Here is a 57,671-nt window from a genome sequence, read left to right as displayed (position 1 = left end):
AAGCTGCTTTTGATAGAGATTCGGCAAATAGAAACGGATTACAGCAATACTTGATGTATCCTAATCCAACCCGAGGAAACTTTACGATTGATCTTCTTTTTGATAAAGAAACCTCTATCGATATCAAAATTTTTAGTATCGCTAATAACAGTTTGATTTATCAACACCAGGAACTACAAAAAACTGAATACAGCATTCCATTTAATCTGGAAGGAGTGGTTCCATCAGGCATTTATTTTATACTACTGGAAACCCCGGAAAAAAGCTACGTTCGAAAAATTGTAGTAGAATAAGTCTATTCCAGGAAGTTCTTACTAAAAGAAAACGCCGCAAATTTGCGGCGTTTATTATTATTCTCAAATTCTTCTTTATTAATTACGATTTTCATTATCTGGTGTTGGAAACTGTTCGAAAACATCATCACCAGGTCTATCAATAGGTAAATCATTCAATCTATTAAATCTTCTAACATCAACCCATCGATGACCTTCTGCATATAATGAATATCTCCTTTGATTCAAAATTTCATCAACTAACTCAGATGGACTAGTTCCTCCAGAATAAGCAGGTAATCCAGCAGCTGTTCTAATAACATCAATCGCTGCGACAGCGGCAGTAGGATTAGTTATATGATTTGCTTCTGCCGATAGTAGAATTAATTCTTCATTCCTTATAATTGGAACTGGATCTACATTACTCTGATATATGAATACATCATATTCTCCTATTAAATCATCTGGAGAATTAGGAATTCCATCTGGACCATTAACTTCCAAAGCACTATTTCTGAGAACAGCCTTACTGAGTCTACTATCTCCCGCTTCAGCATCTGCAATAAAAGATGGATGTGCTAGTCTTGCATTCGCAATTGTAGAATTCAATGCAAAAAACAAAGGGTTCGCGATATCTGCGCCAGTAAGTGAAAAAGTAAAATAAGCACCAGCACTTAAATCACCCGTCATATCCATAAAAGAGTCCTGGAGTAGCGTATTTACAGAAGCATAATTACCTCTATACGCTTCAACCCTCGCCGCAAGGGCATAATTAAATTCTAAAAAACTCGATGGAGAATCGAAAGAAGAAAAGCCTAATGGAATGTCAAACGGAAAATCGTCTCCTCCATTTGACAAATCCGTTGCCGCTGTAGTTAACATATTAAATACTGCGGCTAATCCTTCTTCATAACTTACGAATGGACCTAAGTTGTTTGGGTTAGAAACATCCAGTCTAACACCATTTTGAAATTGTTGATTCAATAACATTAAAAATTCGTGAGCCATCATCGTATTTGCAAAACCTCGTGTAGCGGCTATTTCTTCCGTTGTAAATCCGGCAGTCGAATTCGCTAGACCTTGCAAAAGTAAATTTATGTTCTTAATTGTTGCATATCGCGCTGCGTAAGGTGCTGTCGTATAAAAGGTATTGTTATCGACGATACCTGTTAACAAATCTGCGGTCCATCTTGGATCAGAACTCTGTACCCTCCAATAATCTCTACCTGCTACTGACTGGGCATCAACCTGAGTTCCTAATCGAGTCCTCATATCGGAAAGTATTCCCGCCATTACCTGAATTAATTCAGCTCTTGATAAATCATTGGATACTGAATCCGTTGTAGGGCCATTCAAATTAGTTGCATCTTCGATATCACAAGATAAGATAGCTACCGAAGAGAACATTATTATTAATAAATTCTTTAATATTTTCATTTTCTTATCATTTTTGTTTAAAAGCCAACGGCTAGATGAAATAAATAACGTTTAGAAGAAGGAAATGGAGTTACCTCTACACCTGTCGACAATCCATTGGATCCAAAATTAGAAACTTCAGGATCATAACTATTATAATCAAAAATATTAATGATGTTATTTCCTGAAAGACCAATCTTGAAATTAGATACATATCCTCTAAAAATCTTTTCTCTTATTTTACTTGGTAAATTATAATATAATCCTATTTCTCTCAATCTTAAATAAGAAGCATCTTCTATAAAGGGAGTTGCATTTCCGTTAAAAAATGCAGCCCTTCTGAAATCTCCATTAGGTATAGTTGGATCAAAGTCAAAATCGTCATAATCAGCGCTTGTTCGTCCAAAATCGGTCAATAAACTAGTTAAATTAATATTATCTCCTCCGTTTTTCCAGTGCCATAAAAAAGATAAAGTAAAGTCCTTATATCGTATATTGTTAGACCAGGTCATTTGAAAATCCGGTTCAGCATCACCAAGGACTACCAGATCACCATCTGCATTATTACCAACAATTTGCGTAGCGCTTTTCCCTTCTTCAATTCTAAATGTACCCAGACCAGTTCCGAATCCCCCTAAATTAAATGGAGCGACTTCTAAATCAGTGATTTCAGAGGTGTTTTTAAAGAATAATAAATTAGTGCTCCAGTCAAAGTCGTCATTTTGTACAACGTTAGCATTTAAAGCAATCTCTATACCTCTATTTTCTAAATTACCAGCATTTTCAAATTTAGTAGTAAAACCAGAAGAAGGTTCTGTATTGGCTTGTAAAATGAGATCGTCTACTGTCTTGATATAATAAGTCACAGAAGCGCTTATTCTGTTATTTAAAAATCCAGCATCAAAACCAGTTTCGAATTCCTTTTGTCTCTCTGGTGAAATATCAGGATCTCCAAGAGTTCCAGGAACCACGATTCCTACATTCCCATCAATTAGTGAATTTGTATATGCAGTAAATAAAGCGCCGTTTGGAGCAAAATTCCCAGCTTCACCATAAGCCCCCCTAAGTTTAAATTGATTTAGAACAGGAACTTTCCAGAAATCAAATTTGTGAAGATTTATAGCCGCCGAAGCTTTTGGATAATAAAAGAATTCATTAGCGTCCCCATTATTACTGGACTTATCTCCTCTTAAACCAATTGTTCCAATAATCTTATCCTGATAATTTAATTCTTCCTGAACAAAGAAACCTATATCTTCTTGCTCTAATCTAAATTGAGTTACACTTACATTTGCCCCTTGATCTAAATTAGTCTGAGCTGCTACAAGGTCACTTGTGATGTTTCTAACTGTATTTCTAGTAAATGTTTGTTTAGTAATACCCGCTTGTGTTCTAAAATTCAAATCTTTACTAGTCGTATAATTATGGACCAAAAAAGCTGAATAATTGGCATCTTTGTTCTCAGTAGTACCTAAAGCACTAACCCCATTGAGACCTCCCTGGTCTGGTCTTTGAAATTGAAGGATTTCTGGAAAAATAGCTGTGGTTATCAACTCATAATAATCAACACCACCGCTTAATATCAATTTAAGATCAGAATTGCCTTTTTCTATTATTTTAAGATCTAAAGTACCTCCAACAATAAATCTATTCACATCCTCTCTATTGGTAATAAGATCCCTAGTTTGAAGAGGATTTGATGATCCATAAGGATTATCTGGATAATTTCCGTTTGCATCTGGAAAAAGTTGTGCCCAAGGTGGTGTAGAAGTTAATGAAACCCCAATTGTGGTTCCTGTGTTATCGTTATTAAAAAAACCTCTATCCGCCTGAGAATCTATATAATTACTAGTCAACACAAGCTTAGCTCTTTTATTCCAAAAATCATGATCTAAATTAAATCTAATAGATTTTCTATTGTAACCGGTATTATCAACTATGCCGTCTTCTTCATTATTAGAAAAAGCAGCATAAAATCGAGTACTATCAGACCCTCCTGAAATATTTACACTAGTATTTGATATTAAACCTTCCTCGCCGTAAATTTCATCTTCATAATCGACGAGTGTACCATTATCTCTAGCCATAGCAAACAATAATCCTTCTCCTGCACCTAAGGTTTCTGCAGTTGCTTCAGTAAAGTTTCGTTGTCCTAAAGGATTAAGAATTACGTTGAATCCGAAGTCCTGAGAAAAAGACACTTTAGTTTGTCCTCTCTTTCCTTTTTTTGTAGTGATAATTACCACACCAGCAGCAGCTCGAGCTCCATAAATAGCAGCAGCAGAAGCTCCTTTCAAAATTTCTACACTTTCGATATCGTCAGGGTTGATATCTGCAATTCTATTTGAAGGATTATCTTGATTCGAAGCATTTCCTCCAGCAGCAGCTCCAGATACTGCATTAAGACCGGCACCAGCAATACTATTGTTATTCACATACACTCCATCGACGATATAGAGAGGTTGAGAGTTTCCATTAATAGAGGTAACTCCTCTTAATTTAACAGAAATACCACCACCAGGAGCACCTGAACTTCTTGTGATTTGAGCTCCAGCAAACTTCCCAGCTAAAGCACCATCTAGAGTTTGTGGTGGAGTTAGCCCTGTTAATTCCTCCGCAGATACAGATGCCACTGCATTGGCAGCATTACTTCTTTTTACGGAAGTTGCAAGACCGGTAACTACGACTTCTTCCAGTGCCTCTGTAGATTCACTAATCTGGATGGTGATTGATCCCGCCTGAGAAACATCGATCATTTTATCCGAAAAACCAAGAGCAAACACTCTTAATCGTGCCGGTAATGAACTTACCGTAATTGAAAAATTACCGTCAATATCACTGGCGGTACCGTTATTCGTACCATTCTCTACAATATTGACAAATGGTGCCGGTTGTCCGGTACTTTCTATAAGTACTTTTCCGGTAATGGTTTCCTGCGCAAACAACATGACAGGAAAGAAAAACAAGAATAGCAAAAGCCCCTTGCTAATGTGAGTTTGTTTTTTCATAATGATTTGTTTATAAGTTTGGTTAAAGCTATTAAAACAATCTTATAAAAAAAAGTTAAAGCTAACATATGTTAGTTTATAAGTTATTGACAATTAAGCTATTATAAGTTTAAACCGCAGTAAACCTACAGTAAATCCGCACCTGTGTTTGCCTGTAAAATATTTACAATCAGCCGGTTCATTTTTAGTGAAACGCAATATATTTAATATTAAACTTCTTATTTTTGCAGCCTTAATAATTTACTATGTACAGAAGTCATTCTTGCGGCGAATTACGCGCCGTAGATATTAATAAAGAAGTTACCCTATCAGGTTGGGTGCAAAAAACGAGAGATAAAGGTTTTATGATTTGGGTGGATCTCAGGGACAGATACGGAATTACTCAATTAATCTTTGACGAGCAACGTACTCCTTTAGATGTCGTAGAAAATGCAAAAAACCTTGGTCGTGAGTTCGTAATACAGGTAAAGGGTACTGTAATAGAGCGAGAATCAAAAAATCCAAATATGGCTACAGGTGATGTTGAGGTTTTGGTCGAAGAACTAAAAGTACTTAACGAAGCTTTGGTTCCTCCATTCACCATAGAAGATGAAACCGATGGTGGTGAAGATATCAGAATGAAATATAGATACCTAGATATAAGACGTAATCCTGTAAAAAATAGTTTGATGTTTCGTCATCAGGTGGCTATGAAAGTTCGTAATTATCTTTCTGAAGAAGGCTTTGTCGAGGTCGAAACTCCATACCTGATCAAGTCTACACCAGAAGGTGCTAGAGATTTTGTCGTACCATCACGTATGAATGAAGGTCAGTTTTACGCCTTACCGCAGTCTCCGCAAACTTTTAAGCAGTTACTAATGGTGGGTGGAATGGATAAATATTTTCAAATAGTAAAGTGTTTTAGAGATGAAGACCTTAGAGCCGACAGACAGCCAGAATTTACACAAATTGACTGCGAAATGGCCTTTGTAGAACAAGAAGATATTCTGAATATTTTTGAAGGACTTACCCGTCATTTGATAAAAGACATCAAAGGTCAGGAAATTAGTGATTTTCCAAGAATGACCTATGATGAAGCCATGCGTAATTATGGAAACGATAAACCTGATATTCGTTTCGGTATGAAGTTTGGTGAACTGAACAACGTTGCGCAACATAAAGATTTTAAGGTGTTTAATGATGCCGAATTGGTAGTTGGAATCGCTGTTCCCGGTGGAGCATCCTATACCAGAAAAGAGATCGACAAACTGATCGATTGGGTAAAGCGTCCGCAAGTTGGCGCGCTGGGTATGGTGTATGTTAAATGTAATGAAGACGGAAGCTTCAAATCTTCTGTTGATAAATTTTACGATCAAGAAGATCTTGCAAAATGGGCAGAAGTTACCGGAGCAAAAGCTGGAGATCTCATTTGTGTATTATCTGGTCAAACGAACAAGGTGAGAGGTCAATTAAGTGCCTTAAGAATGGAACTTGCAGAACGATTAGAATTGAGAAACCCTGAAGAGTTTGCTCCTTTATGGGTAGTGGATTTCCCATTATTAGAGTGGGATGAAGAGACAGAACGTTATCATGCAATGCACCATCCGTTTACTTCTCCTAAACCTGAAGATATTCCGCTGTTAGATTCAAAACCAGGTGAAGTGAGAGCGAATGCCTATGATCTGGTCTTAAATGGAAATGAAATTGGAGGAGGATCTATTCGTATTCACGATAAAGAAACCCAAGCATTAATGTTTGATCATTTAGGTTTTACGCCTGAAGAAGCCAAAGCTCAATTTGGTTTTCTATTAGATGCATTCCAATACGGTGCGCCACCGCATGGAGGTATCGCCTTTGGATTTGACAGGTTAGTTGCTATATTGGGAGGTCAGGAAACTATAAGAGATTTTATTGCCTTCCCGAAAAATAATAGCGGTAGGGATGTAATGATTGATGCTCCTGCAAATATTGATCAGGAACAACTTAAAGAATTACATATCAAATTAGATTTATAAAACATAAGATCCCGCCAAAAAGCGGGATTTTTTGTTACCTTTAGTCTAATCCAAGACTAACCTGCATGCCAACTAAAAAAAAGACATTACTTCATCGGTTTTTGATTTGGCGATATCGTCATATTTCTACAAAAAACTTTGTCCTTATTTTAAGTATAATTGTTGGTTTTTGCGCAGGTCTTATTTCGCTTTTACTTAAGAATATTACACATTTAATTCAAGTAGTGCTGGAAAGCGATATTATATCCTGGCAAACTTCGTTTTATTTTGTTATTCCTGTGATTGGGCTTCTTATCGTATATGTCATTACAAAATTTGTAATCAAGAAAGAAGTAAGATCAGCTATCCCTCTAATTTTATACTCTCTTTCTAAAAAAGATGGTAAAATAAAACCATTGAGCGGATATTTACCACTTCTTCTGGCTCCAATCACCGTTGGATTTGGTGGTTCTGTTGGACTACTTGGACCTGCAGTAGGTTCTGGTTCTACGCTGAGTTCTAATATCAGCACCTTATTTAAGTTAGATAGTAAAACCCGATTTTTATTAATCGGTTGTGCCGCAGCCGGAGCAATTTCGGCAGTTTTTAAATCTCCTTTGGCCGGTTTGGTTTTTGCCGTAGAAGTATTTAGCCTTGACCTCACATTAACCTCATTATTACCTTTACTTTTTGCTTCAGTATCTTCAATTATTACATCCTATTTCTTTCTTGGAGATGAAGTCTTGTTTAGATTTAGTGTTATAGAAAAATTCGATATTTATGACACCCCTTTTTATATCATTCTGGGTATAGGAACTGCTATTGCTTCTATTTATTTTACCAAAATGTACTTTGGCATTCTGCACTTTTTTGATCGTTTCCCTAAAAAAATTCATCGGTTGTTAATTGGTGGGTTTGCTATTGGAGTGATGTTATATTTCATTCCTCCGCTTTATGGTGAAGGCTTGGGGTTTATTAATGATCTTCTGAACGGAAATCATCTGGCTGCTATAGGAAATACTCCCTTTGACCATATGACCGATAATATCTGGATGATTATAGCATTATTGATTGGTATTACAGTATTTAAAGCAATTGCGATGACAGCAACCTTTGCTGCCGGTGGATCGGGAGGAATCATCATTCCGACGATGGTCATGGGAAGTGCATTAGGTAACGTTGTTTCAAAAATCATCAACAATTTAGGAGCAGGATTTCAGGTGTCTGAAGCTAATTTTACTTTATTAGGAATGGCCGGACTCATTGCAGGTGTATTGCACGCACCTCTTACTTCTATATTTCTTATTGCAGAAATTACCTCTAGTTATGAATTATTTGTACCATTAATGATCACAACAGCTATTTCTTTTATTATTTCAAAAAATAGGATTGAACATAACATATATACCAGAGAGTTGGCAGAACAAGGATTATTATTGACTCACGATAAAGATCAAACGGTACTAACACTTATGAATTTGGATGACTGTATAGAAACTAATTTCATCCCGGTTCATCCTCAACATACTCTAAAGCATTTGTTAAGTGAGGCCGTTGCAAAGTCCAACAGAAACTTATTTCCGGTTGTAGATGAATCGAATATCCTATTGGGTATTGTATCTCTCGATGATATCAGAGATATTATGTTCGATATTTCCTTATATCACAAAACTACCGTAGAAATGGTGATGACACAGGTAAAAACAGTAATTATTTACGAAGATGATGACGCGAAGGCGGCTATGCGTAAATTTCAGGATACCGGAGCCTGGAACCTACCTGTTATCAAAAACGGGAAGTATTGTGGTTTTATCTCTAAATCAAAGTTATTAACCGCTTATCGTAGAAAGCTAATTAACTTCACGAGATAAATTAGTTTTCTTCAAATTATTACACCCTTTACTAAAGATTATGATAAAAGAAAGCCTGCTAAAATGCTATTTTGGCAGGCTTTTCAACACTTAAAAAAACTTAACTACACTTACTTTTTAATTAATTGAACTACCTGTGTCCGGTTCTTAACGGATATTTTCAATAAATACATCCCTTGAGCAAGATTAGAAGCAGTAATCTCCACGGAATTTTCACTGATATTTATCTGTTCACTGGCTAAAACTCGTTCTCCTAAAATATTGTACATTTCTACTTGAGCATCTTGTGGTTTTAATTCTTCATTAGGAAACGAAACCTGCAACGAATTAGTAAATGGATTAGGCCAAGCATTTACAAAAACAGGATCATTAAGATCTACTTCATCAACACTCAAAATTCTTGAGGTTGGTTTTCCTATCAAAACCAATCCAAAGGTTGTACCGAATGTAATGGTTCCATTTGACACAATTGCAAGGTTACCCGAAAAGTAATCCTGTAACTCAGTTCCATCCTGCCAGATACCAAATACATTTAAAGCTCCGGTAAAATCATTATCATTACCGGTATATACCAAAGTTGCATCCTCTAAGCCATTTTTATTATACTCTCGCTTAAAAGTATAAGGACTATCTTGTAATTTAACATGTTTTCCTGCGCCTACAGAAACGTGTTCTCTCCTAAACTTTCCAATTTTTTGAAAATGAGTCAATGTTCTTGAAGCAAGAGAATTGGGATCATTCAATTCGTTAAAATTCATATTAGATCGTAAAGTTGCATCTCCACTGGCACCTCCGCTGGGAGTTAAAGTTCTGGCAGTTTCATCTCCATAATAAATCTGCGCAGGTCCTGGAGCTAGTAGCAATTTAGTACCCGCTTCAAAAGTTCTTTGTCGGTTTCTATCAAATACTTCATTTGTATCGTGATTCGCCAAAAAGTTCATAGCACTTTTTCCCTCTCCCAACTGATTCTGTAACAAGTTATCGTATCTGCTGAAAATACTTTCTAAGCCTTCATTGGCATTGAACCTAAACTCAAAATTGATCAGATTAGCAAATCCGTTATCATAATAATCTACATTAAAACCGTCGCCTGTAAACCTTCTTCCCATACTTGGAGCATTGTAATTATAAACCTCTCCTGTCATCCAAAAATCCAAGTCGTCTAGTTTTTTGTTGGGATTATTATTTTTCCATTCTCTTAATGCTATAATTCCTTCAGCTTCCAATTCTTTCCAAACAAATTCCTCCACGTGTTTTACCGTATCCACTCGAAATCCATCCACTCCATATTTTCTAACATAGTCCGTTAACCACTTGATGATATAATTTCTTGGTGATCTTGGTTTCCCTGTTCGCGAGAAAAAGTTATCCAATTCAGCTTCTTGCTGCTCTTTTCTTCCTTCCTGACTCCATTTTTCCAATAACCAAGTTGGTATGCTTACATTATCATTAGAATCCGTTCTAATATCCGGTAGATTATTTACCAGCTCGCAAGGTATCGTACCATCAGGTCCTTGGAAATTACAATCTGGATCTCTACGTACCCATTCATTAGGCCAAGATTGGCTCTGATCAGTACTGGTATCAGGTCCCACGTGATTTAATACTACATCCATCAATACTCTAATCCCGTGTTCGTGAGCCTTATCTACAAAAGTTTCAAAAAGCGCATTGGTTCCTAAATTAGCATCTATATTGGTCCAATCTTTTGCCCAATACCCATGAAATCCATACCCGGCTCCAGGAACAGAACCATAGATATTCTCAACTGGTGGTGTAATCCAAATGGCATTAACACCTAATTTGTCAAAATATCCATCTTCTATTCTATCGATTAATCCTTGTAAATCTCCGCCTTCATAATTTCTTAAAGGAGGACCATCCTGTGGTCGGCCATATGCTCGATCATTAGAAGTGTCTCCATTTTCAAAACGATCGGTGAGCACAAAATATACTGTGGCATTTTCCCAAACAAATGGTAAATTTTTATCAGATTGTGAATAGCTGTGCTTTGCTAGGCAAAAGACAATCATAGCCCATAATAGTAGGTTCTTTTTCATTGCGTGAGTTTTTTGATTTTAGTTTGTGTTTGATTTATGTATAAAGTTTAATTAGTTTAGATTTGAGTCGTTTTATAAAAGTTGTTATACCACTTGGAAAAACGTATTATTTTTAAATCTATTAGATCTACTTTTTACGAAAACCTTTGATTGTTAATAAATTATTCTAAAACCATTAAAAATTTAATCCTACATCATGAAATACCTTATTCGAATCTTATTTATTGCTGTAGTTATTCTTGTTACCGTTGGTTATTATTTTAAAAATTCTGGTGATCATCCTACTGGTGACAAATGGGTAGGCATAGGAATATTAGTAGCGTCATTTATCCTAATGCCACTGTTTATCTATCATAGATGGAAAAATAAGAAGGTAAAAGATTATATGCTAACCGAAGAAAATCTTAAAAAAATGAGAGATTTTAAGCCCGAAGAAAAAACTGACAAAAACTAAAATTATGCAAATATTTACATTTTCATAACAAATCTTGTTGTATTAAAAGTTACCTTTATGTCTCATATTATTATTTTATTACAATGGAAGGAACAGTAAAATTTTTCAATGAATCCAAAGGCTACGGGTTCATTACCAACGACGAAACAGGAAAAGACATCTTTGTACACGCTTCAGGATTAAACGGTGAAGCACTTAATGAAGGTGACAAAGTAGAGTACCAAGAAGAAGAAGGAAGAAAAGGAATTATCGCAGCTCAGGTTCGCGTAATTCACGATTAAGATAAAAATCTCTAAGTTTCACAGGCGCTATTATATAGCGCCTTTTTCATTCTTTGACATTATATTTTTGCCTAAATAATTTACTCTGATGTATCAAAAATGATAATATTTTAAGACTATCCCTTGTTTTAAGAGTAGCTTTAAAGTCTGCCTCTTCGTGTAAGAAATCTAAAAAGTTATAAAATTCTGTTTCAGGTATTTTCAATTCTTTTATAAAAAATTCTTCTTTATAAAAATCTGTTACCTCCACTTTTCCTTCCGCATCTTTAGACTTCTTTTTAAATCCTTCAGAGATTAAATTGATTATTATTCCCAAATCAATCGCCACTGAAGCTTGACTATTACCTCCTCCTAAAACCAGATTTTCTACCGGTGACTGTGCATCATCTTGCCAGATTATTTTCATCTTCTTAATCTCTGCCGCATTCCATAATGGTAATCGATCCTCATATGTTGGAATTTCTTGAATATCTTTCTGCACATCTCCGGATAAGGAATATTGAGAAATTCTTACTTCCTCCAATTCATTAATTGCAGCTTCCAAAAAAACCTGAAAATTATCAGATTGTAAATCTTCTTCTTTAACTACATACTTTTTTAATTGAAATTGCACCGAAGAGAACACGATCTCATCCCCCGGATTTGCCTTTATTTGAAAATATCCTGATAAATCATTAATCGTGCCTATTTCCTGAGTAAGATTTACAATGTTGATGGCTTCTAATGCTAGTGTATCCACTATAATTCTTCCTTTAAGCCAAGAAGTTTTTTGACTAAAGCTTGAAAAAGTAATTAATAATAAAGAAAAATAAGTAATTTTTTGCATTGATTAAATACTAGTGGTCTTTACATCCGTTTTTAATTTTTCAAGGCATTAGTAGTATTAAAGATTTTACTTTGATTGATAAGATATTCAAGTATTCTTAACCTATCTCCCGACTTAAGTACTTTCCTTGTTTCTAACTTTTGATTCAAATAATCCAAAAAATCATACAATTCTGTTTCAGGTATTTTTAATTCGCTGATCAAAAAATCACCATTATAAAAATCTGACACTTCAGGAATACGAACCTCTTTTGATCGTTGAGTATTCTTCTTTTTAAAAAGACTGGCAATCATTCTACCTGTTGCTATAAAATTGAAAGCAGTTGCATTTTTCCTATGATCAACTGTAGTATTTCTAACTGTTGCTGCACCCTTTTCATGAATAAATGGGGTTTCATCAAGCATTTTTGCATTAAACATGGGCAAGTTCTTCTCGTATGTTTTTATCTTTTTTACATCTTCCTTTGCCTCACCGGTTAAATCATATTGCGAAACCATAACCTCTTCTAATTCGTTTACCTTAACTTGTAATTGAATCAACAGATTTGCCTGTTTCAGATCTTTTTTAGTTACTATATGTGTTTTTTGTTGATACTGAACAGAAGAAAAAACAATGGTATCGCCCTGATTTGCTCTGATTTGAAAAAATCCGACACGATCATTAATGGTTCCAATGCCTTTTGTAATATTGATAATATTTATTGATTGAGACTGCAGCGTATCCATTACTATTTTACCGCGCAGTATGTCAGCATCTTGAGAAAACCCAATAGAACTGGTTAAAAAAATAATAAAGTATAATGCCCTTTGCATTCAAGTTGATTCTACAAAAGAGACGCTAACCTTAGGATAACGTTGCAGATCAGGTTGTATATATTATAGTATCAGAAAAGAATAGACGCTTTAACCTCTTTATCAATTTTTAATTTTGAAACGATTTTTAGAAAAGCCATTGCAGTTATGAAGGCATCACCGGATGCAGTATGCCTGTCACTTTTAGAAATCTTAAGATCATCGCATAGTTCGTCTAAGGTATAATGATTAGAACCTCTCTGATTTCGATATACTAAGTGTTTGGTTTTTCTAAAAAGCACTCCTGTATCCAGAAATCTATTTTTTAGCTTTCCTAACCCTTGTCTTTGTAAAGCACTATTTATCATTCTTCTATCAAAATCTGCGTGATGCGCTATCAAAATAGAGTTTCCTATATATTTAATAAACATCTCAATAGCCTCAGACTCTTTTACTGTTTCGAAATTATTATTTCTTCGAATGCCATGAATTTCTACAGTCGCAGAATTGAATACGTCTTGCTCTAGATACAATTCCAGTTGATCTGCTACATCTATTGCCACACGATTAATAGCGATCGCTCCAATTGATAAAACTCTATCATTTACATAATCAAATCCTGTTGTCTCTGTATCAAAAGCAACGAACCGAACTTGATTGATAGACATTTTTTCGCTATTCTTATCGAAAAGAGCCAAATAGTCTTTCCAGAAATCGGGAAACTCTTTATCATTTTTTCGCGACCAGAAACTCATTTACATCAATGTTTTAAGCTGAAAACGAACTCTTAATACTTCTTGTATATCCCTTATTGGTCTGAAACACCGCTTAAGCCTGAGCTTATCATTTTTACTGAGTGTGTTTAGTTTTATAAATCTACCAGAGTCTTTATGAATCAATCCTTGACGTGCTCTGAATTTAAGTAAAACCCTAAAGGCTTTGGCACAGCTCTCAAAAAGCTCTTTATTATTTGGTTCAAGTTCTGCTAGTTTTTCATAACGAAGCAATGTATTATTAATTCCCTTCAGATTATGATATAAAGTCAAGATCCTAGCACTATCTATCAATACCATCATCGCCCTGGTCTTTATATCAAATGTATCTTTGTGTTCGCCATTTTGTTCTACCAAAAACTGCTTAAAAAATCCTAAAGGAGACGGTTTTTGCAATGCACTCACACCTAATAAAGCTAAAAATCTATTACTTTTATTTACTCCGTCAAAAACCACATCAGATAACTCATTAACCATACTTTCATCTCCATAAACCAATTGAAAATCAAAGAAAATAGAGGATAACAATGTGCTTTCTTCTGTTGGAGTAGTCATCCAGTCGGTAAATTGAGTTTTCCATTCTGAAACGGACATACACCACCTTGGGTTACTTGCCATCATCTCTGCAGGACAATATTCGAAACCTATGGTATGCAAGCCTTTGGTAATTTTTCTTGCTAGTTCTAAAAAATAACTTTGAATACTTTGATATTTTTCTTTGCCTACATCTTCAAAAACAATAGCATTATCTTGGTCTGTCACTAAAAGTTGCTCTTTTCTCCCTTGACTTCCTAGCACCAAAAAACTAAACCTTACAGGCGGAGGCGAAGGCATTTCTTTCAAACATATTTCTATGATACGTATTACTAATGCATCATTAATTTCGGAAATAAGATTTAAGATATGCATTGTTGGAATGTCCTGCTCTAAATAGGTTTGCAGCAGTTTCTGCACTTGTTTTCTGATATAACGAAGTCTTTGTATTTTGTTTACTCTCTTAATTTCCTTGATCAAAACGGAAGGATTATTTCCGAAAGACACCAATAAATCATGATTAGAAAAAACACCAACTAATTTAGAATTTCGCGTACCATCTTTAGTAATACAAAGATGACTAATATTGTTTTTAATCAAGGCGATTTGTGCCTCTGCAATGGTCAACTTTTTTGAATAGGTTTTTACAGGAGTTGTCATGACTTCTGTTACCAAAGATGAAGAAGAAGACAATCCTGTAGCAATTTTTGCTCTAAGATCGCTATCTGTAATGATCCCTAAAGGATACTTATCCTCATCAGTGACCACTATTGCATTCACTTTATGAGCATTCATTTGTAATGCAATATCTTTTACTATGGCCGATACGGAACAAGTAAGCGGTTTTTTTCGGTAAGAAATAGTTCTTAATGTCGAAAGATCCTTTGCGTTATCAACAGAAATAGTATTATCTATTCGATTCCCTTTTTCGGTTTCTGTATAATAGTTTCTGGCGTGAGCGGCAAAGGTTTCTAGTAAGAATTGGTTTACTTCTTTATTGAGATCGATAAAAGGTTTAAAAACGGTTGATGGAATTGCGTAAACAATAGATTCTTCATCGGCTTTGGCAGACATCCGATAATCTTTTTTTATAATCATAATCCGCAGTCCAAACAAATCTCCTGCATCACAGATATCTATCAAATTCTGTTCATTATCAGTAGTACGATATAATCCAACAGCTCCTTCTCTTACAATATAAAATTCATCGTGACATTTTTGATCTTGTTCAAAAACAAAGGTTCCTTTTTCTAAATACAATACTCGAATTTGAGCAGAAATCATCAATAACTCCTCCTTTTTCAGCATACTAAAAGGAGGAAACTCTTTTAAAAAATCCTGAATTCTTTCTGCAATGGTATTTTTCATAATCGTATTCTAAGATCAATTTAGATTTCGCTTTTCTATAAAAAAGCGCTTCAATAATGTACTACATTCTTCTTCCAAAATCCCTCCGATCATTTTAGTTTTGGGGTGTAATGTGGTTCCCATATTGATACATCCACGTTGCTCATCTCTGGCACCATATACAATTTTTCCAATTTGACTCCAAAACAAGGCTCCGGCACACATCTGGCAGGGTTCAATCGTTACATATAGTGTACATTCTTTGAGATATTTACCCCCTAAAAAATTAGCTGCTGCCGTAATTGCCTGCATTTCTGCGTGTGCGGTCACATCGTTTAATAATTCTGTTAGATTATGAGCTCTGGCAATGACTCTATCAGCTACAACCACAACTGCTCCAATAGGTATTTCTCCTTTATCATAAGCCGCTTCAGCCTCCTGAAGTGCTTTTCTCATAAAATGTGAATCGTCATATGGATCAAACATATAATATAGTATTGAATTTTAAGTAAAACTACTAAATATAATGCTTCCTATTTTCATTGTATTTAAGTTTATAGATAATATCAGTTATCTAAACTTAATTATTACAGCTCATTTCAAAATAGTACTTTTACAGCATGAAAGACACTCTACTTTCACATATCAAGTATCCTGAGGATCTACGTAAACTTTCTGCTGATCAGTTACCCGTTCTAGCAAAAGAACTACGTGATTTTGTTATTAATATTGTGGCTACAAAAGAAGGCCATCTGGGAGCAAGTCTTGGCGTTGTAGAACTTACTATTGCGTTGCATTATATTTTTGACACGCCTAATGACTTATTAGTTTGGGATGTTGGTCATCAAGCGTATCCTCATAAAATCCTTACTGGCCGGAAAGATCTTTTTCATACAAATAGACAGCTAGGAGGCATTAGTGGCTTTCCCAAACGTAGCGAAAGTATTTACGATACTTTTGGAGTTGGACATTCCTCAACCTCGATTTCTGCTACCTTAGGAATGGCTATTGCATCAAAATTGAAAGGTGATATAAAAAGGCAACATATAACTGTTATTGGAGATGCTTCTATTGCAAGCGGAATGGCATTTGAAGGACTAAATCACGCCGGAGTAACTGATGCCAATATGCTGATTATCCTAAACGATAATTCGATTGGAATAGATCCGAGTGTAGGTGCGTTAAAAGAGTATTTAACCAAAGCCAAAGTTGGATATAAACCAAAGACCGATAATATCATTGAAGCATTGAATTTTGGGTATTTTGGCCCGATTGACGGTCACGATTTGCCCAAACTCCTAGAAACTCTTGAAAAATTAAAGACAATAAAAGGCCCTAAACTTTTACACGTAATAACTACCAAAGGCAAAGGATTAAAACAAGCAGAAAAAAATCAGGTTACTTATCATGCTCCAGGAAAATTTGATGCTGCTACAGGGGATTTACTACCTAAAGACAATAAACAGCTACCACCGAAGTTTCAGGATGTTTTTGGGTATACCATTTTAGAATTAGCCAGAGAGAATGAAAAAATTATAGGTATCACTCCAGCAATGCCAACTGGTAGCTCTCTTAAATATATGATGGAAGAAATGCCGGACAGGGCATTCGACGTAGGAATTGCGGAGCAGCACGCGGTTACGTTGGCAGCAGGGATGGCTACACAAGGATTAGTGCCTTTTTGTACGATCTACTCTACATTCTTGCAGCGCGCTTATGATCAAGTAATCCACGATGTAGCACTACAAAAATTGCCCGTTATTTTTTGTATAGATCGAGCAGGATTAGTAGGTGCAGACGGGGCTACACATCACGGTATTTTTGATATTGCATACCTAAATTGTATTCCCAATATGATCCTAGCAGCACCAGCAAATGAAATAGAACTAAGAAATCTTTTATATACCGCTTCTTTGGGATTAGAACACCCAATAGCTATTAGATATCCCAGAGGTCGAGGCACTACTAAAGACTGGAAAAAACCTTTTACAAAAATTCATATTGGCAAAGGAACTTGCTTTACTAAAGGAACCTCCAAAATTGCCATTATATCTACAGGAACAATTGCAATCAATGTGAGGAACGCTCTAGATGCTATTCAAGAAAAAATAAGTCATTATCATTTTTGCTTTATAAAACCTCTGGATTCAGCGTTGTTAAAGAATATTCTACAGAAGTATAAAATAATTTTTACCATAGAGGATGGAACCATAAAAGGAGGCTTTGGATCCTCAATACTTGATTTTGCAAATCAAAATAACCTCTCTCCAATTATTAAAATTCTTGGGGTTCCTGATCAATTTATCCATCACGGCACAACGGAAGAATTACAAGAAATCTGCGGTATTTCGGCTAGTAAAATTAAAGAAATGATACTTGAACTTTCACCTATTGAATCGCGATCTTAGTGGTATATTTATTTCCTTCTTCTGTCGAAATCTGTAATATATAAATTCCTGTCCTCAAACGCTGAGCATTAATACCATATGCACTATTCAGCAGTATGTTTTGTTCAAAAACTACTCTTCCATTCATGTCAATAATTCTCACGTTGCTTTCTCCAAAACCTTTGGACACATTGATAACAAAATTTCCACGAGAAGGGTTTGGTGTAATCCTAAAAATATTCTTTTCAAAATCTTCTACATCTAACAAACAGGATACTTCTGAAGAAGGCGGGAAATCGAATGCTTCAGTTTGATCTGTTCTACTTAGCGAATCTCCTTGAGAAGCACTCCAACCCAGGCCTCTTCGTGCAAAAACTTCCCATATCAAACACGCATTTGCACCTGCATTTGCAATTTCATCAGCCATCAATATGGCGTCACGACCATCTACAAAACCAGGATTACAGGACTGTAACTTTAACCCATCAATGATCAATTGCATTGCCAGATTATTTCCACCGGTTCCGTTATACAAATCGGGGTCAAAACCATCTCTTTCTATAAATGCCCAATTAAGATCCCATAGCATGGATGCCCACACTGATCCCACTCCGTGTGGTGCCGAAAAACTATTTGTATTATTGGTATCTGCATATGTTACAGGATTAATATTCATGTTTGTACTGTACGGATTAGGTCTAATACCTACACCTGTTATTGGTTGACCCGCCGCATAGGTTCCTATCCCCCTACTATCCTCTCCTGTATCTCCGGGTTCAATAGTCATCATTAACGCAAACCAATCAGACCATCCTTCACCCATTTGCTCTGTTGCCTGAATACAATTTCCATTTGGATCAAACTGAACACAAGAGGTTAGACAACCCGAATTATTTGCTCCTCCAGTCAAACGATTGGAAATTCCATGTCCATATTCGTGTATGACGATTCCGTTATCAAAACTACTATCTTCTGCAAAAAAGTTTCTACCAACATCGGATAAAGTCACATTTACTGTATTAGAAGTCATTTCTGTTATCAGTGCTTCTCCATCATCACGACCTATCATCACCGCAGGAATGGTAATACTTCCATTATCTCCTCCCATCGCGATAGGACTGCCGGCAACATTATTTACCACCAGAACAGCTACAGCACCGGCCATTTGGCTTCTAAATACTTTATCGTCAAAATTACAACTACCTCTTCTCACTACAGCTATATTTCCGTTAAGGGAAGCAGCGTTAGTTATATTTGAACAACCATCACTAGGATCATTAGAAGGATCATCATCAAGAACCAGTACTAAATTAGCGGTAATTCCATCAGGAAACACAGGAGCATCCACGTGACCCGGGTTAAAAGAATTATCTACAGTATTATAGGATCCTGCCAGTGCTCCATTATTAACCACAAAAGTATTCACTGAAGGATCTGGTGTTGGATTCCATAAAAACATCTGCATTCTTGGGTTTGACCCATCTGGAGGAGTACCAAAATTGGCATTATTAAACCCTGAACCATCCTGTGCGTCTGCAAAAACCTCATCGCTTCCTAGTCCTCCTTTACCATAATTATTGAATTGAAAATTACCCGCTGTTTCATCAAAACCATATTGGTACCATACATCGTGCACAACATTGTTTGCATAAAATAGGTTAGTAATCGATGCTTCTTCAAAGTTTTCTACCAATCCATCTGGATTAAAAGGGAAATCAAATATTAAATTTGCTCCTCCATCTGCCAGATCTCCTATACCGTCGTTTGCATTAATATCTTCTGAGGCAATTACATTGTTTCCTCTGGTGGTCGTAAAATCGGCTCCCGCAATTCCGTTGGTATCGTGCCATCCAAAAGGAGATGCATTTGTATTTGAAGGATTATTAACTACTACCCTATTCCCGTGATTTGGACTTTCTATCGCTGGTATTGGATATACATTGTAGCTTCCTTCCATTAAAACACCTGTTTCATTTTTAAATCCAAAAGAAGAAACCATCCGTGTACTCGTAGTCAATTTATCATTATGCTCAAATGTACATTCAGTCATCCAATTGGTTTTATCAATAACTTCTCCGGTTTCAGCATCTACTCTAGCGCTATACCAGTTTTTACCATCTATAGTAAGAATACTAATATCCCAGCAAAGTATCAATTCGTTGTTTTTAAGCACATAAATTGGTTGGACAGGAATCTGTTCTTGAGATATATTTTTATCTAAATATATTGTTTTTCCGTGTACGTTTTTATCCATCATTTTCAGATTAACAGGGATGTCTATCCCTATGTCTGAAGCAACATATTGTACTGCGTTTTCCGGAAGGACGGAAGTAGTTGTTGTGTTTATTTTTTGGGCAATATTTTTATGAAAATTACCATTAAAGGAAACTACTACTCCGTTTTTGATAACAAAACTTCCGATGGCATTGTAAATCGGAATTCCGTTATATTCCTGAATTACATAGATGTTAGAAGCCTTCAAACTCTTTGAAAAAGATTCTCGTTGAATACGGAGTCCTTGGGTATCAGCTACAGGCATTCCTTCCTTTACCAAATAATTTTCAATTAACTGTAGATTCGGGGTTTGAGCATTTATTTCTAGACCATAAAAGGTTATAAGGAAAAATAAAATACTCCAATAGAATTTCTTCATGTACAATTTTGCTTTAGCAATGATTACTTCTAACTATACTTATCAAAACCTAAAAATAAGGAAAAAGAAACTCTAATTACAATAGATTATATTTCCAACCCCTTGATTTTCTGAAATTTTAACAAGGCGTTCCCATCGGTGAGACTAGCCACATAATTACAAATACCAATCAATCTAGTATAAAGGTCGTCATTTTTATAGTCGAAATGCTTTCCTTCTGCTTTCAGAATTAATTTATCATAATTTGAAGTTTGTCTATTATTATAATGATCTGTAGCTGTACAATACCTATCTAATAGCGTCGCAAGAATTTCATATCCAGCAATTTCTTTTTCCACAACCTCATTACTTTGATAAATCTTATCTACACTGATTTTAATGATATCATCGATTTGCGCCCGATACCTGCTCTTATCAATCAAAGCGACATCAAAATTTCCGGATAATATTTCTTCTTCGTGTTGGACAAAAATACTTGCTGCTTCTTGTATCAAAGCATTTATTGCCAATGCCCGCAAATAACTTAAACGGTCTGCTGTAGTGCTTAGAGTATTATACTTAGCGGTATTTATAGTATCCTTTACTAATTTAATCAGATATTCTAAAGCGTATTCTTCTTGTATCAACCCTAAATTAATTCCATCTTCAAAATCAATGATGGTATAACAGATATCATCTGCCGCTTCAACCAAAAATGTTAATGGATGACGACTATAGGTTGTTTCATTTCCTATTTTTGATGACAGCAACCCTACTTCTTCTGCTACTTCTTTGAAAAAAGCACTTTCATTCTGAAAATATCCAAATTTCTTATGCCCAATATGAGATGTAGGTTTTTTAGGTAAGGACTCTTTTGGGTATTTCATAAAAGCACCCAATGTAGCATACGATAATCGCAATCCTCCTTCTATACCTTGTCTGGATTCTGTCAGGATCTTAAACCCATTCGCATTTCCTTCAAAATCTACAAGATCCTGATACTGCTTTGTGGTCAAAAACTCTTTGTATTTCTTTCCTTTTCCTGTTGAGAAATATTCTCCTATGGCTTTTTCTCCAGAATGTCCAAACGGAGGGTTACCGATATCGTGTGACAAAGCTGCTGCTGCAACGATAGCTCCAAAATCATTAAACTGATATCCGTGAATATTGGCAAGATGCGGATGTTTTTCTAAAATCTTTTTTCCAACTACTCGCCCAAGAGAACGCCCTACTACAGAAACCTCCAAGCTATGCGTTAATCGGGTATGTACAAAACTGGTTTTGGATAATGGAATTACCTGGGTTTTATCCTGTAAACTTCTGAAAGCCGAAGAGAAAATAATTCTGTCATAATCTACTTCAAAACCTAATCGGGTTTCATCTTGTTCCTTACGCAATCTTTTATTTGTATCTCCTTGTCTTTTTAAGGAAAGGAGCTGTTCCCAGTTCATCATATTTTAAAAAATTCGAATATACAAAAAAGGGAAGCTTCAATGTAGAAAACCTCCCTTTTGCCCTATATAAATTGAGTCTTTAAGACCCACACATTAAACAATCATCTCCTTCAGCTTCTTTGGATTGAGCGATTAACGCTCTTAGCTCTTCAGGTGTTAAGGATGTACCCTCTGTAGAAACTTGCACAGCTTCGGGTTGTGGTTGTGTTTTTGCCACAGATTGAGCTTCCATCACTTGTGCTGCTGCAACCGCCACTTTTTCTGGTTGTGGTTGTTCTTTCTTTTCAGTTTTAAGTGTAAACTTAATCGCATCAACAGCAGATTTTGTTCTTAAGTAATACATTCCTGTTTTTAATCCACTCTTCCACGCATAAAAATGCATCGACGTAAGTTTTGCCATCGTTGCACCTTCCATAAATAAGTTTAGTGACTGAGACTGATCTATAAAATATCCTCTATGACGAGACATATCAATAATATCCTTCATACTCAATTCCCAAACTGTTTTATATAGTTCTTTAAGATCCTGAGGAATAATATCTATATTCTGGATAGAACCATTAGCACGCATAATAGCATCCTTCAAATCATCACTCCATAGGTTTAATTTCACGAGATCCTCTAACAAGTGTTTATTTACCACAATAAATTCTCCAGACAACACACGTCTTGTATATATATTACTGGTGTATGGCTCGAACGCTTCATTGTTCCCTAAGATCTGAGAAGTCGATGCTGTAGGCATTGGTGCTACTAACAAGGAGTTACGCACTCCGTTTTTCAACACCTTTTTACGAAGACCTTCCCAATCCCAGCGACCGCTTAATTCTTCATCTTTGATGCCCCATAAGTTATGTTGGAATTCTCCTTTAGAAATAGGAGACCCTTCATAGGTTTGGTATGGTCCATCTACTTTAGCTTCTTCCATAGATGCTGTTACTGCAGCAAAATATAATGTTTCAAAAATCTCCTGATTCAGTTTTTTAGCTTCATCACTAGTAAAAGGCATACGCAACTGGATGAAAGTATCTGCCAATCCTTGTACACCTAGTCCAACCGGGCGATGACGCATATTAGAATTTTCTGCCTCTTTTACCGGATAGTAGTTACGATCAATAACTCGGTTTAAATTTTTGGTAACGCGTTTTGTGATTTTAAAAAGCTCTTTATGATCAAACGCACCATTTTTTACGAACATAGGTAATGCAATAGACGCCAGGTTACATACTGCCACCTCATCAGGGCTTGTGTACTCCATGATCTCTGTACATAAGTTAGAGGAACGTATTGTACCTAAATTCTGTTGATTAGATTTACGATTAGCCGCATCTTTATACAACATATAAGGTGTTCCCGTCTCGATTTGAGATTCTAGTATCTTTTCCCAAAGCTCACGGGCTTTTATTGTTCTGCGTCCCTTTCCTTCAGCTTCATAACGTGTATATGTCGCTTCAAACTCCTCGCTGTGCATATCAAACAATCCGGGGCACTCATTTGGACACATCAAAGTCCACTCTGCATCTTCCTGTACTCGTTTCATAAATAAATCCGGAATCCACATCGCATAGAATAAATCACGTGCCCTCATTTCTTCTTTACCGTGGTTTTTCTTTAAATCTAGAAAGTCAAAGATATCGGCGTGCCAAGGTTCTACATAAATAGCAAAGGATCCTTTACGTTTTCCTCCACCTTGATCCACGTAACGTGCGGTGTCATTGAATACACGTAGCATTGGAACGATACCGTTTGATGTACCATTAGTACCTGCTATATACGAGCCTGTAGCTCGTACATTATGAATAGACAACCCTATTCCCCCAGCCGATTGTGAAATCTTAGCCGTTTGCTTTAATGTATCATAAATTCCATCAATACTATCATCTTTTGTTGCTAACAAGAAACAAGATGACATTTGTGGTTTAGGTGTTCCTGAATTGAATAAAGTCGGAGTAGCGTGTGTAAAATACTTTTTAGACATTAGTTCATAGGTTTCTATCGCTGCATCTAAATCATTTAGATGAATCCCAATAGAAACTCTCATAAGCATATGTTGCGGACGTTCTGCTATTTTACCATTAATTTTTAGTAAATAAGAACGTTCTAATGTTTTAAAACCAAAATAGTCGTACCCAAAATCGCGATTGTAAATAATTGTGGAGTCCAGCTTCTCTTTATTTGCCATGATCACTTCATACACTTCATCAGAGATCAATGGTGCTTTTTTTTCTGTTCTTGGGTTTACATACTCATACAAGTCGGTAACCACTTCAGAAAATGTCTTTTTAGTATTTTTATGTAGATTAGAAACCGAGATTCGTGCGGCAAGCTTAGCATAATCAGGGTGTGCAATGGTCATTGTCGCAGCGATTTCTGCAGCAAGATTATCCAGTTCACTTGTCGTTACACCATCATACAATCCTTCTATCACTCTCATGGCAACTTTTACCGGATCTACCAGAGCATTTAATCCATAACATAACTTTCTTACCCTTGCGGTAATTTTGTCGAACATAATTGGCTCCTTATGACCATCTCTTTTTACTACATACATACGCTTTTGGTTTTTATAAAATTCTTCTTTAGAAGAATGTGGTATTAATTTGTGTTACTATTCTTTTTGTTAAACCTTACAGTTCATAAATGATTTCCCCCGAAATAGGATACTAAGAAAAAACCTCTGGTTGTAGCAACCAGATTATTTCTATAAGTAAAATATAATTATATGACTTTCGCCTTTTTTGTTTTGGGTAAAGCTTTCAGTTAGCTTTATCAAACTGAGCTAATCGCTAATTAAACAGAAGTACTATTTTTGACCAGCTCAGAATGAATATATTCATATTTTGAAACAATTTTGATTCCAGCTCGTGCCGGGATCACAAACTATAAGACATCCTCCTTGGGCGGCGAACATCTTTATAATTAAAAATCAGCATCAAAACTTATCTTATTTTCTTCAGTATCTTTATTAAGAACACCTGCTTTTTGATACTCAGAAACTCTTTTTTCAAAGAAATTGGTTTTTCCTTGCAATGAGATCATATCCATAAAATCAAATGGATTTGCCGTCCCATATTCTTTTTCGCATTCTAACTCCATTAGTAATCTATCCGTAACGAATTCTAAATACTGTGTCATCAATTTAGCATTCATACCAATCAAACTTACTGGTAAAGATTCTGTAATAAATTCGCGTTCAATATTTAGAGCGTCTACAATTATCTCCCGAATTCTTTCTTTTGACACTTTATTTACTAAATGTCTATTGTGTAAATGCACAGCAAAATCACAGTGCACTCCTTCGTCTCTTGAAATCAATTCGTTAGAAAACGTCAGCCCTGGCATTAAGCCGCGTTTTTTCAACCAGAAAATAGAACAAAATGCTCCGGAAAAGAAAATCCCTTCCACCGCAGCAAAAGCAATTAATCGCTCTGCAAAAGAATCGGACTCAATCCATTTTAATGCCCAATCTGCTTTTTTCTTAATTGCAGGAAAATTCTCGATCGCTTTAAATAAAATATCTTTCTCCTTTTCGTCTTTAACATAGGTATCAATAAGCAAAGAGTATGTTTCAGAATGGATATTTTCCATCATTATCTGAAAACCATAAAAGAATTTTGCCTCACTATATTGAACTTCATTTACAAAATTTTCTGCCAAATTTTCATTTACGATACCATCTGATGCCGCAAAAAATGCTAAAATATGCTTGATAAAATACCTTTCGTCATTTGTCAATTTTGTTGCCCAATCAGTAATGTCCTGATGTAGATCAATTTCTTCGGCAGTCCAGAAACTAGCTTCTGATTTTTTATACCAATCCCAAATATCATGATGTTTAATTGGGAAAATTACAAATCTGTCTTTGTTTTCTTGCAAGATTGGCTCTACTGCATTCATCTTTTTTCTTTTAGCTAGTTTTTATTCTTTTTTTTGTTTCCGCTATGGACTAACAAAGATCAAAAAATGCTCAGGAAGTTTCACAAAAAGTTAGTAAACGTTTTCAACAAAGTTTTCAACACGACGGGAAATAACCTAAGAAATTCAATATTTAACATTTTTATTTTAAACAACTGTTTATCAAGCACTTAAACTAATTCAAAAAGATATAAACAACACTGTTAGTAACCTTAACAAGTACCAGTTTTTCACTAGTTCACACCGTTTTCATCACAAAAAAAATCAACTTCAAAAACTCTCTGTTTTACGGTAAAACCACACGTTAATAAATGTAGTTAAATTTCCATTTTTATATCTAAAAAAGCTTTAAAAAACAGAAAAGTCACATCTAATTCATAGATATGACTTTCTCTGAAATTGGATTTATTGAATTTTACATCTTATGGCCAGGTAAATGTCTCTCCAGTCGAATGATTTGTATATCTGCCGGTACCGTTAGCTAACCAAACAAAGCTTTCTGATAACACACCTGCATCGTATACTTCTATGCTTCCAGAACGGTCAGTTTCACTATAGGTAAGCTCTATTCTATCATTATTCTGATCTTCTATTTTGAAACTAATAATATTTCCTGTTTTACTATAAGTCATCAATAAAAACTCTCCGTTTTCTCCATTGAAACGCACATCGTAGTAATTACCATCCTTACTCATTTTACCTTCATAAAAGGTTCTTCTCACACCATTCTCTTCTATATCATATGTGAAGTAATCAAAGCTGGCATCTGATGTAATTGTATAATACAAAGTAACTCCGCCATAGCTCCATACCCAGGTACCTGCGTTTTGACCATTTTTACTAAGTATACTCTGCTGTTCTACATCACCCGGAATATCTAAGAACACAGAAGAATATGTTATCGCTTGTACTTGTAATGCGGTTAAGGATAGAACTGCACTGGATGCGTATGCATTTTGCTGTGCGTACTGTTGCATCGCATCAGGAGCCTCTACTGCACCCAGAGTTTCCTGATATTGTTCTATACGACCCTGAATATCTTCTAGTTGATTTTCATTTTCCAGTATGACACCATCATCTTCGTTGCTACAAGACTGAAAAGCAATTACCAACGCCAAGAGGACTATTTTACCTAAACTTTTAATTTTTGTATTCATCTTATCTTTTTTATTTAATTGAATTTATTCTTAGTGTTTTTTGAAAACAAAAGGTTAACATCGTTCTTTTATTTTTTTATACTTTTTTAAATTCTACCCTCCTATTCTTTGCTTTAGCTTCTGGTGTACTTTCTTTAGAAATTGGATCTTTTTCTCCTTTACCTTCTATTTCTAATCTAGAAGGATTAATTCCAAAATCGTTCACCAATACCTCCTTAATTGATGCTGCTCGTTTCTCTGATAATTTTTGATTAAAAGCTTCATCTCCATCAGCATCTGTATGTCCGGTAATCAAAACATTTATTGTTGAATTTTCCGAAAGCACATTGGCAATCTTTTTGATAGTGCCATAAGACTCTGATTTGACAGTGGCTTTACCGGTATCAAAAGTAATCCCGTAAGTAACCAATTTTCCTTCTGTAATTAATTTATTACGCATATCGGGTTTGCCTATGGCATATCTAATATTGCCTACGTAGTAAAATGTATTTTCAGGAGTTATCTGAGAGAAAAACTTTACATTCTTAATTATTGAATTCTTTTCGAATGCCCTAGGTATATCAAACACTTTTTGCTCGTCTACATATACTCTTACTCTTTGTTTTTGTTTCCATATAGAAACGTGCATCTTTTTTCCTCTTCCGTTGTTATCTTTATTCAACTTTCCAAACTGTTTTTTGGAGCGTAAATCCAGATTGCGGTCAGTGCAATATTTATAAATATCCAAATTACCTCCACCACTTATCCCTCCTCTAATGGAAAAAATGAATCCGTTTTTTCCCGGATTGCTTTTTTGTAGTTCGTAACCAGGATTTTCAACATCGGAGAAAACTACCATTAGATCCCTTTGATATGCATATTCTGAAACATCAAAATCAAATACTACATCGTATTCTAACGTAAAGTTTTCCGGAAACTCCTCTATAAACTCAGGAACATAAGAGCCTTTTCCGGTTCCGATCTGTATAAAGCGTCCGTCCGCATTGTTTAGCGTCACTACCTCCGCAGAGTTAGAAGAGTTCCATCGTGCAGGCAAATCCCCAATTTCATCCTGACTAAAATCCTCGAACGCCATTATATTTTCACCAGACACAAAATCAAACTTAGAATATGCAGCAAAAGATGGTTTAGTTTCTGCTGTTTGCGATTCATCATTTTCTTCATCTTCTTGAGAAGAAATTACAGCTCCTTTTTTGCTCTTCCTTTTTTTCTTATCCTTTTTAGGCTTTCCGTCCACAGTATCATCTATTGTCTTTCCTGTTTTCTTAGATACTTTTTCTTCGGTTTTCTTCAGAATTGTTTTTTCCGCCGCCTTTTCTGCTGTTTTTGCTACTTTTTTCCAAAATTGAGCTTGTGTACTTTGAGGAAACAACATTGCGCAAAACAGTGCTGTTATTGTCAAAATTTGTTTTATAGTTTTCATAATTAATTTGTTTGGTTTTAAACCTTAGTGGGCGTTTTATAAAAAAGGTTAACTTTATGTTTGGAAAATAAGATGAACCTAATACCCTATTGTCAGGTTACCAAGTATGAAGGAAGAACTGTTAACGTTAAAAAAAGGTCATAATCAAGCTTTAGAAAAGATCTATAATGAGTATAGGAATGCTTTTTTACAGTTTGCTAAAAAATATGACTTAGATCACGATACGCTTATAGATATATACCAAGAAGCATTCATAGCGCTCCGAGAACACGCTATCAATGGCAAACTGGATACCATTAAAAGCTCGGTAAAAACATATTTATTCAGTATTGGAAAATATATGATCTATGATCAGCTCAAAAAACAAAAAAAAACTATCTCCTACGAAAACAGTGTGGATTTTAAAGAAACGTCTGATATTACCGAGGTTTTTAAAGAACCAGAACTAACTTCAGAACAACGACTATTAAGACAACATTTTAAAAATTTAGGAAAACGTTGTCAGGAAATGTTAACCTTATTCTATTATCGGGGACTAACGATTGATGAGATTACTGAAAGCTTGGGCTACGAAAGTAAAAACGTAGTAAAAAGTCAGAAATCCCGTTGTTTAAAATCCCTAAAAGAATTAATTAAAACCCCCGCTTAAATGGAACGAGAAGAGTTAATAGACAAATATATTCAATCAGAACTGACACCTTCTGAAAAAAAGCAGTTTGACATCTTACTGGATCAAGACGATACGTTTAAAGAAGAGGTTGAACTGATTAGAAATTTAAAAATTGTTTCGGGATCTGAAGACAGGGATCAGTTGAGAAAAAGTATGGCTGATTTTGAAGCCAAAATTGCGGCTAGAGAAACCAAAGTCATTCCTTTGTTTAATTATAAAAGATTATTGGTGGCGGCATCCATACTACTTGTGGTTGCTATAGGTGGCATAACATTGCTCAATCCCTTTGGTGTTGACACCAATGAATTATATGCTGATAATTTTGAGCCATACAAAAATGTGGTAACCCCAATTGTACGCGGGGAAAACGATAATGATGCAGAAGTTATCGCCTTTACTTCTTACGAAACTAAAGATTATGAATCAGCAGCAAACCAATTTGAAACGTTGTATGAAACCACAAAAAGACCTTATTTTTTGTTATATCAGGCAAACGCTTTATTGGCATTAGACAAAACAGCAGAAGCAATTCCTTTACTTGAAAAGCACATTAGTTTGAACGATGAATTGTCTGAAAGAGGAAAATGGTATTTATCACTAGCCTACCTGAAAGATAATAGAAAAAAGGAAGCTATTAACTTATTAAAACAAATGGTCGAAGTAGGAAGTTTTAAAAAAGGTGATGCAGAAAAACTACTTGAACAACTCAAATAACTTGAATCAGAGCGAGTAAGTATTAAAAATACAGATAAGGTCTAAATACTTTAAATAATCATAAGAATGTTTCCTTTTCCAAGGAGAGAAGGAATTTTTTATGGATTACACAAAAATAAAAAATACCTTTGTATATGCGTTGAACCTCAACCGATTTCTCTGAACTATAATCTATTATTTAATTCAGAAATAACGTAAACTAAATTATTTTAAACTTCTTGCTTTAATGACTACCGCAACTAGTATTGGAATAGCCAACAATAGTAACCACCAAAGATAAGAAGTGTCTTTTTGTAATGGTGAAGTATCCCCAGAAATCATAAATCCTGACCAATAGTAGGGATGTGTCAGCAATTCATCTTCTGCCGTGCTTAGATAAGTTAATTTGGCATCTCTTAGTGCTTGATCTTTTGGCAAAGAAGCATCCAGGTTCTTATAAAACTCCTGCATTAATTCTGAAGTAGTCTGATCATTAATTTTCCACAATGTAGTGACTAAAGACTTTGCTCCGGCGTAACTAAATCCTCTTGCTAAACTTAACATCCCTTCTCCCTTCTGAAGTTTTCCTAATCCGGTCTGACAAGCACTTAAAGCTACCAAGTCCGCATTAATATTGTAACCATAAAGATCTTTTACATACAATAAGTTTGCATCACCTTCTTTATTTGGTGCAAATGCGAGGTAAGAATAATCGGGATGCTCGTCATTTGCTGCCGCGTGCGTAGCAAAATGAAGCATATTATACGTTTGCGAATTTTCTGAAAAAGATGATAATGAAGCTTCGCTACCGGTAATCGCTTTTCCGTTAAAATATTCTGTAATACGATCTACTTCTATTGTATTGTATAATAACGGTCCGAAATCAGATCTATCGTTTTGAATACCATTAGACACGCCAAAACTTGGAGCATATGCCAATAACAAGTTCTTTTCAGCTTTTAACTTATTTTTTTGTTCTCTTAAGAGTGTGGCAGAGTTTGTGTAAGAGATCTGATATTCTTTAATTAAATAATCCGGAGAAATTTTTGAGGTAGATAAAGCCTCAAAAGGGAGATAATTTAATATCCCATCCGGAATAATAATTAATTCTTTAGATTGAATTTGTTGTAGAGCTTTGTTTAAAAGCTTTTCATAGATTGAAAATCCCTGTTGGTATATGTCAGGTAAATCTTTGGTGTCCAGTTTAGACAACAACGCATAAAAGTTTTTAATTTTTTCTCTTTCCTGATCTTCCAATAAAATCTTATAGAAATTTTTATTTTCCTTTTCAAGTGTAATAAGAAATAAATATGTGTCTGTAGCGAAATAACTAAACAATGCTTTATCATCAATGATACCAGAAGCTGCTTCTTCTGCACTCACTACAGTTGCGTTGTATTTCAAGTCATAATACTTAGGGTAATTCTGTTCAATGTCTGAAATAAAGTTATAATAGTCATTCTTAGCCTTGAACAAGGAATCAAAAACTGCCATATTCGATTTTTGATTAAAAAATTGTTTTTCCAGATGAATGATCCTTGCTCTAAACTGCTGCTCTTTATCTATAATTTTTTCTGGCACACCTCCATAAGAATTGGCTTGAGCGTTTCTGGTCGCCTCTAGTAACAATACGCTTTTACTTTTTTCCATAAAAAAAAATGCGTTTTCAACATACAATGGTTCTTTAGTAGTTTCATAGAGTTGGTGGGCCACTTCTACCATACTATGAAAAGCGGGATACATCTCGGCTATTAAGAATTGTTTATCGATTTTACTTTCAAATTCTGGTTTTAATAAATCCAATGTTTTGATAATGTCGAAAGATGTTTCAAGAGCTATTTGCAGATCCTGTGCCTGATTGCTATTACTGTATGATAAGCGTAATGTTTTTAATTTTTCTTTTAATACCTTGACTAATTCTAATTTCGACAGCACTTTTTTAGGATCTGGATTATCTTCTATGTTTTCACTGTCAAAATTTGGTGCTAGCTGTACTAGAGATTTTTGATAAAATTTTAATGCTTGTTCAGGATCCTCTTTTGCCACGTATAATCTACCCAATCTGGAATAAGCATCTGCTATATCTTGGTGTTTTTTGTTCTCTTTATATTTTTTAGTTTTAATAAGATAAGATTGATAAAAGGCCTCCGCTTTTTCGAATTGTTTGTCCTTCGCATAAATATCACCGTAGATGCGCTCCTCTATTCTCTCAAACGCATCATTAGCAACATAGTATTTTTTACTTTTATCCAGCGCTTCAAGAGCAGCTTCAATCTGATCGAGTTGAATATAGTTATTAGCTAATTTTTGATAGGTTGAAATTATATTATTTCTAAATTGATTTGATTTATCGGAATAAACTTTTTCATAAAAGGACAATGCCTTTAAAATAAGAGTATTAGACTCTTGATAATTTTTTTCATTTAAAAACACCTTCGACAATAACACATTTGTACTCGCAATGAAGCCTTCATTGACATTATCTAGATTCTTAGTGTAAAATTGTTTTGCCAGCTCGTTTTTTCCTTGTCTGAAATAAATTTCTCCTTTATAGTTATTTAAAGTATGCTCTAAATCTATTCGATCTAACCCTAATAAGGTATCCGGAGTATTTCCAATAATTTCAAAAAGCTCTTCGATTGTCTGTAATGACTTATTATCATTTCTTACCTTATAATAATAGTTTGCTTTATCTAAAACCAATCTGATTTTGTATGCTTTTTTGTCATCTACAGTTTCATACAAAATATCTGAATCCATTATAGAGTCGGTTCTTTTAATATTATAAACCACCTTGTTTAAATTGTTATGATAATCATTTGCAAAGATCAAATAGGATAAAATTGTCAACTTTGCCTTAATGTCATTTTCTTTTTGCGCTATCCTATAACCCTTTTCAAAATAATATTCTAAACTGTCTGAATCTGTATATAAAAACTGAAATCCTTTATCCAATAAGCGATCTAACTCTGGATTACTTTCTTGACATTGCATTTGGACCGAAGTCAAAACCATCAATATGGAAAGTATGATAAGTCTATATTTTTTCATAAAAAAAAGCTTCATTACTGAAGCTAATTTAATCATTATGAAATTAATTAATTTTTAGAATGTTCCTTCTACTGTAATTGATTCCTGATCATTACCAATCTGAAAATTTAGTTCCAAAATTGCGAAACTGCTGGACTGGCCGAAAGATTCAAATCTTACACTCTGAAAAGGTCCATCTTGGTAGGCTTCTAACTCTCCGAATTCCCCTAGTGATTCTTGATTATCACTATTCAGACTTGCTGAAAGTTCCAAAAGTGGTCTAATGAATATAATAACATTTAGGCTTTCAAATTTTGGAGGGCAATTAGCTGTCCCACAAGGACCTGGTAGTGGTGGACGAGGAGGTATCCTAATAAACGTTACACCTTGATCTTCCTGAGCCTGAGCAATAATCTCTTCAAAACTTACAATATCTTCATTATTAGAAGCTATACTTATTTCAATTTCGGCGATTTGTTCTTCAAGACCAGCAATTTCGTCTGGGTCATCAGTCTGTGCTATTAATTCTTCTAAAGTATCCTTTTGCAAATTTAAAATGTTATTTTCTCCTTCTAGATTAAAGATTATTAAATCTTCTGCCAGAAACACCCCTGTCTCCTCAGAATTCGGAACGGGATTATCTACCCTGTCGTCATCACTACAGCCAAATGGAACTGCAGCAATCATAAATAGAGCGATACATACTTGAATTGTTTTCATAAAATTATTGTTTTGGTTTTAGTGTTAGTATTCCTATTCCCCGATAGGTTAACATTGATTGCTTAAAAATAAGTATTTTTTTTGTTCAAAAGAAAACCTTTGCTGGGAAGCAAAGGTTTAAATTAAATCTTTTAAAATAATCAACCCTTATGAAGACTACTATTATTAAAAACAAGTATAACAAGGTAAAGGCGCCGGAGGAACAGGAGGAAGTCTGGGTGCACGAAGTTCTTCAAATGATTTTAACTCTAAACCATCTTCTAATCCAATTTCTTCTTCAACTTCGGATGTTCCACAGGAAACGACTAAACCAATACTAAATAGTATGGCCAATACATTTAATTTTTTCATAATATTACATTTAAACTTTATATTAGAAAGTGTCACTATATATTAAATTGTTACCTGATTTTATAAAGTAATTTATTTTTTAAGGTCTTCTGCTACCTTTTCTAACTCTGTATACCAGTCTTCTCCAAACTTTCGTATCAGCGCTTGTTTTACAAATTTATACACCGGAACCTGTAGTTCTTTACCTAATGTGCACGCGTCATCGCAAATTTCCCATTTGTGATAATTTACTGCAGAAAATTCGGTGTAATCCTGTACCCGAATTGGATATAAATGACAGGATATCGGTTTTTTCCAATCCACTTCTCCCTGATTATAGGCTTCCTCGATCGCACATAATGCAGTGCCCTTTTTATCGAAGATCACATAGGCACAATCAGCTCCATCAATTAAAGGAGTTTCCAATTCTCCGTGAGGAGTTTTAATATAAGTTCCTTGTTGTTCAATAGCTTCGATCCCTTCTTTTCTAAGATACGATTTTACAATAGGATAGATTTCTTCCAGTTTTTGGGTTTCTGACGCCTCTAGTGGGGCTCCTGCTTCACCGTCAATACAACAGGCACCTTTACAAGCAGAAAGATTACAGACAAAATCTTTTTCTATAATTTCTTCTGAGACTATGGTTTTTCCTAATTGAAACATGATGCGAAGATAGTTTTTATGGAAGATAAATTTTACTGATTATTTATCTTTTTATGCTACTTTTATAAAGCAAAGTCTATGTATTTTTGCGCCAACCTTAAAAAATCTACTAAAATGAACTTTGACCTAAAAGAAATATTAACAGCAAGCATGATTCTTTTTGCTGTAATTGATATTGTTGGTAGTATCCCTATAATTATTGACTTAAGAAAAAAAGTAGGGCATATTCAAAGTGAAAAAGCCTCTATTGTAGCTGCCATATTAATGATCCTTTTTCTGTTTGTTGGTAAGGAGATTTTAAACCTTATAGGTATTGATGTGAATTCATTTGCTGTTGCAGGTGCCTTTATTATATTCTTTTTGGCGTTGGAGATGATTCTAGGAATTCAACTTTATAGAGATGATGAGCCCGAAACAGCTGCGGTAGTCCCCCTAGCTTTTCCTCTCATTGCCGGGGCAGGGACCATGACATCGATTCTTTCTCTTAGAGCTGAATATCAAACAATTAATATTGTGATTGCTATCGTAATCAATATTATATTTGTATACATTGTTCTAAAATCTTCTGGGAAAATTGAAAAAGTTTTAGGTAAACAAGGAATTAACGTTATTAGAAAAATATTTGGTGTAATTTTACTAGCAATCGCAGTAAAGCTATTTGCGACAAACATAAAAGGCTTATTCTAAATGAAATATTTTATATACATACTTATTGTCGTAGCCACATTTTTAATTGGATACAACACAACTGTTTTGGATTTTGAAAATATACTACAAGGTGACAGTAAAACAGCGCTTATTAGTATCCTTGCCTCAAGCTGCGTAATCATTTTATTGTTAATCCTATTGGTTTCAAGAGCCATTCAGAAAAAACGAGGAAATTATTAGCATTGTAGTATTACGCCATAAATGGTATTAAGAAACAGGCTATAATAACTGGAGGTAACGATATCACCGCAAGAATCATAAAAAGGTTATGCAATTTTCTGAAAACAAGTGCTTTTTTCAATGATCTTTTTAATTTGAGGTCTTCTGTTCCTTCAATATGTTCTCTTATAAGGTCTCCGGACACATAGGATGAATCCACCAAAATCTCGTTGTCCAAAAACAGAGAAGCACTATTATCCAGTAATCTAAATGCAACTGCCACAATAAAGAAAAAAAGTGGTGAACAAATTGCAATGGCTATTAGATACTCTGTTAATTCTGACATACTTTGGGGTTTGACGTTATATTCTTTTATACACTTAAATTTAACTAAAGAAAATATTTCTAGTAATAACCCAGCTAAAAGACACCAAAGCCATTATTTGATAAAAATTATGAATATTTCTAATAATAAGGATTTTTCTCACCTTATTTTTTAAAATTACTGAATTCTCGTTGGACATGTAATTTTTAAGAAACAATCGTGACGGATACGAAGACTCTATGTATATTCCTTGTTTCAAAAAAAAGGAACCACTATTATCGAATAGCCTACTTACAGCTGCTATTATAAAAAACATAAATGATATTACTATTAAAAAATCATCAGAAATAATCATAGTATTGTTTTATTTTTAAATTCTATTGAGAGATCGACAAAACTTTTTGTATCATTTTATCGTCTTTATTAATAATTTTTTCAAAAGCATTTGTTCCGAATAACTGCTGTGCCATAATAGCTTTTAGGTATTTCTTTAATTGCTCTCTATAGTTTTTCAAGTTCATGTCAATTCCTTTTTTTCGGGTATAGATCAGAAAACCATCGGCAAAATCATCATCAATTGTAATTTCTTCCTTGAATTGCTCTTCGGTAAGATTATTATAATAATCTCTTTTTTTATCGAGTTCTTCAAAAATATAACCACCCATTCTTCCTGATCGCAACATATAATCAAGCGTTTCACCTACCCTGGTCGTATCTTTACTTACGAAAATATCAGGAATAATACCGCCTCCGCCATAAACCGTCTTACCACCGGGGGTTTTAAATTTTAAAGAATCTGCGACCTGTATACTATCTGCATTCTGTAATTCGCCATTTTTATAACGCTCCAGATACTCATTAAAATACTCTTTATTGCCGTTTTCATATGGTTTTTGTATCGATCTCCCTGTTGGTGTGTAATATCTAGAAATCGTTAATCTGATTGCACTACCATCTCCTAGTGCCATCTCTCGCTGCACCAAACCTTTTCCATATGATCTTCGTCCTACGATAATCCCTCTATCATTATCCTGTATCGCACCGGCAAAAATCTCACTGGCAGAAGCAGAGTTTTCATTAATCAATACATAAACGTCTCCTTTTTCAAAACTTCCGTTACGAGTAGCATAGTTATTCTCAATCGCACCTTTCTTGTTTTTGGTAAACATGATAAGTTGGTCGTTTTTTAAGAATTCATCCGCCATTTTTAAAGCTGGAGCAATAAATCCCCCTCCATTATCTCTAAGATCAACAACCAAATTCTCTGCTCCCATATCCTTCAAAGAATCTAAGGCCTTCTTAAATTCTTTATAAGTAGTTTCTGCAAAACGGTTTATTTTTATGTAGCCAAGGTTTTCTTTGAGCAAATAACTGGCGTCTACGCTTCTTAGAGGTACTCTACCTCTCTTCACTACTACATCAAATACACCTTTGCCTTTTCTATAGACTTTTAATTGTACTTGACTGTTTAGCTCTCCTTTTAACTTGTCTGCCAGACCATCTCTTCTTAACCTTTCTCCGTAAAGCGTGTCCTGATCTGCCATTAGTATTCGATCACCAGCCAAGATACCTGATCGCTCACTGGGTCCACCTTTGATGGTTTGTATCACCGAAATTGTATCTCTAAAAGGATAGTAGCTAACACCAATACCTATAAAATCACCTTGCATACTCTCTGTGATTCCTTCTAGCTCTTCGGGTGGTATATATACAGAGTGCGGGTCTAAATTTTCAAGAATTCTATTAACCGTAACATCCACAATACTGTCCGTATTGATTTCATCTACGTATTCATAATCGATATAATCAATGAGACGATTTAATTTTTCTTTTTTTGCATTATAAGAAAATAATTTAGCTGATGGGTTACTAAAATCGAGTTTGCTTCCTAAAAAAACTCCGATTCCCATCGCTAAACCAATAAATAATGGTAAATATTTTTTTGAATAACCCATTAATCGTCTAAATCTGTAATCTGTTCTATTTCTACTCCGGCCTTTTCTAAAAATGAAAGTCCAGAATTATCCTTATATCCATTTTGATAAACAATTCTCTTAATTCCTGCCTGATGAATTAACTTACTACATTCTTTACACGGTGAAAGTGTAATATATAATGTAGAACCTTTACAAGATTGGGTAGAAGATGCGACTTTAGAAATTGCATTTGCTTCAGCGTGAAGCACGTACCACTTTGTGTATCCCTCTTCATCCTCACAAGGATTCTCGAAACCTGTTGGGGTTCCGTTAAATCCATCAGAAATGATCATTCTATCCTTTACAATAACCGCACCAACTTTTTTCCTGTCACAATGGGACAACTTTCCCCATTCTCTTGCTATCCTAAGATAGGCTTTATCATATTTTAGCTGTTTTTTTTTTGCATATAGAAAAATTGGGTAGCTCTTGTACTTTTTATAATACGAATATATTATGCCTATGTTTCAAATACAACCCTAATTGACAATAAATTACCATATTTTGTTTGAAATTAACATTGGTATAACCATCCCAATAATGATCGAAGAAACAACAAGTATCCAATCCCTTTTAGAGAATCTAAAAATTGTTTGTATGATGAAGCTTATGACAAGAACAATAACTACTACAATCAGCTGTGCCAACTCTATTCCTAAAGCAAACTCAATTAATGGCATGATTTTAGAACTTACGTTACTACTAATGGCATCAAAATAAGTAGAAAAACCTAATCCGTGTATCAAACCGAAGAATATTGTAGTGGCATACAAGACACCTATCTTATTTTTATTAGCACTTTTCCCAGCCGTAAACACATTAAATACTGCTGCAGCTAAAATTGTAACCGGAATCAAAAACTCCACCAATTTTGAATTTACGGAAACCACATCATACGCTGCCAAGAAAAGCGATGCAGTGTGACCTAAAGTAAAAAAGGTTACTAATATTAGTATTCTTTTCCAATTATCGAAAGTATAAGCTATCGTAAGTAATATTAAAAATAAGATATGGTCGTAAGCTTGCCAATCTAATACGTGATATAAGCCCAGCTTTACATATAACCAAAATTCTGACATGTTTCTATTTTTTGAGGTTGTGTAATGTACAACATAAAAGAGAAATTGAGAAATGTAGGCAAATTCTTATCAAAAATTTAAGAGTATCGATCACCAAGTACAAATTGATATTGTATACTTTATTTTTCTTTTAGCTAGCAGCTGTAAGTTTCTACAAGCTAAAAACCCTAAAAACGAACTATTATTTACCCAAAAACACATCTTTAGATACTATGCTGTAGGTATATTGCGGTTGTATAATGAACTAAACACCCTTGCCATATGAAAGCCAAAACCTCTTTCATCCATGATGATTTTTTACTTCAAAATGAATTCTCCAAAATTCTGTATCATACCTATGCGAAACATTTACCTATTATAGATTATCATAACCATCTATCTCCGGAAGACATTTGCAACAATAAAAAATTTAATACAATTACGGAAGCTTGGCTGCAAGGTGATCATTATAAATGGCGCGCCATGCGAACTTTAGGGATTGGTGAGGATTTCATTACAGGAACAGCCACTGACCAACAAAAATTCTTGAAATGGGCAGAAACTGTTCCATATACTATCAGAAATCCTTTGTTTCACTGGTCGCATATGGAACTAGCGAAACATTTTTCGATCTATGATTTATTGACTCCAGATACTGCAGAAAAAATCTATATCGAAACCAATGACCAACTTCAGGGTTCTGATCACTCCACCCTTGATTTACTTAAAATGAACAGCGTAGACTTGGTTTGTACAACCGATGACCCAATTGATACACTTCAGTATCATACTTCATTTGCTTCCCAAAAAAAGCCAATGAAACTATTGCCAACTTTTCGACCTGATAAGGCTTATGCCATAGAAGACTCCTCTTCCTATTTAGATTATCTTGAAGCACTAAGTGAAAAATCAAATATCCAAATCAAGAATTTTGAGGACCTTCTTGCTGCGTTAGAAAACAGAATGGATTACTTTCACGATGTCGGTTGCAGATTATCGGATCACGGTTTAGGACATTTGTATTATTTTACTGAAGGATCCTACAATATTAACCAGATTTTCAATAAAGTAAAATCTAAAAAGACTCTTGAACCAGATGAAATTAATTATTTTAAATTTAAGGTCTTATTCTTTTTAAGTACTTGTTACCACAAAAGAGGATGGGTTCAGCAGTTTCACCTCGGAGCGATTAGAAATAATAATGACAGACTCTTACAAAAGCTTGGACCTGATACAGGATTTGACTCTATAGGAGATTATTTGCAAGCTGAAAATTTAAGTGGTTTTTTAAATTCATTGGACAAAACTGATCAATTGCCTAAAACCATTCTGTATAATCTAAATCCTTCTGACAATGAAGTTTTTGCCACCATGGTTGGTAATTTTAATGATGGATCTATTAAAGGAAAAGTTCAATATGGCGCAGCTTGGTGGTTTCTTGATCAAAAGGACGGAATGGAAAAACATTTGAATACCTTATCCAACTTAGGATTGTTAAGTTGTTTTGTAGGAATGCTTACTGATTCGAGGAGTTTTCTGTCTTTTCCCAGACATGAGTACTTCCGTCGTATTTTATGCCATTTACTTGGTGAAGATGTTGCTAATGGTGTACTTCCAGCCGATGAAAAATGGTTAGGAAAAATTGTTTCTGATATTTGTTATCATAACGCGGTAAAATACTTTCCTTTTTAAAAAGCAATAGGGAAGACCCCTTGAGATCTTCCCTAAAAACAATTCAAAAACTAACAAAATGTGAACTCTAATCAGGTTTTAGGTATGGTTAAATAGGTGCCCTTAAAACTTTGGTTTAACACCATCATTTCTATATGATTGCCCACGTTATCAGGAACAACTTCGATCTGTGCTCTTCCATTAGACATTTTAATGACCTCGCTCCCCATAGGTGTACCTAAATATTTTTTGGTTTCGCCACCCGACAGGCATTGAAAATAGACTCTTTCTTCATAGTCTAAACATCTTAATCCCATCTTATCTTTGGCAGTAGCAATAACAAGGTAATTTCCATTCTCTAATTTCTCATAGGAGAGCATTAGTGAATTTGCCACCTCATTTTTCTTATATCTGTACTGAACATTAAGACTATCTGTAACCTTTTTCCCATTTTTAAAACCAACAGCTTTCAGTTTATTGGTTCCTTCTTTGAAAAGCACATCCCAAGTAAGTCCGGACGCAGGAAACACGTTAATATCTCTCTTCTTTTCGGCTAAAGCTTGTCCTTCAAAATACAACGTTACTTTATCACAATTACTATACACATTTATGGATCTTGATGTATGCTCAGGACCTTGTCTTTCTGTCCAGGTTTTTGACTCTATATATACAAAAGGCTCTTTTGCCCAATAACTTTTAAACACATAATAAGCGTCTTTAGGATTTCCTTCTCTATCCATAATTCCTTTTTGATTTACATAAGGAATATCATTTTCAGGTCGTAAAGGCGTTCCAAAATCCTTAAATGCCCATTGCACATTACCTACAAAAGAATCCGTAGTTTCTGCAATTTTCAGATGCCAGTCAAAAAGATCCACTATATAATTTTCACTCCAGTCACCAATTTTTGCGATGTTAGTTACCGAAGTTTGTGTGATGGCTTCAGTCCAACCGTCAGGGTCCATAACTCCTCTCCCATCTATTGGATTTTCAGTATGTCTTCCATAATGACTAGAACCTCCATACTCTGCGTGAATAAAATGAGGATATTCTTTCAAATATTTATCTATCGCCTTTTGGTACGTGGTATAACTACCCGAATACCAACCTGACCAAATTGAGGGAGAAAATACATCCACGATATCCGAACCCGCATAATATTTTCTGATAGCTGTCTTTCTTGTTGGATCCAAGGTATGAGATAAAGTATTCAGTTCTTTTAAAAAAGCATTTAATTTCTCTTCATTATCTCCATCTTCAAAATCTGGCAACCAATAAATTTCGTTTCCTAAAGACCATATGATAATACTAGGATGATTATAGTTTTGATTGATGATCTCTGTTAACATATTTCTAGTATTTGTCTTCCAACTTTCATTACCAATACCTCCTCTACACCAAGGAAGTTCATCCCATACTAAAAGCCCCAATTCATCACACATTTTATAGACCTCAGGGTCTTGCGGATAGTGAGCCAACCTGATAAAGTTAGCTCCCATTTCCTTGATAGCCTCAATGTCTTTACGATGCAGTGCATTAGGCATAGCAGCACCATATCCTGCGTGCTCTTCATGACGATGTGTTCCCCGCAACAATACTCTCTTTCCATTTAGATAAAATGGCCCGTTCTTTTTGAACTCGAACCATCTAAAACCAAAACTCTCTGTCAACTTATCTACCTGTTTTCCGGACTTTAATAATGCAACTTCAACCCTATAAAGATGAGGAGTGTCAATATCCCAAAGTAGAGGTTTAGCTGTGTTTTTGAAATCAATTTTTAATTGACCACTAGTTCCTTTTTTTGAAAGAGTTTGAACTTTTTTACCATTTGGTTGAAACAGTTCAGCTTTCACTTCATATGATTCTTCTGTGCTTAAACCTTCTATTTTCATATTTAATTGAAGAGATGCCTTATCTCTAGAAACATCAGGAGTAGTAATTTTTAAATCAGAGATATGGGATATATGTTTTTTTATGAGCCACACGTCTCTTGTGATTCCTCCATAAATAAAAAAATCGCTTTTCTGAGACGGAATTATTTCTGGATCATATCCATTGTCCACACGTACCAAAATTTCGTTCCTTCCTTTCTTTATATGCCCAGAAATATCAACCAAAAAACCTATATAACCTCCTATATGTTTTCCAGAAAGTTTACCATTTACATAGACTTTAGTGGTAACGTTTGATCCCTCAAAATACAATTGATATACAAAATCCTTATTTATAGCATCTATTTCTAAATCTTTTCTATACCAACTTGCACTTCTTCTATAACCTGGCTTAAGATCCATGGTGTCATAGTTATTCCAGGTATGTGGTAAAGTAATAGGAATCCAGCTAGTTTGCTTATGTACCTGATCTACATCTTCTAAATTTAGCTCCAGATAATCCCAATCATCATTTATGTTTTCTTTGGATCTTTCTATCTGTGCAGAACCATATGCAGACAAAAAAACGCAAATTATAATTTGTATTAATTTACGGGAAGAAAAAACAGAACTGTTCATGAAATTGAGCTTTATTTAAGATTATCTCTTCTTAGTATTGCTTCCAAAAAATAATAATCTGCATAACTTATAGGGCCATTAATTTCATCATTTTTTGGCCAATTTCCGGTGCTATAGTTTAAAATAAATGGAATGTTCGATTTATTTTGAATCACATATTTTTCTGATGACAGACTATTTATGATTCTATCTGAAAAATCCAGATATCTAGTGTCTTTTGTATACTCATATAACTCAATTAAACCCGAAGCAATTATTGCCGCCGCCGAGGCATCTCTAGGTTCACTAGGAATATTGGGTGCACTAAAATCCCAGTATGGTATCCCATCTTCTGGTAGATTTTTATGTTTTATAATAAAATCTGCAATTATTTTTGCCTGCTCCAGAAACTCTTTATTTTTAGTATAGCGAAACGCCATGGTATATCCATAAAGACCCCAGGCTTGTCCGCGAGCCCAGGAAGATTCATTGCTAAATCCCTGATGCGTTACTTTGGATCGTACACCACCTGTAATCGTATCATAATCCACCACGTGATAACTACTGTTATTTTCTCTGAAATGATTTTTTAACGTAGTTCTGGCGTGTTGATTCGCAATTTTAAAATAGGTAGAATCTCCAGTATAATCAGAAGCTTCAAATAACAATTCCAGATTCATCATGTTATCAATGATCACTGGAAACTGCCATTCATCTTTATTGAAATCCCAAGAACGAATCGCACCCACTGTTTCATTATATCTCGTTGATAATGTCTGAGCGCTCTCTACAATAATATTTTTATAAGATTCATCATTGGTGGTCTTATATCCATTACCAAAACTACAAAACACTTTAAACCCCATATCATGGGTTCGATCGTTATGTTTTTCTTTCTCAATGTATACTGTCCATTCTTTAGCTCGATTGCTGTATACAGTATCACCTGTAATTTTAGCAATTAGCCATAAACTTCCCGGAAAAAACCCGCTAGTCCAATCCTTTGACGGGACCTTTTTGATAACTCCATCTTCATCGGCGCTTCGTGGAAACGCCAATGAATCTAAGGGATACTCTAGTAAGTACGTAAACCGATCAGAATAATTGACTGCAATGTCTTCCTGTATGATACTATCTTTTTTATTGCTTGAAGATGTATTCTTACATTCTGTAAAAATTACTAAAGCAATTATCAAAAATATTGGAGTTATAAGTCTTTTTTCTTTTGTCATAGATTAGATATTATTAATATCCAGGATTCTGTGGTAGTAAGTTTGGATTTCTTCCCAACTCATCATTAGGTAGTGGAAATAGATAATCTCTGGTCGGATCGAAGTTAGGTTGTGGTTCCAGAGATGTAGGTCCAAAAACTTCCATCCCTAAATTTAATCTTTTAATATCGTACCATCTTTTAAACTCAAAAGCCAATTCGATTCTTCTTTCTTCAATAATTACATCTCTAAAAGCATCTTTTGATAATCCTGCATTTATATCTTCCGGAAAGCTGTTCATTGTTCCGGCTGCGTTTCTAGCTCTAGTTCTAATTTGATTTACATAATCAACGGCTTCTCCAGTTGGCCCAGATAGTTCGTTAGAAGCTTCTGCAGCTATTAGCAATACTTCGGCGTAGCGCATAGCTCCATAATTATGATCAGAATCGCGATTATTGGTTCCGGCCGTTCCCGGAAGACGATAATATTTTGCAATATGAGGTCTTGAAACACCTCTATTCGCAGTTCCGAATTGCTGCCAAGGTACCAAAACTCCGTCAAAAACAGCTTCGGTGTCAAAACTTACCGCTTTTCGATAATCATTATCATCAAAAGAATCATAAACTTCGACAGTTGGTACAGCTACGCTCCATCCTTCGTTAGCTGGCCCTCTCATGCCTGTAAGTGGCGGAATAAAATCCCTACCTAAGTTACTGGTAGCATCTATACCTTTAAAGTCTACAGAAAAAACATGTTCTACTAATCCATCTGCTTTTGTAGCATCAAATAAATCCTGAAAATCTGCTTCCAGATCATAGCCAAACCTTGCTTTATTATTGATCACAAAAGTAGCCTCATCATATGCTTCTTGCCAGTTCCCCAGTGTCAGATGAACCGATGCCAAATAGGAAGCTGCAGTTCCTTTTGAGGGTATAGATCGAAACGGTTGTTGATCCGGTAACCAGGATTTTGCATATTCAAGATCTGCAATGATATTTGCATATATCTCATCTACCGAAGTTTTACCGACAGTAAATAATACTTCAGGTTCTCTTACTGCAAAATCTATATAGGGTACTTCTCCAAAAATTCGTACCAAATGATAGTAGGTAAATGCCCTAACAAATCTTGCCTGCGCTACTATTGCATTTTTCACTGCTTCACTTGCTTCAACAGAAGCAGCCCCTTCAATTGCATTGTTCGTAGCTCCAATGATCGCGTAACTTCTTGGCCAAAAAGCAGTAATCATTCCATTATCTCCATCCATATCCATCAGGTCTACCTGGATCCTTCTTCCTGAGGTGGTAGGGTCTCCTATGGTTACCATATCCCCTCTTAATAGTAAACTTAACGTTAGTTTTCTTCCCCAGAATTCTTCTGAAGCAATATAACTATAGGAACCGTTTACAGCTGCCTGCAAATCATCAGTGGTGTTGAAAAATGACTCTGGAGCCAGTACTCCTATTGGTTCTTCTTCCAAATCCGTGCAACCCATCATTGTTGTTGCAATAACTAATGCGAAAATTATCTTTTTCATTTGTCAGATTTTAAATTGTTTACATTTACTCATTATTCCTTTCTTAGAAAGAAACATTTACGCCCAAAGTATAGGCTCTTGTATTCGGGTAACTTCCATAATCCAACCCTAAGTTTACATTGCTTCTACTATTGTTATCAGATCGATATAATGTCTCAGGATCCAATCCTGAATACTCTGTAAAAGTCAATAGGTTTTGACCGCTGAGAAAAACCCTCAATTTAGACATCTTTAATTTATCCAAAAGTTGAGAATCAAAACTATAGCCCAATGTCATATTCTTGAGTCGCAAGTAAGATCCATCTTCTACCCATCTCGAAGAAATTCTTCTGTTTCTTGATGCTGCGCTTGGTACATCTGTGTTAGGACTTGTTGGGCTCCACCTATTCAAAGCATCTGTGGTAGCATTACTGGCACCATTAAGAGTATTCAATTCCAGTAAAGTAAAGTTGAACATATCTCCACCTACAGATCCCTGAAAAAACACATTTAAATCAAATCCTTTATAAGTAAATGTATTATTAATACCAAAAATAAAGTCAGGATGAGGATTTCCAATAATTGTCTGATCTTCGTTATTTAATTCACCATCTCCATTAAGATCTCTATATCTCTCTCCTCCTGCTTGTTGTTCAAAACCGGAGCCTGGTATTGGAGTATCTGCAAACTGATACACTCCGTCATATACATAGCCAAAATATACACCAACAGGTTCTCCTTCTCTTAATAAAGGTACATTAGGCAATAGCAAATGACCTGGACTTGAACTAGAACCTAAATCTCTAATATCTTCTCCATCAGGAAGTTCTAAAATTTTATTTCTGTTTCTGGAGAAATTAATATCAGTATTCCAAGTGAATTCGCCTACCAGGTTTCTTGTAGATAATTCTATTTCAAAACCTTTATTTTCTAAACTACCAATATTCTGTGTTTGAACAGGGTTACTTAATCCTGATGTTTCAGGAAGCGGTCTGTCTAAAATCAAATCTTCTGTTACCATATCATAGTAATCCGCTGTGATGTTGATTCGATTATTGAAAAGACCAATATCGACACCAAAATTCAATTGTTTCGTAGTTTCCCATTTCAGGTTATCATTAGCTAATCGATCTATTGCCACAGCATTTACAAGTTCACCTCCCTGAATTGAATATATACTTCGAAAATTAGCCAGTGTACCAAAAGCCGCAATAGCTCTATTTCCAGTAAGACCATAACTGGCTCTCCATTTCCATTGCGAAATCAAACTAGAATCTTTTAGAAAAGCTTCATCTCCCATATTCCAGGCAATAGCACCTGACGGAAAGAAACTCCATTTATTATTAGCACTAAACGTTGAAGAACCATCTCTTCTTGCGGAGAATGTAATTAAATATTTTTCTGCAATATCCAGATTGATCCTTCCAAAATAAGATGCTAATTCGGATTCTACTAATCTGGATTCTGCCGGTAAGAGATTGGCAGCACCGTCTAAGTCCCAAAAACTAACAGCATCAGTCACAAATTCACTACCTGCGGCCGTAAACCTTTCAGATCTTTCTTTTTGGTAAGAATACCCAAGCGTTGTGGTTAGTGCTCCAAAACTAAAGTCTTTCTTATAGGTCAGATAATTTTCTGAAAGTATGTTTGTTCTTTTTTCGGTACCTAATCTTCCCTCTCCTCCAATACCTGCTCCTCTTATAACTGTAGTTGGATAAAAAATTCCTTCCCGATCATTTCTAACATTATATCCTAAGGTTGTTTTAAAAGAAAGTCCATCTAATATCGTATAATCTGCATAGATATTTGTTTGAAAAAGATCGTTTACTCTTTCATTAAATATTTGAGTTGCGCTTGCAAATGGATTATCGATATCATCACCAACACTTGGTAAAGTAAATTCGCCATTCGCATCAAATATACCGGTATCAGGACTGAATCGGAATGCAGAGGAAATTACTCCAGAGCTTCCACTTCCTCCGGATTGCTCCTGGGTCTGAACTCCTTCTCTGGTTGATCTTCTTCCAAAAGTACTCATTCCTACTTTAAGCCGATTGGAAACATTCACATTAATGTTACTGGTAAATGAAAAACGCTCTAATCCAGAGGCAATCACCACTCCTTCCTGATCAAAAAACGTTCCTGATAGATAATAATCTATATTGTCGCTCCCTCCGGATAATGCCAACTGATGGTTAGCGATTTGACCTGTTCTGAAGATTACATCTTGCCAATCCGTATTGGCATTACCTCTAGTATATGTAGGATTAATTTCTTCAATATAATCCCCAAATTGATCCGCATCTAATAAATCTAAGGTATTACTGACAGTTTGAGTAGAATATGATGTATTAAAATCAATTCTCATTTTTCCTTTTTTACCTTTTTTAGTGGTAACGATAACAACACCATTCGCTCCACGAGATCCATAAATTGCTGTTGCAGAAGCATCTTTTAATATTTGGATAGACTCGATATCTTCTGGTGCCGGCAATGCTCCTCCCACAAATCCATCTACCACAAAAATCGCATCACTACTCGCATTAATAGATGTAGCTCCACGAATCCTGATACGAACCGGAGAACCAGGCTCACCACCATTTTCAGATTGCACTGACACACCGGCAGCTCTACCTTGTAATGTTTGCTCTGTAGAAGCGGCAGGATATGCTGTAATATCTTCAGCTTCAACAGAAACTACAGAACCGGTGAGATCTTTTTTCCTTCTTGACCCGTATCCCACCACTACAATTTGTTCTAATGATTCTACAGATGAAGATAAGGTTACATTAATCTTTTGTTTATCTCCAACCTTAATTTTTTGATCGGTAAATCCAACATAGGAAAAAATTAAAATCGAATTTTTATCAGGAACGCTTATAGAATATGCTCCGTCAAAATCTGTAGTGGTTCCTATTGTTGTATTTTGAACGGTAACATTGGCCCCAAGAATAGGTACTCCGTCCTCTGAGGAAACAGTTCCGCTTATATCAATTTGCGCAGATATACCTGACCCTATCATTAATAATAGAATTGGAATACACTTTCTTAGTAATTTTAAGTATGTATACTTTTCATTCATGAGTATTGATTTATGTTAGTGAGTATTTTCTAATAGAGGTATATGATCAGAAGACAAAAAAATATGATACAGACTGAAAAAAACAGCTGAAGAATAAAATATCTATTTCGTTTCCAATTCATACTCAAACCTAAATAAAAGACTATATCTAAAAGTTCAAAAAAGGGTATATTTCTGTACTAAACCCTGATTATGAATGTATAAAGACAGATATTCTGATGAAAACCGGTCTTTTTAGGAATAAAATTTTGATGCGTATTCTGAAGGCGTTTGATCAAAGTGCTTTTTGAAGCATTTTGTGAAGTATTTTGGATTTCTAAAACCAACTTTGTAGCAGACTTCTGAAATATTAATCTGACCCAATTCCAATAGTTGAGACGCTCTTTTCATTCTTATGGAATGAATAAATTCATTAGGTGTTAAATTGGTCCATCCTTTAATTTTTGAAAACAACATCGTCCTACTTACCCCTAACTCTGAGCTGAAGTATGGTATATCAAAGGAAGTATTACTTATATTGTCCTCCACAATCTTTACGGCTTTTTTTAGCAGTTCTTCATCAATGGAGGTTACGGTAATATCAGAGGATGTAAAATCACTGGATGAGAATTTTTCTTTTTGCTTTTCTACCGAAGAAAGCAGATTTCTTATAGTCAACAAAAACTCTTTTACATTGAATGGTTTATTAATATAAGCGTCTGCACCTGACTCTAACCCATCAAACTTATAAATCAACGATGTTCTGGAGGTTAATAAAATAAATGGAATATGGCTTGTTCTGATATCATTTTTGATTTTAGAGCAGAGCTCTGTTCCTTCCATTTTTGGCATAATCACATCACTGATGATTAAATCGGGGATCTTTTGCAATGCTTTTTTAAAAGCTACCTGCCCGTTTTCTGCTTTAATAACTTGATAGTAATCCTTAAGCATATCGCCTATAAAATTTCTCAATTCATCATTATCTTCAGCTATTAGCACCAATGGTTTTTCATCATCCTTCGATACCATTTCTACATCAATTTCTTTGCTTTTCTTAACAGTAGCTATTTGATTTTTGTACTGACTAATATCATCACTTATCTTAAAATTCTTAATAATATCGGATTCATTAAGATGATCCTTTCCTGTTTTTAAAGTAACTCTGAATACGGTACCTTTTTCTTTATTAGAATCAATAACTTCAATAATGCCTTTGTGCAAATCCACGGCCTTTTTTGCTATAGACAATCCAATACCGCTAGCCTGATTAAATTGTTTCTGATAATCTTTGTCTCCGGCAACTTCATAAAAACGATCAAATACTTTATCTACAAATTCTTTGTCAATACCCTTACCTGTATCTTGTATTTCGATGATTGCCTTATCATCTTCCTGAAAAATCCTGATATTAATTTCTCCTCCTTCCGGGGTATATTTAAATGCGTTAGAAATTAAATTATAAAAAACTCTTTCTAGCTTATATCTATCAAAATACACTTTTATCACCTCTGAAGAGGTTTCAAATGTATAGGTATAAGATCCTGCCTTGGCAAATTCATTAAAAGATAGATAAATCTCTTTTAGGTATTTAACCAGATTACCTTCTGCAACTTCTAGCTTAGAATGTTTATTTTCAAATTTTCTAAAATCCAGTAGCTGATTTATTAATTTTAATAACTGATCAGCGTTACGCTCTATGACTAACAAACGTTTATACATCTTATTGCTTCCCTGATAATTTTCTATTAATTGTTGCAAAGGCGCAATAATGAGAGCAAGTGGAGTTCTAAATTCGTGAGATATATTAGTAAAAAATTCTAGCTTGGAACGATTCATCTCTTCCTTTTTAATGTTTTCTAAATGTTCCAGATCTAGTTTATGTTTTAATCTTGTTTTTGCCTTGTTAATTTGATTCAGCCCAAATAATGCCCCAATAATGATTAATGCATATCCCAGAAAAGCCATTGGGCTTCTCCAGGGAGCAGGCTCTACAGAAATTCTTAATTTAGTTGAAGTATTATTCCAAACATTATCGTTATTAGCCCCCTTAACTTCGAAAATGTAATTTCCGGCTTTTTGAATCGTATAGTTGACCTCAGTATTTTTAGTATACTGCCACTGATCATCTAATCCTATTAACCTATAGGCATATTGGTTATTAGATGCATTGATAAAATTAGGTATAGCGAAACTTATTCCAAAAGAAGATTGATCGTGAGACAGGGTTAATTTATCCATATACGAAATACTTTTGTCAAGTATTTCATTTTCTCCATATCTCTCTATTTTTTTTCCCTGAACCTTTAAATCTGTGAGAATTACCTGAGGTACGAATGTATTTTTCTCTATACGATTAGGATTTAAAAAAGACACCCCAGATGGACCTCCAAAATATAAATCTCCTTTATCCGATTTTAAACACGAATTATTGTTGAATTCATTACCGATTAAACCGTCAGTCTGATTGTAAAGAACAGATGTTTTCTGATCCGGATTATAGGATATGATACCTTTATTAGAACTAATCCAAATTGAGTTATTATTATCTTCAACAATACCAAATACCGTGTTGATTTTTGTGCTTAAGACATTAAGCTCTATTCTTTCAAACTTATTATTATCGTATTTAAAAATACCATTAGCTTTAGTCCCTATATAAAGTACTCCTCTTTTATCTTGATAAATTGTCAATATATCATCTCCTGATAATTGTTCTTCATTAAAAAAAAACCTTTTTACAACGATACTTTCATTATCCAGCTTCTGATTTTCAATATAATTAAGCCCATTTTGAGTACCTATCCACAGATTAGAATCCTGATCAACAAATAGTACTCGTATTCTATCATTAGAAAGTGTGTTTTTATTAACGTCATCGTGCGAAATGAATTTGAATTCTCTATTTTCTAAATTATATTGGATAAGACCGCTTCCGAAAGTTCCGAAATACATGAAATTTTCAGACTTTTTAATGCTGTAGATTCCAACTCCTTTTAGAATTGATTGTAATTCATTACTTATTTCATTGGTTACAAACTTACGTGATACTGTATTATATAATGCCACCCCTGCATTATAAGTTCCTATCCATAATTTTTGTTTGTCCAGAAATAGAGATTTTATGTTAAGACTCGGAAGCCCTTTTTCTGATACCTTTTGGATATGCGTCGATTCATTTTTTTCAACATCTAATATTGAAATACCTTTCCCTTCTGTGCCAAAGTAGATAATACCTTTTTCATCTTGTATGATGCTACTCACCACACCATAAGAAATGTCGCCACTATTACTTTTTCGCAGCGATATAAAATTAGAATTAGATTCATCCCAGATATTAATACCTCCGTAATAAGTACCAATCCAAACAGAACCTTTCTTATCAATGAAAATAGTTTTCAATGTGTTTCTGCTTAAACTCTTAGGATTATTCTGTTGATGTTTTATTGCAATAACCGCTTTATCACTGTCTTTTATATACAATCCATCGTAGGTAGCTATCCATAACACCCCTCTTTTATCAATAGATAAACTTCTTACATCCTGATTAATTAGACGATTCTTACTGGTTCTACTAATTTGACGAAACAATCCACTTGATTGGTTGTACGCATTAAGCCCGCCATACTTTGTACCAATCCATAAAACATCATCTTTATCTTCTACTATGGACTGAATATAAGAATCACTTAAGCTGTTGGATCGATCATTGCTATAAAATCTGTCAAAGCTAAACCGATCCTTATTTCTGGATTTGAGTTTATTAAGTCCATTAGCTGTACCTACCCATATATTTTGTTTCTTATCCTGATATATACTTAAAACGTAATTATTAGAAAGACTTGATGAATCTATCGCATCATTTTTGATCGTTATAAAAGAATCAGAGCTTCTATCGTATACCATAAGCCCATTTGAAGAACCAAACCAAAGTTCTCCATTATCCATCAGTTTTATAGACCAGATTGTATTATCAGAGAGACTCCCTTTATTACTAGAATGAAAATAAGATTTAAATACATTAGATCTTGGATCATATCGATTTAATCCATTGTATGTTCCTATCCAAATAAAGCCTTCCTTATCTTCTTGTATAGATAAAATATCATTATTACTTATCGAGGTAGAGTCGTTAGGAATATTTCTGAATACAGTAAAACTTTTTCCATCATATTTGTTTAAACCATCTCTGGTTCCAATCCACATTCGCCCTAGTTGATCCTGATGAATTGCTATTACAGAGCTTTGAGATAATCCATCCGAAGTAAAGAGATGTAAAAATTTATTGTAAAAATCATCTTGCGCTAGAGATATGGTAGAAATAAAGAATAAAAGTACTACATATATATTTTTCATCAATTCCCTTAAAATTTTCTCCTAATAACGTTCAGAACCCCAAAATATTAAAAAAATGTTAATAATCTAAGCTATTATCACTCTTTTGCCTTTTGTTTTTGTTTAACGAGTTAATCGCTCTTTTAGTTGATACTCGTATAACGAGGGTATCAACTTCATAGTTGTATTTGTAAAGTTTATATAAGCATTCGGGCCGTAATCAATTTCAATTTTACTATTCCCCAATACTCCAATAACTCGGGCATTAGGCCCGTCATTCATTCCATCTAATTTTATAATCCCACCTAGTGCTAGCCTACTCAAAAAATTGACGCGTATATTCCAAAATGTATTATATGAAGCATGAGACGGTTTCCAATAACCAGCTCCTCCACCCATAAAAAGCGGATATGAATTAGTATCCAAAGGATCTAAATGAACCTTTATATTATCAAAAAGATTTTGATGGTTTACTCCAGAATGTTGATCCAGAATTGGATTTACAAAAACTTCACAGTCGCTGTACACACTTTTTGTAGAAAATGTATTAAAACTTAACGGGTGCATTGAATCATTATGAACCGATAAATTCTTTACCAGGACATTATGGACACCACCCATTTGTACTGTATAATGTGCTTTCTTTTTACCAAGAGTTACAATATCTTTAATGGTAACATTGGCAATCGCCTCTGTCAAAATACCACTATCTGAATTTTCAACAACTACATTTTTTACCCAGCTATTAAAGATTCTGGTTAAATAAATACCATTGTATCCTTGTTCTACATGATGCGCTATACGGTTAGAAAAGGGAAAGGTTATTTTGAAATTTTGAATCCCTACTTCTTCCAAATGATTCCAAGCTATAATCCTTACCTCATACTCAGGAACAACATCCAATAACAAAGGAGACTTTATAGTAACAGTATTTTTGGAGATTTTTTCAATTTTAACTTGCTGACGAACCAAGGGTAAATCAGGATAGTTCCAATGATGAGATCCGATTTTTAAATCAATATTTCCATACAGCTCACGAAGTATCTTTCCTTTTTTTCCTTCTTTGTTAAACCATTGTATTTCTACGACGTCACCTTCTTTCAATCCGGTATTTGTAGCTATTGAAAACGTAAGCGCACCACGTTGTGCTTTGTTAATCACCCCCAAGACATTAGGCATCACGTCATATTCCTTTAAGTATGATTTTACTCTGGCACCTTTCACCCTTGTCCATAACATGCCTCCTGACCAGGCATATTGTGAAAAGGGAAGAAAAACATTATTTTCTTTCTCCTTTTGAACTTTATCCAATTTCACCAAATATTCTCTAAGTTCTTTTAAGTCGTCTGGATTTTTTAGATACATCATAGGTCTAGGACAAAAAATTTCTGTTCCTTTATCTCCGATTCCATATCCATTGAGAATAATATTACTACGCTCAAAATATAATATATCACTTAGAATGATTCTTCCGGGAGGTAATTGGATTAATACGGGCTCCTTTATTTCGTGTGCTTTTTTGAAAACACTTAATAGCGCCTTAGAATCATCTTTTCCATCATCAGCAACCACACCATAATCTATAGCATATAGTATAAAAATGTTTTCAGGAATTTTAATCTCCTTTTCTCCTAATTGATATCCTGCGTAGCTGTAATCAGGAATAAATGGTCCTTTATTATTTGCCAAATCTTCAATCGAAAGTTTTTGTTGAGCCGAAATGACTGAAAAACAACAAATTGTAAACAATCCCAAAACTATCTTGAGAAGAGATTTATTTTTTTCCCCCATAGTGTTTTGTTTATTGTTTAATAATCTTATAAACAGATGTATTGGATGAATTAGAAGTTTTAAGAATATAAATACCAGTATTTAAATGACGTACATCGATTTCTTTGGTGTTGTTTGAAGCTAATAGCTTACCTCTTAGATCATAAAGATCAAAAGTTACCTCAGGATTCTCATTTTTAAGAAATATCTTATCCGAAACAGGATTAGGATAAAAAGTGAACTTGTTTTCATCAAACTCGCCCACACTTAGAGACTGATCTTTTTCAATAATGATAAAATCTGCAAAGTATACCGTTTCATCTCTTAAGGGCAATGAAGATTCAATGCTTCGATAAATACCCCATTTAGGGCGCAAAAACACACCTGTTCCTTCTCTCAACATATCAATGTCCAGATCCTCATAATTCAACAGTTCTGCGCCTGATGTTACATCCTTGATTGATAATTTTATGAATCCGGGTGTTTCATCTGATGGTATTGTTGAACTGTCTTCATTTACATATACCTCACAGGTAGCTTCTACCCAGTTGCCTAAAAAAGGGGCTAGTTCAATTTCTCTCACTGTTACGTACTCAGGTCCTGATGGTGGATTATCCCCCTGGCTATATCTTACTCTTAACTTTCGTAGTGGAGAAGAACTTGATCTGTAAGGGGAAATCGTGAGTACAGGATTAGAGTCATCACTTCCTCCTTTTGCTTTAATCTGAAAAATATGTGTAAATCTATTGGTTGGCAAAAAATCAGCATCCAGCTTAAATTTCCAGTTGTATACTACTAATTCACCTTTTACTGCTTTCAATTCATCCGATGATGGATCATACGTCTTAATTTCATTTCGTTGTCTATCTATATTTCTCCGGCATCTGTCTGTATCCGGATCTACGTGAATATCAAATTTAAACACGTTTTTGTTCAGATCGGTATCGAATACTTCAGAAATATGATCAACTCTTGGGATGTGATCGCAATCCGGAACCTCATAAGGTGTGCCGCTATAGTTATTTTCAAGAAGTTGATAGGTATCTCCGGGACCATCGGCCTCTAAAGTTGTAATTATATCCTGCGCTATACTATTTGTTGATACAATCAGGAATAGACTTAATAAAAGGATTTTTATTGGTAGTTGACTGGCCATGACTATAAAATTTGAGTTATGTTACTTCAAAACTATTAAAACTTACTCGTGCAGCAGTTCGGTTTAAGGGTGTTAATTGTTCAAATAATAGAAAAAAACTTAAAAATGCTATGTTATTCTATTTTTTGGACTAAAAAACTATCAGATAATCAAACTTTTAAGAAGAAATGTGTTTTTGTTTATAAAATCTTAAAAATCTGATTATCAATATACTGTACTTTTTTATACTGCTTTCTGTATGATCCTTTTTCAAAAACTGATTTGTAATTGTCATAAAAGCTTCAAATTTGAGATAGTTGAATTTTTTTCATCTTTCACATGAATGATAAAGTAATAATATTAACCGGAGGCGGTGGAGTTCTGGGCAAAACCATGGCATTAGCACTTGCCAAAAAAGGAGCTAAACTTGCTATTTTGGATTTAAGAAAAGATGCTGCAGAAAAAGTAGCAGACGAAATAAAAAAACAAGGGGGAGTTGCCATAGGTGTTGCAGCAGACGTGCTAAGTAAAGAATCTTTGTTAAAAGCAAGAACCGAAATCAACGATCAACTAGGAAGTTGTGATATTTTAATAAACGGAGCAGGAGGTAATCATCCTAAAGGAACAACATCTAATACACATTTAGTCATAGAAGACCTTCAAAACAAAAAGGAGGATTTTAAAACTTTTTTTGATTTAGATTCAGAAGGAATTCAGTTTGTTTTTAACCTGAATTTCATTGGCACATTATTGCCCACTCAGGTTTTTGCTCAGGATATGGTCGGAAAAGACGGTTGTAGTATTCTTAATATCTCATCGATGAATGCTTTTACCCCTCTAACCAAAATACCTGCCTATAGCGGTGCAAAAGCTGCCATATCAAACTTCACGCAGTGGCTTGCTGTTCACTTTGCGAAGGTTGGCATAAGAGTGAATGCATTAGCTCCCGGTTTTTTCTTGACAGATCAGAACAGATCATTACTTACAGATGCCTATGGTAACCCGACCCAGCGAGGTAGGACAATTATTGAGCATACTCCGATGGGAAGATATGGAGAACCCGAAGATCTGATAGGAACCACCGAATGGTTGTGTGGAGATGGCTCCAGCTTTGTTACCGGGATCGTAGTACCTATAGATGGAGGATTTAGTGCGTTTAGCGGTGTATAACTAATATATTATGAATTTAGAACAAACATGGCGATGGTATGGTCCCAATGACCCGGTATCATTATCAGATATTAAACAAGCCGGGGCAACCGGAATTGTATCTGCATTGCACCATATCCCTAACGGAGAGGTCTGGACTATAGAGGAAATCCTGAAAAGAAAGAATATAATAGAAGCTTCGGGACTTAGATGGTCAGTGGTCGAAAGTGTACCTATTCATGAAAATATAAAAACCAAATCGGGTAATTATCAAACCTATATTGAAAATTACAAGACTACTATCAAAAACCTTGGTGCTTGTGATATCAACATCATTTGCTATAACTTCATGCCTGTTTTAGACTGGACCAGAACGAATTTAGAATATAAAGTTTCTGATGGATCCACAGCTTTGCGATTTGATGCTA

42 protein-coding genes (2 of these 42 cut by a window edge) are annotated in these 57,671 nt (G+C 34.8%); 13 read left to right on the top strand and 29 right to left on the bottom strand.

Annotated features, from left to right (window positions below):
- Positions 1-293, top strand: partial view of a T9SS type A sorting domain-containing protein gene (locus ACE94K_RS06030; RefSeq protein WP_378181384.1) — the end only. The gene continues 7,486 nt to the left of window position 1, outside the view; 293 of the gene's 7,779 nt are visible here — the last part of the coding sequence; its start codon lies off the left edge, out of view; the stop codon is at positions 291-293.
- Positions 294-371: 78 nt separating this feature from the next.
- On the opposite strand, the gene ACE94K_RS06025 is transcribed toward ACE94K_RS06030, so the two are convergent.
- Both ACE94K_RS06025 and ACE94K_RS06020 read right to left on the bottom strand, forming a co-directional pair.
- Positions 372-1,709 carry a RagB/SusD family nutrient uptake outer membrane protein gene (locus ACE94K_RS06025; RefSeq protein ID WP_378181381.1) on the bottom strand — a complete coding sequence of 446 codons (1,338 nt, stop codon included), beginning with the start codon at positions 1,707-1,709 and terminating at the stop codon, positions 372-374.
- 17 nt (positions 1,710-1,726) lie between these two features.
- A complete protein-coding gene (locus tag ACE94K_RS06020; protein WP_378181378.1) occupies positions 1,727-4,696 on the bottom strand; it encodes a SusC/RagA family TonB-linked outer membrane protein in 2,970 nt (989 codons plus the stop codon).
- Between the two features lie 245 nt (positions 4,697-4,941).
- Here ACE94K_RS06020 and aspS point away from each other — a divergent pair, with 245 nt between their 5' ends.
- Positions 4,942-6,690, top strand: coding sequence for an aspartate--tRNA ligase (gene aspS / locus ACE94K_RS06015; protein WP_378181375.1), 1,749 nt, complete (start codon positions 4,942-4,944; stop codon positions 6,688-6,690).
- A gap of 65 nt (positions 6,691-6,755) precedes the next feature.
- A complete protein-coding gene (locus tag ACE94K_RS06010) occupies positions 6,756-8,540 on the top strand; it encodes a chloride channel protein (protein WP_378181372.1) in 1,785 nt (594 codons plus the stop codon).
- A 110-nt stretch (positions 8,541-8,650) separates the two neighbouring features.
- On the opposite strand, the gene ACE94K_RS06005 is transcribed toward ACE94K_RS06010, so the two are convergent.
- Positions 8,651-10,600 carry an alpha-amylase family glycosyl hydrolase gene (locus tag ACE94K_RS06005; RefSeq protein ID WP_378181369.1) on the bottom strand — a complete coding sequence of 650 codons (1,950 nt, stop codon included), beginning with the start codon at positions 10,598-10,600 and terminating at the stop codon, positions 8,651-8,653.
- Between the two features lie 196 nt (positions 10,601-10,796).
- Between ACE94K_RS06005 and ACE94K_RS06000 the strand changes: the two genes are divergently transcribed.
- Both ACE94K_RS06000 and ACE94K_RS05995 read left to right on the top strand, forming a co-directional pair.
- Positions 10,797-11,054, top strand: coding sequence for a hypothetical protein (locus tag ACE94K_RS06000; RefSeq protein WP_378181366.1), 258 nt, complete (start codon positions 10,797-10,799; stop codon positions 11,052-11,054).
- Positions 11,055-11,137: 83 nt separating this feature from the next.
- Positions 11,138-11,335 carry a cold-shock protein gene (locus tag ACE94K_RS05995; RefSeq protein WP_118459283.1) on the top strand — a complete coding sequence of 66 codons (198 nt, stop codon included), beginning with the start codon at positions 11,138-11,140 and terminating at the stop codon, positions 11,333-11,335.
- 46 nt (positions 11,336-11,381) lie between these two features.
- Here ACE94K_RS05995 and ACE94K_RS05990 read toward each other — a convergent pair whose 3' ends face one another.
- The 5 genes from ACE94K_RS05990 to ACE94K_RS05970 form a co-directional block, all read right to left on the bottom strand.
- A complete protein-coding gene (locus ACE94K_RS05990; protein ID WP_378181362.1) occupies positions 11,382-12,161 on the bottom strand; it encodes a hypothetical protein in 780 nt (259 codons plus the stop codon).
- Positions 12,162-12,193: 32 nt separating this feature from the next.
- Positions 12,194-12,973 carry a hypothetical protein gene (locus ACE94K_RS05985; protein WP_378181359.1) on the bottom strand — a complete coding sequence of 260 codons (780 nt, stop codon included), beginning with the start codon at positions 12,971-12,973 and terminating at the stop codon, positions 12,194-12,196.
- 71 nt (positions 12,974-13,044) lie between these two features.
- Positions 13,045-13,707 carry a PolC-type DNA polymerase III gene (locus ACE94K_RS05980; RefSeq protein WP_378181356.1) on the bottom strand — a complete coding sequence of 221 codons (663 nt, stop codon included), beginning with the start codon at positions 13,705-13,707 and terminating at the stop codon, positions 13,045-13,047.
- Entirely contained in the window at positions 13,708-15,627 is a 1,920-nt protein-coding gene (locus tag ACE94K_RS05975) for a DUF294 nucleotidyltransferase-like domain-containing protein (protein ID WP_378181353.1), read from the bottom strand.
- A gap of 15 nt (positions 15,628-15,642) precedes the next feature.
- The gene (locus ACE94K_RS05970) at positions 15,643-16,092 is read right to left on the bottom strand and encodes a nucleoside deaminase (protein WP_378181350.1); all 450 of its coding nucleotides are present in this window, start codon (positions 16,090-16,092) and stop codon (positions 15,643-15,645) included.
- 134 nt (positions 16,093-16,226) lie between these two features.
- Here ACE94K_RS05970 and ACE94K_RS05965 point away from each other — a divergent pair, with 134 nt between their 5' ends.
- Positions 16,227-18,014, top strand: a complete 1,788-nt coding sequence (locus ACE94K_RS05965; protein WP_378181347.1) for a 1-deoxy-D-xylulose-5-phosphate synthase — start codon at positions 16,227-16,229, stop codon at positions 18,012-18,014.
- Here ACE94K_RS05965 and ACE94K_RS05960 read toward each other — a convergent pair.
- The 6 genes from ACE94K_RS05960 to ACE94K_RS05935 all read right to left on the bottom strand — a co-directional run bounded on the left by ACE94K_RS05960 (position 17,995) and on the right by ACE94K_RS05935 (position 28,574).
- Positions 17,995-20,646, bottom strand: coding sequence for a T9SS-dependent M36 family metallopeptidase (locus tag ACE94K_RS05960; protein ID WP_378181344.1), 2,652 nt, complete (start codon positions 20,644-20,646; stop codon positions 17,995-17,997). The two genes, ACE94K_RS05965 and ACE94K_RS05960, sit on opposite strands and share 20 nt — an antisense overlap.
- Positions 20,647-20,732: 86 nt before the next feature.
- The gene (locus ACE94K_RS05955) at positions 20,733-22,076 is read right to left on the bottom strand and encodes a deoxyguanosinetriphosphate triphosphohydrolase (RefSeq protein ID WP_378184235.1); all 1,344 of its coding nucleotides are present in this window, start codon (positions 22,074-22,076) and stop codon (positions 20,733-20,735) included.
- A gap of 82 nt (positions 22,077-22,158) precedes the next feature.
- Positions 22,159-24,630: a ribonucleoside-diphosphate reductase subunit alpha gene (locus ACE94K_RS05950; RefSeq protein ID WP_378181341.1), complete on the bottom strand. Its 2,472-nt coding sequence runs from the start codon at positions 24,628-24,630 to the stop codon at positions 22,159-22,161.
- 368 nt (positions 24,631-24,998) lie between these two features.
- Complete coding sequence (locus tag ACE94K_RS05945) at positions 24,999-25,976, bottom strand: ribonucleotide-diphosphate reductase subunit beta (RefSeq protein ID WP_378181338.1); 978 nt, start codon at positions 25,974-25,976, stop codon at positions 24,999-25,001.
- A 440-nt stretch (positions 25,977-26,416) separates the two neighbouring features.
- Positions 26,417-27,151 carry a hypothetical protein gene (locus ACE94K_RS05940; protein WP_378181334.1) on the bottom strand — a complete coding sequence of 245 codons (735 nt, stop codon included), beginning with the start codon at positions 27,149-27,151 and terminating at the stop codon, positions 26,417-26,419.
- Positions 27,152-27,227: 76 nt separating this feature from the next.
- The gene (locus ACE94K_RS05935; protein ID WP_378181331.1) at positions 27,228-28,574 is read right to left on the bottom strand and encodes an OmpA family protein; all 1,347 of its coding nucleotides are present in this window, start codon (positions 28,572-28,574) and stop codon (positions 27,228-27,230) included.
- Between the two features lie 106 nt (positions 28,575-28,680).
- Here ACE94K_RS05935 and ACE94K_RS05930 point away from each other — a divergent pair, with 106 nt between their 5' ends.
- Positions 28,681-29,223, top strand: a complete 543-nt coding sequence (locus ACE94K_RS05930; RefSeq protein WP_378181328.1) for an RNA polymerase sigma factor — start codon at positions 28,681-28,683, stop codon at positions 29,221-29,223.
- A complete protein-coding gene (locus ACE94K_RS05925; protein ID WP_378181325.1) occupies positions 29,224-29,958 on the top strand; it encodes a hypothetical protein in 735 nt (244 codons plus the stop codon).
- 204 nt (positions 29,959-30,162) lie between these two features.
- On the opposite strand, the gene ACE94K_RS05920 is transcribed toward ACE94K_RS05925, so the two are convergent.
- From ACE94K_RS05920 to ACE94K_RS05905, 4 genes are all read right to left on the bottom strand, one after another.
- On the bottom strand, positions 30,163-32,988 hold the full coding sequence (locus ACE94K_RS05920; protein ID WP_378181322.1) for a CHAT domain-containing protein: 2,826 nt from the start codon (positions 32,986-32,988) through the stop codon (positions 30,163-30,165).
- Between the two features lie 54 nt (positions 32,989-33,042).
- On the bottom strand, positions 33,043-33,687 hold the full coding sequence (locus tag ACE94K_RS05915; RefSeq protein ID WP_378181319.1) for a hypothetical protein: 645 nt from the start codon (positions 33,685-33,687) through the stop codon (positions 33,043-33,045).
- Between the two features lie 165 nt (positions 33,688-33,852).
- On the bottom strand, positions 33,853-34,038 hold the full coding sequence (locus ACE94K_RS05910) for a hypothetical protein (protein ID WP_378181316.1): 186 nt from the start codon (positions 34,036-34,038) through the stop codon (positions 33,853-33,855).
- 72 nt (positions 34,039-34,110) lie between these two features.
- Positions 34,111-34,680, bottom strand: coding sequence for a DUF3109 family protein (locus ACE94K_RS05905; protein ID WP_378181313.1), 570 nt, complete (start codon positions 34,678-34,680; stop codon positions 34,111-34,113).
- Positions 34,681-34,794: 114 nt separating this feature from the next.
- Here ACE94K_RS05905 and ACE94K_RS05900 point away from each other — a divergent pair, with 114 nt between their 5' ends.
- Together ACE94K_RS05900 and ACE94K_RS05895 are read left to right on the top strand one after the other, a co-directional pair.
- Positions 34,795-35,367 carry a MarC family protein gene (locus ACE94K_RS05900; protein ID WP_378181310.1) on the top strand — a complete coding sequence of 191 codons (573 nt, stop codon included), beginning with the start codon at positions 34,795-34,797 and terminating at the stop codon, positions 35,365-35,367.
- Positions 35,368-35,568, top strand: a complete 201-nt coding sequence (locus ACE94K_RS05895) for a hypothetical protein (protein WP_378181307.1) — start codon at positions 35,368-35,370, stop codon at positions 35,566-35,568.
- A gap of 10 nt (positions 35,569-35,578) precedes the next feature.
- On the opposite strand, the gene ACE94K_RS05890 is transcribed toward ACE94K_RS05895, so the two are convergent.
- The 4 genes from ACE94K_RS05890 to ACE94K_RS05875 form a co-directional block, all read right to left on the bottom strand.
- Entirely contained in the window at positions 35,579-35,893 is a 315-nt protein-coding gene (locus ACE94K_RS05890) for a hypothetical protein (protein WP_378181304.1), read from the bottom strand.
- A 356-nt stretch (positions 35,894-36,249) separates the two neighbouring features.
- Positions 36,250-37,827, bottom strand: a complete 1,578-nt coding sequence (locus tag ACE94K_RS05885; RefSeq protein WP_378181301.1) for a S41 family peptidase — start codon at positions 37,825-37,827, stop codon at positions 36,250-36,252.
- Complete coding sequence (locus ACE94K_RS05880) at positions 37,827-38,267, bottom strand: cytidine/deoxycytidylate deaminase family protein (RefSeq protein ID WP_378184233.1); 441 nt, start codon at positions 38,265-38,267, stop codon at positions 37,827-37,829. Before ACE94K_RS05880 ends, ACE94K_RS05885 begins: the two co-directional genes overlap by 1 nt.
- A gap of 75 nt (positions 38,268-38,342) precedes the next feature.
- Positions 38,343-38,927, bottom strand: a complete 585-nt coding sequence (locus ACE94K_RS05875) for a HupE/UreJ family protein (RefSeq protein ID WP_378181298.1) — start codon at positions 38,925-38,927, stop codon at positions 38,343-38,345.
- A gap of 261 nt (positions 38,928-39,188) precedes the next feature.
- Between ACE94K_RS05875 and uxaC the strand changes: the two genes are divergently transcribed.
- Complete coding sequence (gene uxaC, locus ACE94K_RS05870; RefSeq protein ID WP_378181295.1) at positions 39,189-40,598, top strand: glucuronate isomerase; 1,410 nt, start codon at positions 39,189-39,191, stop codon at positions 40,596-40,598.
- A gap of 71 nt (positions 40,599-40,669) precedes the next feature.
- Here uxaC and ACE94K_RS05865 read toward each other — a convergent pair whose 3' ends face one another.
- The 7 genes from ACE94K_RS05865 to ACE94K_RS05835 all read right to left on the bottom strand — a co-directional run bounded on the left by ACE94K_RS05865 (position 40,670) and on the right by ACE94K_RS05835 (position 56,115).
- Positions 40,670-43,087 carry a glycoside hydrolase family 2 TIM barrel-domain containing protein gene (locus tag ACE94K_RS05865; RefSeq protein WP_378181292.1) on the bottom strand — a complete coding sequence of 806 codons (2,418 nt, stop codon included), beginning with the start codon at positions 43,085-43,087 and terminating at the stop codon, positions 40,670-40,672.
- An 11-nt stretch (positions 43,088-43,098) separates the two neighbouring features.
- Positions 43,099-44,298, bottom strand: coding sequence for a glycoside hydrolase family 88 protein (locus tag ACE94K_RS05860; protein WP_378181290.1), 1,200 nt, complete (start codon positions 44,296-44,298; stop codon positions 43,099-43,101).
- Between the two features lie 13 nt (positions 44,299-44,311).
- Positions 44,312-45,814: a RagB/SusD family nutrient uptake outer membrane protein gene (locus tag ACE94K_RS05855; RefSeq protein WP_378181287.1), complete on the bottom strand. Its 1,503-nt coding sequence runs from the start codon at positions 45,812-45,814 to the stop codon at positions 44,312-44,314.
- 43 nt (positions 45,815-45,857) lie between these two features.
- A complete protein-coding gene (locus ACE94K_RS05850; RefSeq protein ID WP_378181284.1) occupies positions 45,858-48,875 on the bottom strand; it encodes a SusC/RagA family TonB-linked outer membrane protein in 3,018 nt (1,005 codons plus the stop codon).
- 234 nt (positions 48,876-49,109) lie between these two features.
- Positions 49,110-53,210, bottom strand: a complete 4,101-nt coding sequence (locus ACE94K_RS05845; RefSeq protein WP_378181281.1) for a two-component regulator propeller domain-containing protein — start codon at positions 53,208-53,210, stop codon at positions 49,110-49,112.
- Positions 53,211-53,312: 102 nt separating this feature from the next.
- Positions 53,313-54,980 (bottom strand): hypothetical protein, encoded by a 1,668-nt coding sequence (locus ACE94K_RS05840; RefSeq protein ID WP_378181278.1) that lies wholly within the window; start codon positions 54,978-54,980, stop codon positions 53,313-53,315.
- 10 nt (positions 54,981-54,990) lie between these two features.
- Positions 54,991-56,115: a T9SS type A sorting domain-containing protein gene (locus ACE94K_RS05835; protein WP_378181275.1), complete on the bottom strand. Its 1,125-nt coding sequence runs from the start codon at positions 56,113-56,115 to the stop codon at positions 54,991-54,993.
- 318 nt (positions 56,116-56,433) lie between these two features.
- Between ACE94K_RS05835 and ACE94K_RS05830 the strand changes: the two genes are divergently transcribed.
- Positions 56,434-57,264: an SDR family oxidoreductase gene (locus ACE94K_RS05830; RefSeq protein WP_378181272.1), complete on the top strand. Its 831-nt coding sequence runs from the start codon at positions 56,434-56,436 to the stop codon at positions 57,262-57,264.
- A gap of 10 nt (positions 57,265-57,274) precedes the next feature.
- A protein-coding gene (gene uxuA, locus ACE94K_RS05825) for a mannonate dehydratase (protein WP_378181269.1) crosses the window boundary here: on the top strand, positions 57,275-57,671 show its beginning. It continues 788 nt past the right edge of the window; 397 of the gene's 1,185 nt are visible here — the first part of the coding sequence; the start codon lies at positions 57,275-57,277; its stop codon lies off the right edge, out of view.

It is taken from the genome of Aquimarina besae, from assembly GCF_042434905.1.
In the GTDB taxonomy this organism is placed as follows: Bacteria; Bacteroidota; Bacteroidia; order Flavobacteriales; family Flavobacteriaceae; genus Aquimarina.
Note: the sequence above shows the minus strand (reverse complement) of the source record. Positions and strands in the feature narration are given on the sequence as shown.

Excerpts from the sequence above, each read along its gene's own strand:
- ACE94K_RS05900 (WP_378181310.1), top strand. The coding sequence starts at position 34,795 with ATGAACTTTGACCTAAAAGAAATATTAACAGCAAGCATGATTCTTTTT.
- ACE94K_RS05950 (WP_378181341.1), bottom strand. The coding sequence starts at position 24,630 with ATGTATGTAGTAAAAAGAGATGGTCATAAGGAGCCAATTATGTTCGAC.
- ACE94K_RS05835 (WP_378181275.1), bottom strand. The coding sequence starts at position 56,115 with ATGGCCAGTCAACTACCAATAAAAATCCTTTTATTAAGTCTATTCCTG.
- ACE94K_RS05910 (WP_378181316.1), bottom strand. The coding sequence starts at position 34,038 with ATGAAAAAATTAAATGTATTGGCCATACTATTTAGTATTGGTTTAGTC.
- ACE94K_RS05845 (WP_378181281.1), bottom strand. The coding sequence starts at position 53,210 with ATGAAAAATATATATGTAGTACTTTTATTCTTTATTTCTACCATATCT.
- ACE94K_RS05975 (WP_378181353.1), bottom strand. The coding sequence starts at position 15,627 with ATGAAAAATACCATTGCAGAAAGAATTCAGGATTTTTTAAAAGAGTTT.
- ACE94K_RS05940 (WP_378181334.1), bottom strand. The coding sequence starts at position 27,151 with ATGAATACAAAAATTAAAAGTTTAGGTAAAATAGTCCTCTTGGCGTTG.
- ACE94K_RS05925 (WP_378181325.1), top strand. The coding sequence starts at position 29,224 with ATGGAACGAGAAGAGTTAATAGACAAATATATTCAATCAGAACTGACA.
- ACE94K_RS05960 (WP_378181344.1), bottom strand. The coding sequence starts at position 20,646 with ATGAAGAAATTCTATTGGAGTATTTTATTTTTCCTTATAACCTTTTAT.
- ACE94K_RS05895 (WP_378181307.1), top strand. The coding sequence starts at position 35,368 with ATGAAATATTTTATATACATACTTATTGTCGTAGCCACATTTTTAATT.
- ACE94K_RS06020 (WP_378181378.1), bottom strand. The coding sequence starts at position 4,696 with ATGAAAAAACAAACTCACATTAGCAAGGGGCTTTTGCTATTCTTGTTT.
- ACE94K_RS05970 (WP_378181350.1), bottom strand. The coding sequence starts at position 16,092 with ATGTTTGATCCATATGACGATTCACATTTTATGAGAAAAGCACTTCAG.
- ACE94K_RS05890 (WP_378181304.1), bottom strand. The coding sequence starts at position 35,893 with ATGTCAGAATTAACAGAGTATCTAATAGCCATTGCAATTTGTTCACCA.
- aspS (WP_378181375.1), top strand. The coding sequence starts at position 4,942 with ATGTACAGAAGTCATTCTTGCGGCGAATTACGCGCCGTAGATATTAAT.
- ACE94K_RS05920 (WP_378181322.1), bottom strand. The coding sequence starts at position 32,988 with ATGAAAAAATATAGACTTATCATACTTTCCATATTGATGGTTTTGACT.
- ACE94K_RS05865 (WP_378181292.1), bottom strand. The coding sequence starts at position 43,087 with ATGAACAGTTCTGTTTTTTCTTCCCGTAAATTAATACAAATTATAATT.
- ACE94K_RS05985 (WP_378181359.1), bottom strand. The coding sequence starts at position 12,973 with ATGCAAAGGGCATTATACTTTATTATTTTTTTAACCAGTTCTATTGGG.
- ACE94K_RS06005 (WP_378181369.1), bottom strand. The coding sequence starts at position 10,600 with ATGAAAAAGAACCTACTATTATGGGCTATGATTGTCTTTTGCCTAGCA.
- ACE94K_RS05980 (WP_378181356.1), bottom strand. The coding sequence starts at position 13,707 with ATGAGTTTCTGGTCGCGAAAAAATGATAAAGAGTTTCCCGATTTCTGG.
- ACE94K_RS06000 (WP_378181366.1), top strand. The coding sequence starts at position 10,797 with ATGAAATACCTTATTCGAATCTTATTTATTGCTGTAGTTATTCTTGTT.
- ACE94K_RS05945 (WP_378181338.1), bottom strand. The coding sequence starts at position 25,976 with ATGAATGCAGTAGAGCCAATCTTGCAAGAAAACAAAGACAGATTTGTA.
- ACE94K_RS06010 (WP_378181372.1), top strand. The coding sequence starts at position 6,756 with ATGCCAACTAAAAAAAAGACATTACTTCATCGGTTTTTGATTTGGCGA.
- ACE94K_RS05955 (WP_378184235.1), bottom strand. The coding sequence starts at position 22,076 with ATGAACTGGGAACAGCTCCTTTCCTTAAAAAGACAAGGAGATACAAAT.
- ACE94K_RS05850 (WP_378181284.1), bottom strand. The coding sequence starts at position 48,875 with ATGAATGAAAAGTATACATACTTAAAATTACTAAGAAAGTGTATTCCA.
- ACE94K_RS06025 (WP_378181381.1), bottom strand. The coding sequence starts at position 1,709 with ATGAAAATATTAAAGAATTTATTAATAATAATGTTCTCTTCGGTAGCT.
- ACE94K_RS05905 (WP_378181313.1), bottom strand. The coding sequence starts at position 34,680 with ATGTTTCAATTAGGAAAAACCATAGTCTCAGAAGAAATTATAGAAAAA.
- ACE94K_RS05965 (WP_378181347.1), top strand. The coding sequence starts at position 16,227 with ATGAAAGACACTCTACTTTCACATATCAAGTATCCTGAGGATCTACGT.
- ACE94K_RS05830 (WP_378181272.1), top strand. The coding sequence starts at position 56,434 with ATGAATGATAAAGTAATAATATTAACCGGAGGCGGTGGAGTTCTGGGC.
- ACE94K_RS05930 (WP_378181328.1), top strand. The coding sequence starts at position 28,681 with ATGAAGGAAGAACTGTTAACGTTAAAAAAAGGTCATAATCAAGCTTTA.
- uxaC (WP_378181295.1), top strand. The coding sequence starts at position 39,189 with ATGAAAGCCAAAACCTCTTTCATCCATGATGATTTTTTACTTCAAAAT.
- ACE94K_RS05990 (WP_378181362.1), bottom strand. The coding sequence starts at position 12,161 with ATGCAAAAAATTACTTATTTTTCTTTATTATTAATTACTTTTTCAAGC.
- ACE94K_RS05840 (WP_378181278.1), bottom strand. The coding sequence starts at position 54,980 with ATGGGGGAAAAAAATAAATCTCTTCTCAAGATAGTTTTGGGATTGTTT.
- ACE94K_RS05935 (WP_378181331.1), bottom strand. The coding sequence starts at position 28,574 with ATGAAAACTATAAAACAAATTTTGACAATAACAGCACTGTTTTGCGCA.
- ACE94K_RS05915 (WP_378181319.1), bottom strand. The coding sequence starts at position 33,687 with ATGAAAACAATTCAAGTATGTATCGCTCTATTTATGATTGCTGCAGTT.
- ACE94K_RS05875 (WP_378181298.1), bottom strand. The coding sequence starts at position 38,927 with ATGTCAGAATTTTGGTTATATGTAAAGCTGGGCTTATATCACGTATTA.
- ACE94K_RS05855 (WP_378181287.1), bottom strand. The coding sequence starts at position 45,814 with ATGAAAAAGATAATTTTCGCATTAGTTATTGCAACAACAATGATGGGT.
- ACE94K_RS05885 (WP_378181301.1), bottom strand. The coding sequence starts at position 37,827 with ATGGGTTATTCAAAAAAATATTTACCATTATTTATTGGTTTAGCGATG.
- ACE94K_RS05995 (WP_118459283.1), top strand. The coding sequence starts at position 11,138 with ATGGAAGGAACAGTAAAATTTTTCAATGAATCCAAAGGCTACGGGTTC.
- ACE94K_RS05860 (WP_378181290.1), bottom strand. The coding sequence starts at position 44,298 with ATGACAAAAGAAAAAAGACTTATAACTCCAATATTTTTGATAATTGCT.